Origin of the sequence: Microbacterium sp. NPDC089987 (genome assembly GCF_044748505.1) — a bacterium.
Taxonomy (GTDB): domain Bacteria; phylum Actinomycetota; class Actinomycetes; order Actinomycetales; family Microbacteriaceae; genus Microbacterium.
Map to the genome: position 1 here is coordinate 113,026 of NZ_JBIVGE010000002.1, position 54,326 is coordinate 167,351.

A 54,326-nucleotide genomic window follows, 5' to 3' on the forward strand; every position below is an offset into this window, starting at 1 on the left:
CCGTCCGCCGTGTCGCCGTTCGGCGTTTTCCTCGGGATGGTCTTCGCGCAGTCCTCGGTTCCGACCGAGCTGCTCGAAGCGGCGCGCATCGACGGAGCGGGCGAGATCCGCATCTTCTTCACGATCGTCCTGCGCCTGCTCGGACCGGCGATGGTGACCATCTTCCTGTTCATCTTCGTCGCCACCTGGAACAACTTCCTGCTGCCGCTGCTGATGGTCTCCAGCGCCGAACTGAAGCCCGTGACGCTCGGGCTGTACGGCATGATGAGCTACTTCTCACCCGACAAGGGAGCCGTCATGCTCGGTGCTCTGCTGGGCGTGGTGCCGCTGGTCATCCTGTTCTTCACCCTGCAGCGCTACTGGCGCTCGGGTCTGACCGCGGGAGCGGTCAAGGGCTGACCGCCGAGGCCGTCAAGGGCTGACCTCCGGCGCCGCCGACGGCCCTGTCGCAGCGTCTGCATCGGGCATCGGCTCGGTGGAGACGTTGCGTGTGAAGAGCACGAGCCACGTGAACACCACCACCACCGCCAGCAGCTCGACCGCCGTGAGGTTGTAGTAGCCGATCGGCACCCAGAGCAGCACCGCCAGCACCATGGCGGCGACGAACACACCGCTGGCAGCAACGAAGGCGCGGGGCAGCCCCGCGATGAGAGCAGGGCAGGCCGCGATCAGTGCGACGAACGCGCCGATGAGTCCGATCGAGAAGGTGTTGTGCAGCAGCTGGCTGACGTCCACCGGCACGGCACCGACCCCCATGAAAGCCACGCCGACGACGACCAGCAGCGTCCGCACGATGCCGACGCCCCGCGCCGGCACCGCGTAGCGAATGCTGCGCACGCGCAGATCCCGTGTGAGGTAGCCGGACAGGGTGATCAGCACCAGGCCGGACAGGATGACGGTCACGTTGAACGCGTAGGAGCCGCTCGCCACCCGCATCCCCAGCGCCGAGAAGTTGTTCTGCCACCAGAGCTCGTCCTCGGCCGAAAGCATGCTCGAGAGCGTGCCAGCGGCGAGGAACAGCGCGAGCAGGGTCGCGACGCGCTGCGTCGTGATGTCGGATGCCAGCAGCGACAGCGCGTATGCTCGCGGCGACCGCACCGGCGGTGAGCACCGCCGCCGCGAGAGCATCGATCTCGAGATAGCGGAACGCGAGCTGCGCGATGGAGAAGAGCGCGGCGATCAGCAGCATCACCATCCCGCAGGCGGTGAGAGTCAGGCCGAGCACATCTATCGCACGACGGAGACGCGAGCGCCGAGGAACCTCGGCGACCGCTCCCCGGCGCCGATCGGCGCGTACGTAGGTGATCGCGAACACCGGGATGCCGACGATTCCGGCCACGAGCGCCGCGAACGAGCCCCCCGGCAGCGCTCCGTCGGACAGCCCGACCAGGCGTCCTGCGAAGACGACCAGGCCGCCGGCCAGACCGATGAGGCCGCCGAGACCCGCGGCGACGATCGCGCGGGACTCGGCATCGGCTCGGACAGCAGTGGAAGAGCTCACGCGCCCATCATCGCAGCGTGATCAGGTGCCGATGAACTCCTCGGTCGGTCCGAAGGCGGGCTGCTCACGGATCTCGACGCGGGAGGGCAGACGGTCGGTGTCGAGCACGACGATCTCGTTCTCGCCCGCGCGCCAGAGCGGGGCCGGCGCGTACAGGGTCTCCTGCGGTCCGCGCTCCCAGTAGCGCCCGAGCAGGAAGCCGTTCAGCCACACCATGCCCTTCGCGCCCTCGGGAAAGGCCAGCCATGCATCCAGCGGCTCGCTCACCTCGAGCGTGGCCGAGGCCAGCCCGGCAGGATCGACTGCCGTCGTCTCGTCGCCGGCCATGAGATCGACCGCAGGGATGCCGTCTCCGAGCACGCGGTGCGCCCAGCCGTGCTGGTACCGGCGCCCGTCGATGACGACGCCGCCGAGGATGCCCTTGCCCTGACCGGTCAGGGGGCCGTAGTTGATGCGCCCGAGGCTCTCGACGACGATGATCAGCCGTCCGCTGCCGCCGGCTGCGGGAAGCGGAAGAGCGTGCTCGCCGTCGTGCTCGAGAGTGCCCAGCCGCTCGCCGTCGAAGAAGATCGTGGCGCGGTCATGCAGCTGCAGGATGCCGAGGGTCGCGCCCGCAGGGAAGAGCAGGTCGCTCTCGTAGGCGACCAGCCCGTCCTCCGCGCCGAGCTCCTCGAAGCTCAGCGGCTGCGGCGACTCGGCGCGCACGGGCGTCGCGGCGATCACGTCGAGCAGCGCGGCGTCGGCGCGGAGGTCGGCGGATGCCGCGGACTGCCTGCGCGGGGCATCCGGAACCGGCGGCAGCTCGCCGTCGTGGAAGCGGGCGAAGCGCTCGCGCAGCGCGTGGAACTTCTCGCCCAGCGTGCCGTCTTCGCCGATCGGCGCGTCGGAGTCGTAGCTCGTGACGGTCGGCTGGATGACGCCGTCGTGGTTGGAGCCGTTCCACAGCCCGAAGTTGGTGCCGCCGTGCGCCATGTACAGGCTCACCGAGCCGCCCGCCTCGAGCAGCTCGTCGACGGTGCCCAGCATGCTGGCGGCAGAGCGGATGTGGTGCTGCTCGCCCCAGTGGTCGAACCAGCCGCCCCAGAGCTCGCTGCACATCAGGTGCTCGCCGTCGCGCTGCAGCTCGAGCGCGCGCGGCACTCCCGTGCCGAACGTGAAGGTGCTCATGGCGCCCGGCACGCTGCCGTGCTCGATCATGTCGGAGGTGATGCCGTCGGCGGTCGTGAGCATCTCGACCATGCCTCGCGAGCGCAGCCCGTCGCGCAGGTGCGCGAGATATTCGGCATCCGTGCCGTACGAGCCGTACTCGTTCTCGACCTGGATCAGGCGGATGGGGCCGCCGTGGGCGGCCTGCAGCGGCGCGAGCTGCGGGATCAGCTGGTCGTACCAGGCGTCGACGGCGGTGAGGAAGTCGGCGTCGACGGTGCGGAGGGCGCGGGTGCGCCCGCTGAGCCAGAACGGGATGCCCCCGTTCGACCACTCCGCGCAGATGTACGGGCTGGGGCGCACGAACACGTCCAGTCCCACCTCGCCGGCGATGCGGATGAAGCGCGCGACATCGCGCCAGCCGGTGAAGTCGTACTCGCCCTCGGTGCGCTCGTGGAAGTTCCAGGCGATGTAGGTGTCCACGGTGTTCGCGCCCATGGCCGCCAGACGTCGCAGGCGGTCCTCCCACTGGTCGGGATGCACGCGGAAGTAGTGCACGGCGCCGGAGAGGATGCGGTGCGGCGCTCCGTCACGGAGGATCTGGCCATCGCGCCAGCTGAGGGTGGGGGTGGACATACAGCTCCCGATCGAAACGAATGTTTGCGCTCACATTACCGCAGTTCGCCTGCCGGAGAAGGCCGAGATCTGTACGGGTGCGCCGCTATCATTACGGGATGTCGCCCCGCCGCCCCGCTTCTGACCGCGCGCCGAACCAGATGGACGTCGCGCGCGCCGCCGGCGTCAGCGCTCAGACCGTGTCCCGGGTGCTGTCCGGCCACCCCAACGTGCGCCCCGACACCGCACGGCGCGTGCATGCGGCGATCGACTCGCTGGGCTACCGCATCCATGCCGCCGCCGCGTCACTGGCATCCGGCCGCACCCGCATCATCGGCATGATTGTCGTCTCCAACGACCGGTACTCATCCGCGGCGCTGGGTGCCGGCGTCGAGACGGCCGCGGCGGCCAGCGGGTACACCGTCACCACCGCGTCGGTCTCCGACCACGCGTCCACCTCTGCCTTCTTCGAGGCGTTCGACCGCCTCGAGCGGCAGGGAGCCGAGGGCGTCGTGCTCAACGTCCCGGTCGAGCTCGACAGTCCCGAGATGCGCATGCGCACCGAGCGCACGCCCTCGACGCGCAGCCAGGTCGCCTCGCTGCAGCTCGACGCGCCGCTGGTCGTCGACCAGCACGCGATCGGCCGTCTCGCCGTCGAGCATCTGCTCGACCTCGGCCACCGCACCGTCTGGCACGTCGGCGGCGACGAGTACTGGATCGAAGGGCGCCACCGCCGCGAGGCGTGGGAGCAGGTGCTGCACGAGCGGGGCATCACGCCGCCGCCGCTGATCCCCGGCGAGTGGACGCCCGAATCCGGCTACCGCGCCGGACGCACGATCGCCGCCATCCCCGACGCCACCGCCGTGTTCGTGTCGAGTGACGAGATGGCCTTCGGGCTGATCCGCGCCCTGCATGAAGCCGGTCGACGGGTGCCCGACGACGTCTCCGTGGTCAGCGTCGACGACATCGCCCTCGCCGCGTACGCCTCCCCCGCCCTCACCACCGTGCGTCAGCCGTTCGAGGAGATGGGACGCGCCGCCGCACAGCGGCTCATCTCGCACATCGAGGGGACGGATGCCGGTGACGAGCCCGACCTGCATCCGGAGCTCATCATCCGCTCATCCACTGCGGCTCCGGTCGCGCGCTGATCCGTCGCGGACCCACCCGCAGGTCCCGAATGGTCGCCTCGAGCCCCGCGAAGCGACCGAACGGGACCTGCCGAGCACGAGGGCGACGCAACTCGGCCCGCGAAACATCCTCACCCCGCCCTGCAGGTCCCGAATGGCCGCCTCGAACCCCGCGTCAGGGAGTGTCGCCGACGGCGTGCGGACGCGGCACGGTCAGCATTGTCCCCGTCTCGGTGAACTCCTGCTGGATCTCCTCGTTGTGCCGGTACGTCATCAGGCTGACGACGACCGCCGCGACGGCGGCGAGCACGAAGGCAGGCAGCAGCTCGTAGAGGCCGGTGTCGAGCGCCTTCCAGATGAAGACGGTGGCCGCGCCGACGAACATGCCGGCCAGCGCGCCCCAGTTGGTGAGCTTGCGCCAGAACAGACTGAGGATGATGATCGGCCCGAACGCCGCGCCGAACCCGGCCCACGCGAACGAGACCAGGCCGAGGATCGAATCGTTCGGCGTGATCGCGAGCACGATGGCGATGACCGCGACGACCAGCACAGCCATCCGTCCCATCAGCACGAGACGCTTCTGCGACGGCGGCGTGCGCTGGGCCACCTTGTAGAGGTCCTCGACGAGCGCCGACGAGCACACCACGAGCTGGCTCGAGATCGTGCTCATGATGGCCGCGAGCACGGCCGCGAGGATGAGGCCGGCCACGAACGGATGCATGAGCGTCTGCGACATGAGCAGCACGACGGTCTCGGGGTTGTCGAGCTCGATGCCCTGCTTCGCCATGTAGGCGATGCCGACCAGGCCGGAGATGACCGCGCCGAACATCGACAGCACCATCCAGGAGATGCCGATGCGACGGGCGCTCTTCGCCTCCTGCGGCGAGCGCAGTGCCATGAACCGCACGATGATGTGCGGCTGGCCGAAGTAGCCGAGCCCCCATGCCAGAGCCGAGACGATCGCGAGGATCGTTCCGCCGGTCACGGCGCCGCCGCCGAGCAGCGAGAGGTGCCCCGCGCCGGCGTTCTCGGCGATCAGCGTGCCGGTCTCGCCGAATCCGCCGATGGCGATGATCGCGGCGACCGGCACGACGATCAGGGCGATGACCATCATGAGTCCCTGCACGACGTCGGTGAGTGAGGCGCCGAGGAATCCGCCGAAGAGCGTGTACAGCAGCGTGATGCCGCCCACCAGAAGCATCCCGAACAGGTAGTCGCCGTTGAACGCGCTCTCGAAGAAGACGCCCGCGGCGACCATGCCCGACGAGATGTAGAGGGTGAAGAAGATCAGAATGATCAGGCCCGAGACGATGCGCAGCGTTCGGCTGGTGTCGCGCAGCCTGTTCTCGAAGAAGCTGGGGATGGTGATCGAGTTGCGCGAGACCTCGGTGTACGCGCGCAGACGCGGGGCGACGAGCAGCCAGTTGAGGTAGGCGCCGATCGTCAGGCCGATCGCGATCCACGCCTCGATGAGACCGGTCAGGTAGATCGCGCCGGGCAGGCCCATCACGAGCCATCCCGACATGTCTGCGGCTCCGGCGCTGATCGCCGCGACCCACGGCGGCAGGTTGCGCCCGCCCAGCATGTAGTCCTCATGGTCGTCGGTGCGGCGGAACGCGATGTATCCGATGAGCAGCATGCCCGCGAAGTACAGCCCGAGTGCGACGTAGGTGAAGATCTGATCGGACATCACTCGTCCTTTCCGCGGCGGATCTCGCCGCTTGGTGCCTTCCGAGAATGGCACAGCGGTCCCCCGCCCACCAGACTGACCCGCGGGTACGCTTTCGGGATGCCGACCTCGACCGTCAACGACATCCTCGCAGAGCTCGCTGCTCTCGAGGATGCGAAGGCCCGCGCAGTGAACGAACGGCACGGAGACGCCCACGGCGTGAACCTGTCGAAGCTGCGCGGGGTCGCCAAGCGCGCCGGGCTCTCGACCGATCTGGCGCGCTCGCTCTGGGCGACCGGCGACGTCGCGGGCCAGCTCGTCGCGCTGCTCATCGCCAAGCCTCGCGAGCTGTCGACCTCGGAGATCGACGGCATGCTGCGCTCCACGCACAGCGCGAAGGCGCATGACTGGCTGGTGAATTACATCGCGAAGAAGTCACCCCTCGCCGAGGAGCTGCGGCTGGGCTGGATGGATGATCCGGATGCCGATGCCCGCGCCGCCGCCTGGTCGCTGACCTCGGTTCGCGTGCAGAAGAGCCCCGGCGGGCTGGATCTGGATGCCCTGCTCGACCGCATCGAACGACAGCTGCGTGATGCGCCCAGCCGCGAGCAGTGGGCGATGAATGAGACCTTGGCGTACATCGGCATCCATCATCCGGCGCTGCGCGAGCGCGCCGTGGCGATGGGGGAGCGGTTGCAGGTGCTCGCCGACTACCCCGTGCCGCCGAACTGCACCTCGCCCTTCGCTCCGGCCTGGATCGCCGAGATGGTGCGTCGCCAGGGGTGAGGATGCCGCCCTCTCGCGCGGCGCTCAGGTCCCGAATGGCCGCGTCGCCGGCGTTTCGTCCCGCTCGCAGGCCCCGAATAGCCGCCTCGCGTGCCGTGAGGCGACCACATGGGACCAGCCGAGCGCGGGCGGCGACGCAGCTCGAACACGCGGGGCTCCCGCCGGCCACCCGCAGGTCCCGAATAGCCGCCTCGCGTGCCGTGAGGCGACCATATGGGACCCGCCGAGCGCGAGCGACGACGCAGCTCCGCCCGAGATGCGGCCAGAGGGAACTGGCGACGCTCCTCAGGCCCGCAGGGGCGACCGACGCGCGGACGGGCGCGACGCGTCGGGCGCGAGCACCGCGAGCAGCTGCACCAGGGTCGTCAGCCAGAGCAGCACGACGCCGACGACGATGCCCTCGAGGGCGGCGACCGACAGCAGGTTGAAGCCGAACGCGATCACGGCGGCGACCACGACGGTGCCGACGAGCACGATCGTCAGCACCCGCAGCGTCGCGACATCCCGCAGCAGCAGCGTCGTCAGCACCGCCGCCGCGAGGATCAGCACCAGCATCGAGAACGCAGCGATCGCATGCGCGACCGGCACCCGGTCGAGCGGCAGCAGCCCGACTGCGGCGAGCGCGACTCCGGCCCCGGCCCAGGTGAGCACGATGGCGGCGATTCGCGGCAGCGCGCTGTCACCGAGCATCCGGTGCAGATCCCGGCCGAGGTACGAGCCGGTCGTGGCGACCAGCAGCCCGGCGACGACCGCCGTGCCGTTGAACGCCCATCCGCCTGCGCCGATCCCCAGTTCCGAGAAGCTGCGCTCCCACCAGGCGGCATCCGTGGCGGTCAGCATCGCGAACAGCGTGCCGACCACCAGGAACGACGTGAGCAGCCGCGCGATGTCCTGGGTGCTCAGGCGCATCCCGATGCGGAAACCCAGGCGGCCGCCGAGTGCCGACGCGATGCCCGTGAACACTCCGCCGGCGAGCGCAGGCAGGGTCAGGCCTTCCAGTCCGGTCGCGAGAACCTCGCCGGCGAGCAGCACACCGAGCCCCGTGACGCCGGCGATCGCGACGGTGACCGCGGCTGCGCTGATGTGCGAGACCGACGCCTGCCACGGCGGCATGGGCGCGGTCTCGCCGCGCCTGTGCATCCGGGTGCTGATGGTGAACGCGACCGCCGCGATCACGGCCGCCACCAGCGCGATCGGGATGATGACCGAGCCGTCGCCGCTGAACGGGCGGGCAGCGCCCCACAGCACGCCGGTGCCCACCACCGCGCCCGCCGAGAAGCAGACCGCGGTGGCCCACAGCATCCGCTCCAGCTCCCGCAGCCCGGTCTCCATGCCCTCATCGAACCACTCGCGGCCGACATACGCTGGAGGAATGAGCACTCACATCGCGGCCGCGGCCGGCGACATCGCCCCCATCGTCCTCTTCCCCGGTGACCCGCTGCGTGCGAAGTGGATCGCGGAGAACTTCCTCGACGACGCCGCGCTCTACAGCGAAGTGCGCGGGATGCTCGGTTTCACCGGCACCTGGAACGGCCACCGCGTCTCGGTGCAGGGCTCCGGCATGGGGCAGCCGTCGATGGCGATCTACGCCACCGAGCTGTTCACCGAATACGACGTGCAGACCATCGTGCGCGTCGGATCCTGCGGGGGGCTCACCGAGCGCGTCGGAATGCGTGACGTCATCGTCGCCAACGGCGCGTGCACGGATTCCGGCATCAACCGGGTGCGCTTCCACGGCCAGGACTACGCCCCCGTCGCGGACTTCTCGCTGCTGCGGGCGGCCGTCGAGGCGGCCGAGGGGATGACGATGGATGCCGCCGTGCACGTCGGCCTGCTGTTCTCGAGCGATCAGTTCTACTCCACCAGGCCCGAGCTGACCGAGCCGCTCGTCGCACACGGCGCCCTGGCGGTCGAGATGGAGACCGCCGGCCTGTACACGCTCGCCGCGTACCACCAGCGCCGCGCGCTGAGCATCTGCACGGTCTCCGATCACCTCGTCACCCACGAGGCCACCACGGCGCAGGAGCGCGAGCAGAGCTTCGGCGACATGATCGAGATCGCGCTGCGCGCCGCGACGGCCTGATCCGGGCACGAGCGGCCGGCGGGCGGCCCCCGCGAGAGCTACCGTTGAGCCATGCGCTTCCCCGCCGCCCTGCGCTCCACCCGCCGCGCTCCCCTGCTGCAGGTGCTGAAGTCCGCCGCGGCGACCATCGCCGCGTGGCTCATTGCGGGCTGGCTGATCCCGGGACCGCTGCCGGTGTTCGCCGCGATCGCGGCACTGCTGGTCGTGCAGCCGAGCGTCAACCAGTCGCTGTCGAAGGCGCTCGAACGCAGCGCAGGCGTGATCTTCGGCGTCGTGATCGCGGTGCTGCTGAGCCTACTGCTCGGCGGGCAGAGCTGGGTGGTGCTCGCCGCCGTCGTCGTCGCGCTGCTCGCCGCCTGGGCGATGCGCGCTTCCAGCGGCACCGCGAATCAGGTGGCGATATCGGCCGTGCTCGTGCTCGCCCTGGGCTCCTCGAACCCCGACTACGCCCTCGACCGGATCGTGGAGACCCTGATCGGCGCGGCCATCGGATTCGTCGTGAACGTGGCTGTCGTCCCGCCCGTGCTCTCGGCTCCGGCCCGGCGAGACATCGGGATGCTGGGGCGCGAACTCGCAGCTTCCCTCGACCGTCTCGGCGACGCGCTGCCCACGACCCGCACCGCCGTGCAGCTGCAGGAGCTGATGCTCGAGGCGCGGCTGCTGCGCCCGATGAAGGACGCGGCCGAGGCATCCCTCACCGCAGCCGAAGAATCGCTCTCACTCAACCCTCGCCGCGGACGCCACCGCGACGATCTCGCGCAGCTGCGCGAGGTGTTCGACAGGCTGTCGCCGGTCGTCACGCAGGTGATCGGCATCACCCGCGCCTACATCGACCACTACGAGGATTCCCTCGCCACCGACCCGACCGTCCAGGCGATCGCCGAGCAGCTGCATCGCGCCGGTCATGACGTGCGGCTCGCGGTGCAGTCGGCGGAAGAGGTCCCGGATGCCCGTACTGCGCCCGTTCCGGCCCTGACCACTCCTCTGGTGGTGCGCCCTCCGGCATCCGACCACTGGATCCTCGTCGGGTCGCTGATGGAGGACCTACGGCGCATCCACGGCGAGCTGCGCGACGAGACCTGACGCATCGCGCGTGAAAGGATCGAAGCATCATGCCTCTCGATCCCTCTCTCGTGCGCGACGCCGATCCCGACACCGTCTATCTGGCCTTCGTCGAGTGGGCGGAGTCGACCGGCATCAGCCTCTACCCCGCGCAGGACGAGGCCGTGATCGAGATCGTCTCCGGAAAGAACCTGATCCTCTCCACGCCGACCGGCACCGGGAAGTCCCTCGTCGCCATCGGCGCCCACTTCGCCGCTCTCGCCGGCGGACGCCGCACGTTCTACACCGCCCCGATCAAGGCGCTGGTCAGCGAGAAGTTCTTCGCCCTGGTCGACGTGTTCGGTGCCGAGAACGTCGGCATGATCACCGGCGACTCGTCCGTGAACGGCGACGCCCCGATCATCTGCTGCACCGCCGAGATCCTCGCCAACCGTGCGCTGCGCGAGGGCGCGGATGCCGATGTGGGGCAGGTCGTGATGGACGAGTTCCACTTCTACGGAGACCCCGACCGCGGCTGGGCGTGGCAGGTTCCGCTGCTCGAGCTGCCGCAGGCGCAGTTCGTGCTGATGTCGGCAACCCTGGGCGATGTCACCGAGCTGGCCGCCTACCTCACCCGCCGCACCGGACGCGAGACCGCCGTCGTCACGGGCGTCGAGCGCCCGGTGCCGCTGCACTTCTACTACGAGACGACGCCGATCCACGAGACGATCGACGAGCTGCTCTCGACCGGACAGGCACCGGTCTACATCGTGCACTTCTCGCAGGCGGCGGCGATGGAGCGCGCGCAGGCGCTGGCGAGCGCGAAGGTCGCCACTCGCGAGCAGCGGGATGCCATCGCCGAGCTCATCGGGGGCTTCCGCTTCACGACCGCGTTCGGCAAGACGCTGTCACGGCTGCTGCGGCTCGGGATCGGCGTGCACCACGCCGGCATGCTGCCGAAGTACCGCCGCCTCGTCGAGCAGCTCGCACAGCGCGGCATGCTGCGGGTCATCTGCGGCACCGACACACTCGGCGTCGGCATCAACGTGCCGATCCGCACCGTGCTGCTCACGGCTCTGACGAAGTTCGACGGCACCCGGATGCGGCAGCTGAACGCTCGTGAGTTCCATCAGGTCGCCGGGCGTGCCGGCCGCGCCGGGTACGACACGGCGGGAACCGTGGTCGCGCAGGCGCCCGAGCATGAGACCGAGAACCTGGCGGCGGTGAAGAAGGCCGGGGACGACCCGAAGAAGAAGCGCAAGATCATCCGCAAGAAGGCGCCGGACGGATTCGTGTCGTGGGGCGAGCCGTCGTTCCAGAAGCTCATCGGGTCGGAGCCCGAGACCCTGACCTCGCACATGCAGATCACCAGCGCGATGATGCTCAACGTGATCGCGCGCGGCGGTGATGTGTTCGCCAATATGCGCTCGCTGGTATACGACAATCACGAGCCGCGCGCGAACCAGCGACTGCTCGCCCTGCGCGCGCTCGGCATCTACCGCACCCTGCTGCAGTCCGGTGTCGTGGAGAGAGTCCCCCCGGTCGTTGAGCGAGCCGAAGGCGAGGCGAAACGCGCCGGCGACCACCCCACCGTCCGCCTCACCGTCGATCTGCAGCCCGACTTCGCGCTCAACCAGCCGCTCTCGCCGTTCGCCCTCGCCGCCTTCGAACTGCTGGACCCGGCGGATCCGACCTTCGCACTCGACATGATCTCGATCGTCGAGGCGACCCTCGACGACCCCCGAGCCATCCTCAGTCAGCAGGAGTTCCAGGCCCGCGGTGAGGCCGTCGGCGCGATGAAGGCCGAGGGCATCGAGTACGACGAGCGCATGGAGCTGCTCGAGCAGATCACCTACCCCAAGCCCCTCGACGAACTGCTGAGCGCGGCGTTCGAGACCTTCAGCTCGTCACAGCCGTGGATCCGCGACTTCGAACTGCACCCCAAATCTGTGGTGCGCGACATGTACGAGCGGGCCATGTCGTTCGGGGAATACGTCGCCTACTACAAGGTCGCACGCTCCGAGGGCGTGGTGCTGCGCTATCTGTCGGATGCTTACCGCGCGGCGTCGCAGACCATCCCCGAGCAGCTGAAGACCGACGAGCTCCGCGATCTGATCGAGTGGCTCGGCGAGCTCGTGCGTCAGGTCGACTCGAGCTTGCTGGATGAATGGTCCGAGCTCGTGTCTGGGTCCCTGAGCCTGTCGAAGGGCGAAGAGCCGGTCGTGCCGCCAGCGCCCAAGCGCCTCACCGCGAACACCCGCGCCTTCCGCGTGCTCGTGCGCAACGAGATGTTCCGCCGGGTGCTGCTCGCCGCTCGCGAAGACGTCGAGTCACTGGCATCCCTCGACGCGGACTTCGGCGCAGACGGCTGGAACGACGCCCTCGACGCCTACTACGCCGAGCACAATGAGATCCTCACCGACGCCGACGCGCGCAGCCCTCAGCTGCTGCTCATCGAGCAGGGCTCTGAGACCTGGACGGTGCGGCAGATCATCGCGGACCCCGCGGGCGACCACGACTGGGGCATCTCCGCCACGATCGACCTCGCGGCATCCGACGAGGCCGGCGAAGCCGTGGTCACCGTGACCGGCGTCGATCGCCTCTAGGGCCGCCGCACCTGCACAGTTCTCCCCGCACAGCACACGAATTCGATGAGTTCGTGTGCAGAACGGGGAAGTCTGTGCAGTTCTGCACGCGCACAGCCGACCTCAGAGCAGCAGCCCGCTCACTCCACGCTGCTGACCCGATTCACAGCGCGCAGCGCCTCGAGGTGATCCCGGGCGGCGCGCAGCGCCTCGGCTGCAGACGCGCCGGGACGCCGGCTCACCTTGAGGCCGAGCCACGGCACAGAGCCGGCCGCACGCACAGTTGCGCACACGCGCTCGTCCGTGAGAAGCGACTCCGCTGCAGGGTCGATCGACGCGAAGGGATGGTGCGCGTCGATCCACGGCCCGCTGTACGGACCTTCACAATCAGAAGCCCCCGAGAGCACCAGCGCATCCAGCAGCCCACTCTCGGCAGCAACAGCGATCTGCCCCGCGACGGCGTCGGGGTCGCGCAGCTCGATGGCCGATCGCCCCCAGTTCATCCAGATGCCGACATCGGCGCCCGACGAGCGAACCGCCGAGATCTCGCCGTCCAGCGACAGGAAGCCCTTCTCGGGCGTCTGTCCGGGCACGTGCGCATCGCAGTGCTCGATCACCAGGCGGGCTCCCGACCAATCGAGCTCCCCGAGTTCGGCGAGCGAACGCGCCAGAGCGTCGGCATCCGCCTCGCCGCGCGGCGCGGTGTGCAGCTCGACGACGTCGACGTGCGCTGCGCTGTGCTCGGTGATCTCGGCGACGTCCGCGGCCACGCGACGCAGGTCGGCGATCGCGGCCCGGCGGCCGTCGTCGTCACGGGAGGCGATGCCGTAACCCGGTGTAGCGAGCCGGCGCATCACGAACGGCAGCGGCGTGACGGCGAGGGCGACGTCGGGCACGTTCCCCAGGAACCAGGCGGAGTCGTGCGGGTGGATGCCGTCGATCCACGGCACCTCCAGCGCCGCGACACCCGGCAGGTCGGCGAGCCCGGTGAGCACCTCGTCCTCGACGGCAGGATCCCAGTCCGCGAACGCCGGTGACAGCGGGTACGCGCTGACGACGACGGGGCGAGACATCAGCGCGTGCTCCGGGCTGCGTCGACCGCGCCGGCGAACCAGGAGGTGATCGTGGACGGATGCGTGATCGCGGTGCCCACGCAGACGGCGAACGCTCCGGCGCTGATGGCCGCTGCGGCCTGGGCGGGCGTGTGCAGGCGGCCCTCGGCGATGACCGGACGCTCGCAGGCCTCGGAGATCAGCGAGATGAGCTCGAGATCCGGGCCGTCGGTCTTCGCCCGCTCGCCGGTGTAGCCGGACAGCGTGGTGCCGAGGAAGTCCGCGCCGGCGGCTTCGGCCGCGATCGCGTCGTCGAGCGAACCGCAGTCGGCCATGATCAGCACGTCGCCGTGCACGCGGATGCCGCGGATCGTCTCGGCCAGCGTCAGCCCGTCGGGGCGGGCTCGGCGGGTGCCGTCGATGGCGACGATGTCGGCCCCGGCATCCACCACCGCTCGCGCGTGATCGAGGGTCGGCGTGATGAAGACGTCGTCGTCGCCGTCCTTCCACAGGCCCACGATGGGCACATCGAGGTCGGCGACGGCGCGGATGTCGGCGATGCCCTGCACCCGGATGCCGGCGGCGCCGCCCACGATCGCCGCCTGCGCGACCTGCGACATGGTGCGCGGATCGCGCATCGCCTCTCCGGGGTAGGCCTGGCATGAGACGACCAGGCGGCCGGCGAGGCGTTCGGGGACATCGGTGAATCGCATCAGTTCCTCCATGCGGATGCCGCGGCTCCGCGCAGCGGTGCGTCGTCGCCGAGGGCTCCCGGCAGGATCGGTGTGGTCTGCAGGGCGTCGATCGCCTCGGCACGGTAGGCGGCGAGCATGGGGTTCCACCACGCATCGCCGATCTGCGGAACGCCGCCGGTCACGACGATCCGCTCGGGGTCGAGCAGCGATGCGGCGCCCGCGAGTGCGCGCCCGACGGCTGCCGCCGAATCGGCGATGGCCTGCACGGCGCGCTCGTCGCCCGCCGTGGCGGCCGCAGCGACAGCACGGGAATCGGACACGGCGGGGTCGCCGCCGAGCGACAGGTAGTGCCGGTGCAGGCCGATGCCGGCGCCGATGGCCTCGAGGTGGCCGATGCGTCCGCAGGGGCAGCGCAGGTGATCGGCGCCCCGGATGGGCAGGTGCGCGAGCTCGCCGCCCACGTGGTGGGCGCCGCGCAGAGGACGGCCGTCGACGATCACTCCGGCGCCGATGCCGGTGCCGACGGCGACGATCAGGGCGCTCGATGCGCCGGCCGCCGCGCCGTGGCGGAACTCCCCGGCAGCATGCGCGTCGACGTCGTTCTGGACGGCGACGACGGCGCGCTCGACGAGCCGGTCGCCCAGCACTGCCCGCAGACGGGCCGACACGTCGGTCCCCGGCCAGTCGGCGAAGGTGTCGGTCGACGAGACGATCGTCCCGGTGCGGGCATCCACGACACCCGCCGTGCCGACGCCGACTCCGGAGAGCAGCGTCCGCTCACCGGACGCGGCGTCCGCCGCCTCGAGCAGAGACGTCGCGAGCGCCACGATCGTGCCGATCACGGCATCCGGTCCGTCCGCGGCGCGACTCGGCGCGACGCGCGTCGCGAGCGGCACGTCGTCCCGGCCGGCGAGCGCAGCGGCGGTCTTCGTGCCGCCCACGTCGACGGCCAGGACGACCTCGGTCATCAGCGCGTCGCGGCCGGCAGCAGCTCCACACCGGCGAGCACGCCGCTGACCTTGTCGACGGCCTCGTCATCGAGAGGCGTCACAGTGTGCGCCATGGTCGCGTGCTCGATCAGCCCGCGTGCCTTCATCGCCGCCTTGAACGCGCCGACTCCGGTGGCGTCGCCCGAGAGACCGGCCGGCTGGAAGACGATGTCGAACATGCGGTTGATGCGCTCCTGCTCGCTGCGCGCCGTGTCCCAGTCGCCGCTGCGGGCGGCCTCGAACAGACGCACGTAGCCCTCGGCCTCGACGTTCGCCGCTCCCGGGACCACGCCGTCGGCGCCGGCCAGCAGCATGGCATCCACGACCATCTCGTGACCGGTCAGCAGCTGCAGCGGACGACCCGCCGCCTCGTTCGCGGCGATCAGGCGACGGAAGCCGACGTCGTCTCCCGACGAGTCCTTGACGCCCTTGATGACGCCCTCGGTGCCGAGCTGCATCAGCAGCTCCAAGGTGAGCTTCTTGTGCACGCGCACCGGCACGTCGTACGCCCACAGGGGCGCGTCGATCGCGGCGGCGATGGTGCGGAAGTGGTCGGCGATCTCGGCCTGCGAGTTCAGCGTGTACAGCGGCGCGGTGGTGACGATCGCGTCGGCACCGGCATCCACCAGCCGGCGAGCGGTCTCGATGATCCGCGGCGCGGTGAGCTCGATGGCGCCGGCGATGATCGGCACGCGACCGGCGTTCGCGGAGGCGATCGTCTTGAGGATCTCCACGCGCTGGTCGTCGGTGAAGTACGCGGTCTCTCCGGTCGAGCCCAGCGCGAACAGGCCGGCGACGCCGGCGTCGACGAGGTACTCGACGAGGCGGGTGAGCGAGGCGTGATCGACGGTGTGGTCGGGCAGCAGCGGCGTGGCGACAGGGGGGACGATGCCTGCGAAGGCGGGGGATGCAGAGGACATGAGGGTTCCGGTTCGTTCGTTCGTCAGTGGGATGCCGGCTCGAGCAGCGAGGGCGCGGCGCCGAGCAGTGTGCGGGTGTAGTCGTCGGAGGGGTTGTCGAAGATGCTGGCCGCATCGCCGAATTCGACGACCCGGCCGCGGTTCATCACGGCGATCTCGTCGGAGAGGTAGCGCACGGTCTGGATGTCGTGCGAGATGAAGACCATGCCCAGCCCGAGCTGGTCCTTGAGGTCGGTGAGCAGATTGAGGATCTGCGCGCGCACCGAGACGTCGAGGGCCGAGGTCGGCTCGTCGGCGATGATGACCTGCGGGTCGAGCACGAGAGCGCGGGCGATCGCCACGCGCTGCCGCTGGCCGCCGGAGAGCTGGCCGGGCAGCGCGTCGAGAGCGGATGCCGGAAGCCCGACCAGTCCGAGCAGATCGCGCACCTTGCGCTGACGCGAGGCGGGATCTCCGAGGCCGTGCACCTGCAGCGGATCAAGCAGCGCGTCGCGCACGGTCATGCGGGCGTTGAGTGCCGTCGCCGGGTCCTGGAACACCACCGACAGGATGCGCCCCAGCCGCTTACGCACCGCGGGGGTGAAGGAGCGCACGGGTTCTCCGGCGAAGACGACCTGGCCGCTGGTGGGCTTCTCGAGCCCGATCAGGACCTTCGCGGACGTCGACTTGCCCGATCCGGATTCGCCGACGATGCCCAGCGTCTGGCCGCGCTTCACGGTGAGCGAGACTCCCGCCAGCGCGTCGACGTAGTTCGGCTTGAACATCGATGAGGTGCGCGTGCGGTAGCGGACGTGCACGTCCTTCAGCTCGATGATGGGATCGCTCATCGCCCTGCTCCGATCGGCTCGACGGGCGCATCGTCGGGATGCGCGGAGTAGAAGTGCTCGGTGCCCGGGATCTGCCTGCGCACCGGCGTGACGCCGGCGTAGCGCGCGGGGTTCGACGAGCGGGGTGCGAAGCGGTCGCCGCGCGGGAAGTCCCGCGGCGACGGCACGACGCCCGACACCTGGTGCAGGCGATCGGAGCCGGCCTCGATCGAGAGCACCGCGCCCAGCAGGCCCTGCGTGTACTCGTGCACGGGCTGGGTGAGCACCTCGCGCGTCGTGCCCTGCTCGACGACCTGCCCGGCGTACATGACGGTGATGCGGTGGGTCAGCTCGGCGACGAGGGCCAGGTCGTGCGAGACGAAGATCATCGCGAAGCCGAGCTCGCGCTGCAGCCGCATGAGCAGCTCGACCACCTGCGCCTGCACGGTGACGTCGAGCGCGGTCGTCGGCTCGTCGGCGATCACCAGACGCGGGTCGCGGGTGAGCGCCATCGCGATCAGCACACGCTGGCGCTGACCGCCCGAGAGCTCGTGCGGGTACGAGGCGAGGGTGCGCTTCGGGTCGAGGCCGACGAGTTCGAGAAGCTCCTCGGCCGTGCGGGTGCCGCCGCGGCGCGTGAGCTGCTTCATCTGCGAGCGGATGAGCATGGCGGGGTTCAGCGAGCTCAGCGCATCCTGGTAGATCATCGCGATGTCGTGGCCGCGCAGTGCATTGCGCTGCGCGGGTGCCATCTGCAGCAGATCCTCGCCGTCGAACATGATGCGCCCGCGCACGGCGGCCTTCGGGTCGAGCAGACCCATGATGGCCAGAGAGGTGATCGACTTGCCGCAGCCGGACTCCCCGACCAGCGACATGGTCTCGCCGGGGCGCACCGTGAAGCTCACGTGGTCGACGACGTCGACATCGCCGTGCCGGGGGAACGAGATGCACAGATCCTGCACCTCGAGCAGCGGGGCGTCGTCACCGGCGTAGACCATCCGGTCGTTGCGAGCGAGCTCTCGGGTGCGCAGCTCGGCGAGGCGCTCGCTGAGCGGAACCACGGCCACCTGCGGCGCACGCAGCTCGGGCACCCCGCTGGGCACCGACAGGTTCACCGAGGTGTCGACGGTGGGGATGACGTTCGTGCCGTCGAAGCCGGCGCGCTCGAGATCGGTGGTCGACTCCTCGGTGCCGGCCGCATCGGCGGTGATCTTGCGCGCACGCGGCGACACCATCGCGTCGGTGAGTCCCTCGGAGAGGATGTTCAGGCACAGCACCGTGATCATGATCAGGATGCCGGGGAAGAACGTCGCCCACCAGGCGCCGGACATCAGCAGGTTGCGTCCGGCTGCGATCACGTTGCCCCAGCTGGGCTCGGGATCGGGAACACCGGCCTGCAGGAACGACAGCGAGGCTTCGAAGACGATCGCGTCGGCGACGAGGACGGTGGCGAACACGAGCACGGGCGCCATGGCGTTGCGGGCCACGTGCTTGATGATGATGCGCGGGGTGCGCGCACCCATCACACGCACGGACGAGACGTAGTCCTCGCCGTACTGGTCGAGCACGTTGGCGCGCACGATGCGGGTGAGCTGCGGCACGTACAGGAACGCGATGGTCAGCACCAGCACGGGCAGCGACTTGCCGAACACGGCCACGAACACGGCCGCGAGGGCGATGCCGGGGAACGACATGATGACATCCATCACGCGCATCAGCGTCTCGGACAGCCACTTGGGCGCCGTGGCGGCGATGGTGCCCAGCACGCAGGCGACGGCCAGGGCGACGAGCGTCGCGCCGATGCCGATCACCAGCGAGTAGCGGGCGCCGTAGACGAGTCGCGAGAAGATGTCGCGCCCCTGCCGGTCGGTGCCGAAGAGGTGGTCGCCGCTGGGCGCCTGCACCGGGCTTCCGGATGCGAGCGGGCCATATGCCGTGACGAGCGGCGCGAGCACGGCGGACAGCGCGATGATCGCCAGGATGACGATGCAGATCACGGTTCCGACGGACAGGCCGCCGAACCGGAGGCCGGGAACGGAGAGTCGTTCAGTGAGTTTGCGTCGCATGGGTCACACCGCCCGGATTCGGGGATTGATGAGCACGTACAGGAGGTCGACGATGATGTTGATCACGACGAAGGCGAGGGCGACCGCGAGCGTCACGCCCTGCACGAGGTTGGGCTCGTTGTTGGTCACGCCGTTGAGGATGAGCGTGCCCATCCCGGGGATGGCGAAGATGATCTCGATCACGACCGCGCCGCCGAGCAGGTAGCCGATGCGCAGACCGAGCACGGTCACGGGGGTGATCAGGGCGTTGCGGAGCACGTTGCGTCCGACCACGACCACGCGCGGGATGCCGGCGCCGAGCGCGGTGCGCACGTAGTCCTTGTCGAGCTCCTCGACCATCGAGGTGCGCACGACGCGGGACAGCTGGCCGATCACCGGCACGGCGAGGGCGACGGCAGGCAGGGTCATGCGGGCGAGCCAGGCGGACGGGTCGGTCCAGAAGTCGGGCAGCGGACCGGATGCCGGCAGCGCGCCGAGCCCGAGAGTGAAGACCTGGATGAGCAGGATCGCCAGCCAGAAGGACGGCGTCGAAAGGGCCGCGACTCCGAAGAAGCGGATGACCTGGTCCGGCCAGCGGTCGCGGTACACGGCGGCGATGACGCCGATCGTGAAGGCGAGCACGACGGCGATGATGAGGCCGAAGAACGTGAGCGAGAGGGTCACGGGGAAGGCGCGGGAGACCTCGTCGATGACGGGAAGGCTGCGCGCCGAGTACGTGCCGAGATCGCCGCGGAACAGCCCGGCGAGGAAGCCGAGGTAGCGCGCGAGCAGCGGCAGGTTGAGCCCGTGCTTCTCACGGTAGGCCTCGAGGGCGTCGGCGGAGGCGGTCTCGCCGAGTGCGACTCTGGCCTGGTCGATGGGCGAGAAGGACATCACGAAGAACACGAGGAACGTGATGCCCAAGATCATCACGGGCAGCTGCAGAAGGCGGCGGCCGATGAGACTGAGCGTGCTGGACACGGGAGCCTTCTTGTTCGAGGGGGATCTCCGGGCGGCGCGGGTCGCGCGCCGCCCGGAGGGGGATCACTTGGCAGCGACTCCGACGTCGAGGAACGACAGTCCGGTGGTCGGGACCGGCTTGAAGCCGACCAGCTCCTGGTCGCTCCACGCGGTGGGCAGCTTGCGGTGGAACAGCGGGTAGAGCACGGCCTGCTCGGAGAGCAGATCGAAGGCCTTGTTCCAGGTCTCCTGCTGCTCGTCGCCATCCTGCTGCACGGCCTGGTCGAGCAGACCGGTCAGCTCGGCGTACTCGGGCGAGTCCGCCCATGCGGTGCGGGTGTTCGACCACACGTTGTCGCCGTACCACCAGTTCATCAGCAGGTCGGGGTCGACACCGAAGACCGACGGGTCGCCAGGGGCGACGGCGACCGTGTAGTCACCGGAGTCGACCTTCTCGTACATGGCCGCGGACTGGCCGATCTCGAGCGTGGTCTTGACGCCCACGGCATCCAGCGATTCCTTGATCAGCGGCGCGACCTCCTTGACCCAGCCGGTGTCGGTGGTGAGCAGCGTGATCGACAGGTCCGAGGCGCCGGCGTCGGCGAGCAGGGACTTCGCCTTCTTGGGGTCGTACGTGTAGACCGTCGACGCCTTGTGGTAGTTCTTGTAGTTCTCCGGCAGGAACGACGTGGCGGCGGTGGCGTTGCCGAGCATGCCGGTCTCGATGATCTTGTCCATGTCGAGGGCGTAGTGCAGCGCCTGACGCACGCGCGGGTCGTCGAACGGCGCGGCCTTGGTGTTGAACATCATGAACAGCAGGCCGAACGACTGCACGCTCTCGACCTCGGCGGCCGACGCGAGGGAGTCGACGTCGATGTAGGGCACGTCCTCCATGGCCTGGATGGTGCCGGTCGACATGGCGGTCACGCGAGCCGATGGGTCGGCCAGCAGGTTCCAGTTCATGCCGGCGGCGAGGGCCGGGTGCGGGCCGTTGTAGTCGTCGTAGCGCTCGAAGACGATCTTGTCCTCGGGCACGGCCGAGACGAGCGCGTAGGGGCCAGAGCCGACGGGCTTCGAGGCGAACGCCTCGGGGTCAGCCTCGACGACGGCCTTCGGCACGATCTTCACGACGCCGAGTCGGTCGTTGATCAGCGAGAACGGGTAGTCCGTGGTGATCTGAACGGTGTCCTCGTCGACGGCGGTGACCGTGTCGATGAAGTCGATGAACGACAGGAAGAGCGAGTTGTTGGCCGGGTCCAGCACGCGCTCGTAGCTGAAGACGACGTCCTCAGAGGTGACCGGGTCGCCGTTCTGGAACGTCGCACCCTCGCGGATGTCGATCTCGTACGTGGTGTCGTCGACCTTCTTGGGAAGGTCGGCGGCGAGCGCCGGCGCGGGCTTCTGGGTGACCGGGTCGAGATCGACCAGGCCTTCGAAGATGTGCCAGTTGGCCGAGACGGTGACGGCGCCGGAGGCGACCATCGGGTCGAAGCTGCCGCTCAGCGAGTACGAGATGCCCGCCTCGATGATGGCGTCGGAGTCGACCTTGCCGGGCTTGGCGCTTGCGTCGTTCTTGTCGGTGGCCGCGGCACCGCAGCCGGAGAGCGCAACGGCGACGGCGATCGAGCCGGCCAGCGCCGCCGCGAATCGGGTCCCGCGCCTGCGAGGGATGTGTCGGGTCATGTGATGCTCCAGTTTCGGGAGGGGACGACATCGTCGAGGACATCAGATGTCTGATGTACTATAACCACAGATAGGCGCTGTTCTCAACAGCAAACGGCCGTTCACCACAATGAGATGATCGACGCGAGAGGAAGTGCGAGTTGAACCCGACCCGATCACGCGCGTCCCGGATGCGCCGCGCCACGACCGCGGATCAGATCAAGCAGCTCATCCTCACGCGGAGCCTGCGGCCCGGTGACCCGCTGCCGACCGAATCCGAGCTGTGCGAGACGCTGGATGTCTCCCGGTCCTCGGTGCGCGAAGCGATCCGCACCCTGTCCACGCTCGACATCGTCGACGTGCGCCACGGACACGGGACGTTCGTCGGCGAGATGTCGCTCGACCCGATGGTTCAGGCCCTGGTGTTCCGCGGTGTGCTCTCGCCCGAGGGGTCGCTGCACGCGCTCCGCGAGGTCGTGGAGGTGCGTCTCGCGCTCGACCTCTCGATGGCCGAGCGCGTCGTCGAAGCCGGCACGGCTCAGGGCGAGCATCCGGCTCTCGCAGATCTCGTCGATGAGATGGTCGACAAGGCCGGGCGCGGCGAGAACTTCCTCGAGGCCGACCGCGCCTTCCACACGCAGCTGTTCGCCCGTACCGGCAACCATCTGGTCGGCCAGCTGGTCGGCGCCTTCTGGGACGTGCACACCGCGGTGCTGCCGCAGCTGGAGATCGCTCCCCCGGCCGACATCCAGAGCACCGCGAAAGCACACGGCGACATGCTCGACGCGGTGCGCGCGGGAGACGTCGAGGCGTATCGCCGCGCGGTCATCGAGCACTACGCGCCGCTGCAGCGCGTGCTCGCCCAGTCGTCCTGACCTGCGCTGCTTCCGTCGGCGGCCCCTGCGCGTGGTCGCGCTGGTCGCCGATGCACAGGATTCCCCGCTCTGCACAGGAATCCCCGGAATTCGTGTGCTGTGCGGGGATGAGTGTGCAACGGCGTACGCAGCGCGCGCCGGCCCTCACCAGGGGCTGGGCTGATAGTCCTTCAGGAACACGCCCTGCAGGTCGACGCCGGCCTCACCCTGCACGATCGGGTCGTACACGCGCGCCGCGCCGTCGACGAGGTCGAGCGGGGCGTGGAAGCCCTCCTCGGCGAGTCGCACCTTCGTGAAGTGCGGGCGCTCGTCGGTGATCCAGCCCGTGTCGACGGCGGTCATCAGGATGCCGTCGGTCTCGAGCATCTCGCCGGCGCTGGTGCGGGTGAGCATGTTCAGCGCGGCCTTGGCCATGTTGGTGTGCGGATGCCCTGGACCCTTGTACCGACGCGAGAACTGCCCCTCCATCGCGGAGACGTTGACGATGTACTTCCGTCGCGCAGTGGATGCCGCCATCGACGCTCGCAGCCGGCTGATCAGCAGGAAGGGCGCGGTGGTGTTGCACAGCTGCACCTCGAGCATCTCGAGCGGATCGACCTGATCCACCGACTGCACCCAGCTGTTCATCCGGTTCACATCCGGCACCAGTCCACCCGCGTCGATCGCCGTGCCGTCGGCGTGCTTGACCAGCGACGATGATCCCGGTGCCATGGCGAGACGCGCCAGATCCTCGGCGGTGAGCGCCTGCCCGCCCTGCTCGGCGACGGTGCCGCCGAGGGCCGCGACCGACAGCAGCGGATGCGCGTCGACCGATGCCTGCAGCGCCTCCGGATGCGGATCGGCGGTGTGGCCGAACGTCTCCATCTCAGGCAGCGGACCGTCGGGAAGCGGCTGCAGCTCGGCATCCGCCAGCAGCGAGTACGCACCCGGCGAGCGCCGCACGGTCTGCGCCGCGTTGTTGATGAGGATGTCGAGCGGCCCCTGGGCCGCGACCGAGTCCGCGAGTCCGATCACCTGTGCCGGATCGCGCAGGTCGATGCCGACGACGCGCAGCCGGTGCAGCCAGTCCGACGCGTCCGGCAGCGACGAGAACCGGCGCACGGCGTCGCGAGGGAAACGCGTCGTGATCGTCAGGTGCGCGCCGTCGCGCAGCAGCCGCAGCGCGATGTGCATGCCGATCTTCGCGCGGCCGCCGGTGAGCAGCGCGCGCTTGCCGGTGAGATCGGTGCGGGCGCTGCGCTTGCCGTGGCTGAAGCGGGCGCATTCGGGGCAGAGCTGGTGGTAGAACGCGTCGACGAGCGTGTATGGCTGCTTGCAGATGTAGCAGTTGCGGGGCTTGAGCAGCTCGCCGGCGCTGGGCGCGTCGACGCTGGATGCCAGGTCGAGGCCGCGGGTCTCGTCGTCGATGCGGTCGGGGGCGCCGGTCGCCGTGCGGGCGACGACGGCCTTGTCGGCGTCGGCGATGGCATCCCGGATCTCCTTGCGCCGTGCGCGCTTGACCGCCTTGAACATGTTCGCGGTGGCGCGGCGGACGGAGAGGTAGTCCGGATGCTGCTGGTCGACCTCATCGAGCGATGCGAGCACCCGCAGGGTGGTGGCGAGGTCGTCGGGGTCGATGCCGGAGGCGAGGAGTCCCTCCTGGGCCCCTCGGCCCGTCGCCATCTGGGTCCCTGAGCCTGTCGAAGGGTCGGTCATTAGGCCGATTCTACGCGGCCCACCTGTGACCCCCTGGGCGTTGTCGGCGCCCCGGCGTATGGTCAGCACATGAGCACCGGAGAAGCTGCGTATACGACTATTCATCAGGGCATCGTGCCGGGATATCTGCTGGCGCAGCTGGCACGATCCGAGCGCTATCCGCGCGCCGCGGAAGCGGCTCGGCAGACCCTCATCGCCGGCCGCCCTGCCTTCCATGCCGCGCTCGAGCTGTCTATCGATGAGAGCGGCGCACTGGTCGCCGAGGTCACCTCTGCTCCCACGCGCACCATCTTCGACGCGCAGAACACCGAGACCCTCCCCGGGCTCATCGTGCGCACCGAAGATGACGAGCCGGTGGACGATGCCACGGTCAACGAGGCGTTCGACGGGCTGGGGGCGACCTTCCGGATGCTGCTCGACGCGTTCGAGCGCGATTCGCTCGACGGTGCGGGGGCGCCGCTGAACGCGACCGTGCACTACGGCGAGGACTACGACAACGCCTTCTGGGACGGCTCGCGCATGGTGTTCGGCGACGGAGACGGCGAGGTGTTCGTCGGGTTCACCCGCTCGGTCTCGGTCATCGGCCACGAGCTGGGCCACGGGGTGATCCAGAGCACAGCCGGGCTCGTCTACCGCGACCAGTCCGGCGCGCTGAACGAGTCGATCGCCGATGTGCTCGGGGCGCTCACCGAGCAGCATCTGCTCGGACAGACGGCGGATCAGGCGTCGTGGCTGGTCGGCGAGGGCATCTTCACGGATGCCGTGCAGGGCCGCGCCCTGCGCTCGATGCTCGAGCCGGGCACCGCCTACGACGACGACGAGCTGGGCAAGGACCCGCAGCCTGCGCACATGGACGACTACGTGCAGACCGTGGAGGACAACGGCGGCGTGCACATCAATTCGGGCATCCCGAACCGTGCCTTCGCGCTGGCGGCTCGGGCCGTCGGCGGCCACGCGTGGGAGGGTGCCGGGCTGGCCTGGTATCGCGCGCTCACCGGAGACTTGTCGTCGACGGCCGATTTCACCGAGTTCGCGCAGAAGACGATCGCCGCGGCGGCCGAGATCGGGTCTACCGTGGAGTCAGCGGTCCGCGAGGGGTGGATCGCGGTCGGAGTGATCGAGGATGCACGAGCACGAACACCGCGCTGATAGGGCGGGAACGGACGATGCGCAGGATCGCATCGTCATCGCTGTCGTGCGCAGCGGCGGCATTGCCGGGCTCCGCCGCCGCTGGCGAGCGGAACCGGCGCCCGAGCAGGCACCGACGTGGATCCAGCTCGTCGAGCGCTGCCCGTGGGATGAGCATCTGGATCCGGATGCCCGTGGCGCCGACCGCTACGTGTGGAGCATTCACGTGCGCGTGCGCGACGAGCAGCTCGAGCAGGTCGTTCCCGACACGCGCCTGGAAGGCGCCTGGCGCGAACTCGTCGACGCCGTGCGCGACGCCGACTCCGACAACGCCACGCACTGACCTCCGACACCACGATGGAGTGGAGATATGACACAGAAGATCGTTCCCAACCTGTGGTTCGCTGGCAACGCGGGTGAGGCCGGCCAGTTCTACAGTGCGGCGCTGCCGTGGGCGGCCGCTCACGTCGCGATGCGGTATCCCGACGAGCTCCCGGAGTTCCAGAAGGGTTTCGAGGGCGAACCTGTCGTCGTCGACCTTGATGTCGCCGGCTTCAGAGTCACGATGATCAACTCCGACGACACATTCCGGCCGACCCCGTCGATCTCGTTCGTGCTGAACTTCGATCCGCTGCTGTTCGAGGGTGACACGGATGCCGCTCGGGCCGCGCTCGATAAGACCTGGGCCGCGCTGTCGGACGGCGGGCAGGCGCTCATGCCGCTCGGCGAGTACCCGTTCAGCCCGCACTACGGCTGGGTGCAGGATCGGTACGGCGTCAGCTGGCAGCTGATGCTCACCGACCCGACGGGCGAGCCGCGTCCGTTCGTGATCACGCAGATCATGTTCTCGGGTGATGCGCAGAACCAGGCCCGCGAAGCGGTCGACTTCTATATGTCGCTGTTCGACGACGCCGCATTCGGCACGGTGGTGCAGTACCCCGAGGCCTCGGGCACCGCGGCGGCGGGCAGCGTCATGTTCGGGGAGTTCCGCATCGGTGAGCACTGGTTCTCGTTCATGGACTCGAACGTCGAGCATCAGTTCGGCTTCACCCCCGGTGTCTCGCTCGAGATCCGCTGCGCGGGTCAGGCCGAGATCGATCACTTCTGGGGCGCTCTCTCCGCCGTCCCGGACGCGGAGCAGTGCGGTTGGCTCGTCGACCGGTACGGAATCAGCTGGCAGATCGTGCCCGAGAACATGGGCGAGCTGCTGGCGAAGCCCGGCGCGTACCAGCGGATGCTGGGCATGAAGAAGCTGGTCATCGCCGACTTCTGAACCCTGGATGAGGGCCGGCGGAGGAGAATGATCACATGGGACTGTTCACACAGAAGCCGCAGGAGCCCAGCGCATGGGCCGCTCTGCCCGGTGAGCCGCTCGACGACACCAATCCGACCGAGCGACTCGACGAGGCGCCTTCGCTCGACCTGATGGATGTGGGGCTCAGCGCCCAGTACTCCACCATCGTCTTCCCGGTGACAGCGCCGGCACCCGAGGCGGCTGACGTCGACGACACGGGCGAGTAGTCGCGGCGGTCAGCGCTTCCGTGCGCGCCGCGACGCGACGAACAGCACCGCGCCTCCCGCCAGCAGTGCCACCACGGCGGCGATCCGCATGGGCAGCAGGTCTTCGGTGTAGCGCGAGGTGAACGACACCAGCGCCAGGAAGAATCCTGCTGCGAGCAGCACCGCCGCTCCCAGCCAGGCGAGCAGGGGCATCCTCCGCACGGCACCCTGCGAACGAGACGCGTCGGGGCTTGGCCGGTGGAACATGCGCGCGACGACGATCACGACCAGCGCGATCATGACCACGATGATCACGGTCTTCAGCGCGAATCCGGTCACTTCTCGAGGGTACCGACTGCGGGCGGTGTCTCACCGACGCCCTACGGTTGAAGGATGACGATCACCGCCGCCGCCGATGGCTCCGCCCTCGGCAATCCGGGTCCGAACGGCTGGGCCTGGTACATCGACGACGACCGCTGGGCCGCGGGCGGCTCGCCGCACGGCACCAACAACCAGGGCGAGCTGCAGGCGGTGCTCGAACTGCTGCGCGCGACCGCCGGCGTCGACGAGACGCTCGTCATCGAGTGCGATTCGCGCTACGTCATCGACTCGGTGACCAAATGGATGCCCGGATGGAAGCGTCGCGGCTGGCGCAAGGCCGACGGCGCTCCGGTGCTGAACCGCGACCTGCTCGAGGGCATCGACGAGGCGATGCGCGGCCGCGACGTCGAGTTCTCGTGGGTGAAGGGGCATGCCGGGCATCCGCTGAACGAAGCCGCCGACCAGCGCGCGAACGCAGCGGCGACCGCGTACAAGGAGAAGCGGGAACCGCGCCGTGGGCCGGGGTTCGTCTCCGCCGCGGATGCGGGCGCCGCCCTCGCGGGCGCGATGGCCGTCTCCGCTGCCGCCTCGGCTCCGGCGCACGCCTCGGCTCCCCAAGCGCTGCTCTGGGCCGAGCCCGCCGATCTGCTCGACGGACTGGACGATCCTTCGACAGGCTCAGGAACCCAGAGGGCGAGCTCAGGAACCCAGAGGGCGGGCTCAGGAACCCAGGCATCCGGCCCACTCCAGCTGACTGTCTCGCTGACGGCAGCCGAGCACGCGAGGTTGCGCGACCGCGCCGACGCGCAGGGCATCTCGCTTGAGGAGGCGCTGCGGCGCCTGATCTGAGTGGGCGTGTCAGACTGACGCCATGTGGATCGGCTGGATCGAGTTCGACATCCTGCTCGGCGATGTCCATTCGCTGAAGCAGAAGCGCAGCATCATCCGGCCGATCATCGCCGATCTCAGCCGGCGCACCGAGGCGGCCGTCGCCGAGGTCGGCCTGCAGGACCTGCACCGGCGGACGATGATCGGCCTCTCGGTCGTCGCAGCGCACGCCTCGCACGTGCGCGACGTGCTCGATCAGGCTGAACGGATGCTGGTCGAGCAGCATCCCGAGATCGACCTGCTCTCCGCGCGTCGGGGCCTGCACTTCAGCGGGGATGAGTGAAGCCGCGGGTTGCGGGGCCTGCGTACACTCGCGGAATGGCTTCCGTTCCACAGACGATCACCCGCATCGCCCTCGCCGGGGTCCTGCTCTTCACCGGAGTGGCGCACCTCACGTTCGCGCGGCGCGGGTTCCGCGTCGCCGTGCCCGACTGGATTCCGGGGGATCCGGACACGACCGTGGTGGCATCCGGCTGGGTCGAGATCGCGCTGGGGACTGCACTGCTGCTCGCCCGCCGGCGCCGGCGCGGCCTCGGCCGGCTCGTCGCGCTGTTCTTCGTCGCGGTCTTTCCCGGCAATGTCTCGCAGTGGACGCATCACCGCAGCGCGCCGGGGCTCGACACCGAGATGAAGCGGTTCGGGCGCCTGTTCCTGCAGCCGGTGCTGGTGCTGCTGGCTCTGCGCTCGACGCGCGGCTGACGACTCAGCTCTCGAGCGAGACGCGCGTGCGTGGCAGCGCGTCCGGATGCTCCTGCTGCAGCCAGGTCATCATCTGCTCGCGGACCGCGCACCGCAGGGTCCACAGGTCGTCCGAATCCTTCGCCGAGACCGTGAAGCGCACGGTGACGAAGCCTCCCTGCGAATCGGTGACGACCGCCCCGCTGCTGCGGTGATCCCACGCCTCGGAGGCGGCCATGATCTCGTCGAACTTGGCGCGCACGGCATCCATCGGCACCCGCCAGTCGAGGTCGAGGAAGACGGTCCCGAGGATGGCATCCGAGCGGCGGGTCCACGTCTCGATGACGTTGGTCGTGAAGTAGCTGCACGGGATGACGAGGCGGCGCTCGTCCCAGAGGTAGACGACCACGTACGAGAGGTTCAGCTCGCCGATCCGGCCGAACTGCTCGTCGATCACGACGACGTCGCCGACGCGGATCGAGTCGGTGAAGGCGATCTGGATGCCGGCGATGAGGTTGCCGAAGATCGACTGCGCCGCGAGTCCTGCGATCACCGAGACGATGCCCGCCGATGCCAGCACGCTCGTGCCCACCACGCGCAGGGCCGGGAACGAGAACAGCGCCATCCCCACCGCGATCACCACGATGACGACGACCGTGAGCCGCTGGATGATGAGGATCTGCGTGCGGCGGCGGCGCAGGTCGGCGCCCGAGAACGTCACCTTCTCACGCGTGAGCAGTCCCTCGAAGGCGAACGAGGTGACCGTGCCGAGCAGCCAGGCTCCGGTGAGGATCGTGCCGATCAGCAGCATGTGCGAGACGCCGGGCCACCACTCCTCGCGCGCGGGCTGCGTGACCGCTGCGGCGATCCAGAGCGCGACGATGAGCACGACCACCGCCCACGGGCGGCGCGCACGGCGGTAGAGGTCGCGCATCCAGGCGGCCCTGCGACCCAGCAGCGACGTGATGGTGTGCGGAGCGAGCACGGCGGCGGTCGCCGCCACCAGGGCGATGCCGACGGCGACGGCGGTTCCGGTCCACGAGGTCCAATCGAGCATCCTTCCACCGTAGGCGGCGCTCCGGGGCCTTCCTGAGTGCGCGGTGACCGGCCCGTCGGCCAGGGCGAGATCATCCGAGCGGATGACCCCAGTACGCCGCTGCGCCGATGCAGCCGACCTGGCCGGTCGCGTGAACTGGGAACATGGCAGCAGTCCTCTCCGAAACCCACCCTGCAGCGCTCTCCACGGCGAGCGCCACAGGGTCGAGTCCCTCCTCGCTCGCGGTGTCCACCGCGGCGATCCAGGCGAACACCTCCCGCATGCGCGAAGTCTGCACGTCGCCCGTCATGGCGGTCGTCAAGGCCGGCGGGTTCGGCCTCGGCTCCGCGCGCGCGGCTCGTGCCGCTCTCGCCGGCGGCGCGACAGAGCTCGGTGTCGCCACCTGCGCCGAGGCGATCGAGCTGCGTCGTGCAGGCATCGAGGCGCCGATCCTGGCGTGGATGCTGCACGACGACGCTCCGATCCGCGCAGCGGTCGCCGCGCACGTGCGCCTGTCGCCCACGTCCACGCCCCAGCTGCGCAGCATCGTCGAAGCGGCGGCCGCGCTGGGCGTCGTGGCCGAGGTCGAGATCGAGGTGGAGACGGGCATGAACCGCTCCGGAGCTCCCCGCGCCGAATGGCAGCAGCTGTTCGACATGGCGGCGGCGGCCGCGGCATCCGGTCTCGTTCGAGTCGTCGGGGTATGGACCCACCTCTCGGGCATATCGCCGGCGCAGTTCAGCGCGCCTCTGACGCATCTCGCGGATGCCGTCGAGCTGGCCCGCGCGGCGGGACTGCTAGTGCGCAGCCACGCCGCCGCCTCTCGTGCGGCGGCGGTCGACCCGCGGACGCGTCTCGATCTGGTGCGGCTGGGGGCCAGCCTCTTCGGCGTCGAACCCGTGCCGGAACGTCCGCTCGAGCTCGCGCCGGTCGCGAGATGGGAGACCAGGGTGAGCCAGACGCGCGACGTGCTCCCGGGCGAGAGTGTCGGTTACGGGCAGACGGCGATCGCCTCCGCGACCCGGCTGGCGCTGATCCCGGTGGGATACGCCGACGGCATCTCGCGTCGCGCGTCCGGCGACGAGCGATCCATGACGGTGGCCGTCGGCGGTCGGCGCTTTCCGCTCATCGGCGCGATATCGATGGACCAGTCGGTGATCGACGTGGGTGACGCGCCGGTGACCGCCGGCGACCGTGTGGTGCTGCTCGGCGATCCGGCTCGGGGAGAGCCGTCTCTTGCGGAGTGGTCCTCTGCCGTGGGCACGATCCCTCAGGAGGTGCTGACCGCGATCGGTCCGCGCGTCGCCCGGACGGAGGTCGGGGCATGAGCCGGGTCATCGTCCTCTCCGGCGGTGAGAGCACCGAGCACCAGGTCTCGCTGGCATCCGGCGCCGATGTCGCGGAGTCGCTCGCGACGCAGCATCCGGTCATGCCGATCCGCATCGACCGCGCCGGCATGTGGTGGATGGAGGGTGTGAACACCGCGTTCACCGCCTCCGACATCCTCGACGAGCTCGAACCGGACGACGTCGTCTTCCCGGTGCTGCACGGCGGGTGGGGCGAGAACGGCGGACTGCAGCACGAGCTCGAGACCAGGGGCATTCGCTATGTCGGATGCTCGGCGGCCGCCTGCCGGGTCGGGATGTCGAAGCTCGCGACGGCCCGCGCAGCCGTGCGCGGCGGTGTGCCGACGATCCCCACCCGAGTGCTGCGCAGGTCGTCGTATCTCGCCGACCCCGATCTGCACGCCGCCGCCCTCGCCCGCGTCGCGGACTGGCCGCTGATCGTGAAGCCCGATGCCGGTGGATCGAGCGTCGGAGTCGCGGTGGTGTCGTCGCTGCGGGAGCTGCGTGCAGCGCTCGACGTCGCCTTCGAGTTGGATCCGGTGGTGCTGCTGCAGCCGCTGATTCGCGGGGCGGAGGTGAGCGTGGGCGTCTGGAACGGGAGCGAGCACGCACTGCGCGCCACGGGCGGCTCGCTCGTGCACCTCCCCGAGGGAGAGACCGCCTTCAGCTACGACCACAAGTACTCCGGCGCAGGCGGCTGGCTGGAGATCCCCGCCACGTTCCCCGCGCCGATCCTGCACGACCTGCAGGCTGCCGCGCTGAGCGTGGCTGAAGCGGTCGGGGTGGCGGGGCTGGCGAGGATCGACTTCTTCGTCACGGCGGAGGGGGTCGTGCTCAACGAGATCAACACGATGCCGGGCCTGCGACGCGAATCTCACTTCCCTCGGCTGGTCAGCGCGGCGGGAACCTCGTACGACGAGCTGCTCGACGGGCTCGTGCGTCGAGCAGCCCGGGCATCCGGGCGCTCTGCCGATGACCGGTGGACCGGCCCCGGCATCCGCACGGCGCGTACCATCGGGGCATGACGTCACCCGCTCGCATGCTCTCCCGTATCGCCCTCGGTGGCTTCCTCGCCTTCGCCGGCGTCAGCCACCTCACCGTCGCACGCAAGGAGTTCCAGGCGCAGGTGCCCGAGTGGGTGCCGCTGGATCCCGACACCACCGTCGTGGCATCCGGTGTCGTCGAGGTCGGCCTCGGCACCGCGCTGCTGTTCGCGTGGCGCCGCCGCCGGCTGGTCGGCGTGCTGACCGCGCTGTTCTTCCTCGCGATCTTCCCCGGAAACGTCTCGCAGTGGACCCACCACCGCGACGGATTCGGGCTCGACACCGACATGAAGCGCTTCGCGCGACTGTTCTTCCAGCCGGTGCTCGTCTGGCTCGCGCTGTGGAGCACCCGCCGCGGCTGATCGAGCCCGATCCGCTCCGCCGAGCTCAGACGCTGAGCACCGACGACTCGAGCCGCTGGTACGAGGCCTCCATGCCGTCGGCCATGCCCGTGGCGAGGATCATGTCGCGGGTCTCCTTATCGGGGTACTCGATGAGCACCGTGACGAGCGTCGCGCCGTCCTCCTCGTAGAGGTTCAGGTCGTTCAGCGTCTCGGGACCGTCGGTGCCCTGCATCCGCTCGGTCGTCACCGCGCGACGCGGCGCGTCGACGAGCAGCGTCTCGCCCTCGAACCCGAACGGCTCGCCCTCGGTGTCGCCGACGGGCGCCCACGAGTTGCGGAACGTCTCGCCGGGCTCGTTGCCGACGACGCACTCTGTCATCTCCCAGCCGTCGGGTCCGAGCATCCACCGCTTGATCAGCTCGGGTTCGGTGTAGGCGCGCCAGACCAGCTCGCGCGGGCCCTCGACGAGGCGGGTGATGCGCACGTGCGTGTCGTCGAGCAGTTCGACCCGGGTGCCCTTGCCCTGCGCGTATTCGCGCAGGTCCTGCAGCACGGCATCCAGCTGCGCCATCGCCATGCGGGTGCCCTCGACGGCGCCCATGGCGACGATCTGCTCGAGCGCGTCGAGCGAGACGAAGTGGCTGGTGTTGCGCATGCGGGTGCCCGTGGCGGTGGGCTCGAAGGTGAACTCCATGCGCATCGTGGGCAGGTCGTCGTTCGGGTCGCCCTGCTCGTCAGCGAAGCCGTCGAGCACCTCGAAGCGGTGCGGATGCTCGATGGCGAGGAACTCCCAGTACCCGGATGCCTTCTCGCCGCGGGGTCCGTGCATCGTGTAGGTGGCGCGGCCGCCGACCTCGTGGTGCCACGAGGTGAAGGTCGCCGGCCATCCGGGAGGGCCCCAGAACCGGCCGAGCTGCTCGGGATCGCTGTAGGCGCTCCAGACGCGTTCGATGGGGGCGGCGAGATCGGCGATGACGGTCATCGTCAGGTTCTCGTGGTCGGTGATGATGTCGGTGACAGGCATTTCAGTCTCCTTTGACGGGGCTTTCGGGGTCTTCTTGGGCTGGTGAGCCTGTCGAACCACTCGCCAGCAGGTCATCGAGCCGGGCGATGCGTGCTCGCCAGAGCTCTTCGTATCGGGCGAGAAGCGCCCGCGCGCGGGCGATCATCTCGGGGTTCGCGCGGACCAGCCGCTCGCGTCCCTCGGCGCGCTTGACGATGAGGCCGGCCTCTTCGAGGACGGCGACATGCTTCTGCACCGCCGCGAACGACATCTCGTAGTCGCTCGCGAGGGTGGAGACGGATTGCTCGCGCTCGATCGTCCGGCGCAGGATGTCACGCCGGGTCGAGATCGCGAGCGCATGGAACACACGGTCGATCTCCGCTTCGCTGAGTTCTGTTTGTACAACCATTTGGTTGTACGTTAGGACGAGCGGATGCCCGTGTCAAGAGCTTTGGTGTCGGACGCCAGGCGGACGCCGGAATGTATCAGGACCGAACGAGTCGAGCGATGGCGTCGCTGGCTTCCTTGATCTTGATCTCGGCCGCCGCGCCACCTTCGCGGGCTGCATCGACAACGCAGTGCGTCAGGTGGTCGTCGAGAAGTCCGAGGGCAACAGCGTCGAGAGCGCTTTTCAGAGCGCTGATCTGGGTCAGGATGTCGATGCAGTACTTCTCGTCGTCGACCATCCGAGAGATGCCGCGCGCTTGACCCTCGATGCGCTTCAGCCGGTTGAGGTACCTGTCCTTCTCGGTGATGTAGCCGTGATGGGTGTGGTCAGCGTGGTCTGCGATATCGGTCATGGCCGATCCTTGTCGTTCGGAGGCGAGGATGCTGCGATGCCGCCCCGCACGTCTCGTGCGGGGCGGCATCAGGCATCAGTTCTTGCTGCTGCAGCAGCTCGAGTCGGTCGTGGGCTCGGACGATGATGCCGTCTCGGGTGCGGCCGTGCTGCAGCAGCTGCCGGACTGCACGACGGGGAGCTCGGTGTGCTCGGTGGTGTTCATGGGTTCTTCCTTTCGGTTGGGGGTCAGGTTGTCGGTGTCGCGGTGCTCGTGAAGCCGCGCAGCCGAAGGCTGTTGCCCACGACGAAGACGCTGGAGAGCGCCATGGCGGCTCCGGCGAGCATCGGATTCAGCAGGCCGAGGGCGGCAACAGGAATGGCCGCCACGTTGTAGGCGAAGGCCCAGAACAGGTTCGATTTGATCGTGCTGAGCGTCTTGCGAGACAGCCGGATGGCGTCGACGGCGCTGCGCAGGTCACCACGGATCAAGGTGATGTCGGATGCCTCGATGGCGACGTCGGTGCCCGTGCCCATCGCCAGGCCGAGATCTGCCTGCGCGAGGGCGGGAGCGTCGTTGACGCCGTCGCCCACCATCGCGACGACCTTGCCCTCGCGCAGAAGGCGCGAGACCACGTCGACCTTGTCCTTCGGGAGAACCTCGGCGATGACCTCGTCGATGCCGACCTCCTCGGCGATGCGGTGAGCCACGGCGCGGTTGTCGCCGGTGAGGAGCACGGGCGTCAACCCCAGCGACTTCATCTGCTGGATCGCCTCCGCACTGGTGGGCTTGACGGTGTCCGCGACGACGAGAACGCCACGAGGTTCGCCGTCCCAGCCGACCGCGACGACGGTCTTTCCGGCCTCTTCCGCCTCGGTCTTGGCGAGCGCGACCGGAGCACTCAGCCGGAGAGACCAGTCCTCAAGAAAGGACTCTCGCCCGACGAGCAGGGCGCGCCCCTCGACGACGCCCTGGACGCCCTTGCCCTCGATGTTCGAGAAGCCCTCCACGGCCGGCAGCGTGCCACTCTGCTGCGTCGCGGCCTTGGCGATGGCCTGAGCGATGGGGTGCTCTGAAGCGTCTTCCAGCGCCCCGGTCAGCCGCAGCAGCTCCTCTGCGTCGACACCGGGCTCGGCGACGACATCGACGAGGGTCATCTTGCCGCTGGTGACGGTGCCCGTTTTGTCCAGCACGATGGTGTCGACCTTGCGGGTGGATTCGAGGACCTCGGGCCCTTTGATCAGGATGCCCATCTGCGCGCCGCGGCCGGTGCCGACGAGAAGGGCGGTCGGCGTGGCGAGCCCGAGCGCGCAGGGGCACGCGATGACCAGGACGGCGACGGCCGCAGTGAAGGCGGCGGCGACGGGGAATCCTGCTCCCAGCCACGCACCCAGCGCGATCACCGCGATGAGGATCACGACCGGCACGAAGATGCCGGAGACACGGTCGGCGAGGCGCTGAACCTCCGCCTTCCCCGTCTGAGCGTCTTCGACGAGTCTGGCCATCTGGGCGAGCTGCGTGGCTGAACCGATACGAGTTGCTCGCACAACCAGGCGCCCGCCGGCGTTCACGGTGGCGCCCGTCACCGCGTCGCCTTCCGCGACCTCCACCGGGACGGACTCTCCGGTGAGCATCGACGCGTCGACAGCGGAGGTGCCGGAGACCACGATGCCGTCTGTGGCGATCTTCTCACCGGGGCGGACGATGAACTCATCGCCCACCTGCAGGTCGTCGACCGAGATCTTCACCTCGGACCCGCCCCGGACGACGGAGACCTCCTTGGCGCCGAGCTCCAAGAGAGCACGAAGCGCAGCACCTGCCTGTCGCTTGGAGCGCTTCTCGAAGTAGCGACCAGCGAGGATGAACATCGTCACGCCGGCCCCGACCTCGAGGTAGATGTTCGCGGCGCCGTCCGAGGGCGCGAGCGCGAACTCGAAGCCGTGGGTCATGCCGGGTACGCCCGCGGTTCCGAAGAACAGCGCGTACAGCGACCACAGGAACGCGGCCAGTGTTCCCATCGAGATGAGAGTGTCCATGGTCGCCGCGCCGTGGCGCAGGTTCACCCACGCTGCACGGTGGAAGGGCAGAGCCGCCCACACGATGACCGGTGCCGCCAGCGCGAGCGAAGCCCACTGCCAGTAGGTGAACTGCAGCGCCGGAATCATCGACATCGCGATGACCGGCACCGTCAGCGCGATGGATACGAGCAGGCGAGTGCGCAGAGACGCGAGCTCGGGGTCGGCGTCGTCACCGCCGGCAGGCGCAGCAGCCGACCGCTTCGGCGCGGGCAGTGCGGCGCTGTAGCCGGTTCTCTCCACCTCCGCGATCAGCTCCGACGGGTCGTAACCCGCTGGGACGGTGATCTTCGCCTTCTCCGTGGCGTAGTTGACGGTTGCCGAGACTCCGTCGAGCTTGTTGAGCTTCTTCTCGATGCGCATGGCGCACGACGCGCACGTCATCCCTCCGATCTCCAGCTCCACGCTGGAACCAGTGGACGCGGTGGTGCTCATCACATTCCTTCTTTCGCTGCTCGTGTCAGGTCGTGCCCAGGGCCAGTCGTCCACTCAGGGAAGCGGCTGGATCTCGCTTTCGACGACCCACTTGTGGTTGGTCATCTTCATGCCGTCCACTTCGAGGTCGACCATGTAGACGGTCTCCGAGGTCGAGCTGAAGATGCTCGCGTCGGCTCCGTTCATCCCCGGCATGTGGTCTGCCGTCAGCACCACCTCGGTGCCGTCCGCCAGCGGAGCATCGCCCGGGTTCTCGAGCTCCTCATGCACGACCCAGCGGTGATCGACAACTGGGTCGCCACCGTTGGTCGGCGTATAGGTCACGGAGTACGTCGTGGTGTCGAACGCGCCGGAGATCGTCGCTTCCGCGCCTTCCATTCCGGGCATGTGATCCGCCGTGAGCCGCACCTTCGACCCGACCGGAAAGGTCGGATCGGCCGCTGCGGCGATGCCGTCCGGCGCCGGGCCGCCGTCGGGTGCGTGGTCGTGTCCCGCCATCGCACCGTCGTCATTGTGGTCGTCTGCATTGCTCATACCGTCGCCTCCTTCTGCGTTGTGCCCATCGCCCATCGCCTCCTCCTGCCAGGCCGCGACGACAGAGGGCGGAACCACGACGCTCGCCAGGGCGTATGCGCCGCCGAAGGCGACGACGAGTCCGGCTCCGTAGATCGCGATCCGCCCCGCCGCGTTCATGCTGACCGAACCGCCGTGTATCCGGCTTCCTCGACGGCGGCGAGCACCGCCGCGTCATCGATCTCATCGGTGCTGTCGACCACGAGCTTGCCGGTCTGGGCGCTCACCTGGATGTTCTGCACGCCGTCGATCTCGCTGACCTCTTCGCGCACCGACATCTCGCAGTGCCCGCACGTCATTCCGGTCACCTGGTACTCGCTGGTTGCCATGTCACTCTCCTCTCATACCCCCGGTGGGTATGCATCGACTATAACGTATACCGGAGGGGGGTATTCCAATAGGCCGGAAAGACGGATGCGATCGGATGCCCTGATGGCCTGCTTCCGCGGGTGCGGGCCCCCGAGAGGGCTCGCCTCAGCGCTTCCCGAACACCGCGTGCAGCAGCGGCACGACCGAGGCGCACATCAGACCGACGCCCCACCCGGATGTCGGCTCGAGCAGCAGCACGCCGCCGATCAGCATCCCGCCGAACAGCACAGCCGACACTGCGCGATACGCGACGCGGATGATGCGGTCGAGGCGCAGCTCGAGGCTCGAGATGTCGAAGGTGAGCGACCCCGAGTCGAGCCGGTTGAGAACTCCGTCGACGCGGGCGGGCAGGCGCCACAGCGTCGACATGTTCGTCATCGCCTGGTCGCGAACGTCCTGCATGAGGTTGCCGCTCTCGTCGCGCAGCAGCTTGGTGGCGTACGGCTCGACCGGCTCCCAGATGTTGAACGCCGGATCGAGCGCGCTGCACACGCCCGAGGTGAGCGACACCGCGCGCAGAAGCAGCAGCAGCTTCTCGGGGAACTGCACGGGCAGCGACCGCACGGTCTCGCCGAACTCCATGCCGAACCGCTGCAGCTCGCGCGGGTCGACGTCGCGCAGCTCGTTGAAGCCCATGCCGCCGAACCGGGCGAACAGCACGGTGAGCGCGCGTTCGAGCTCGGCGGTGTTCGTCGACGGCAGCAGCACGCCGATCTGCTGCGCCGCGACGATGAGGCCGTGACTGTCGCGTGACGCGACGGCGATGACCAGCGTGCGCAGGCCGCCGCGGATGCCGTCGGGCACCTCGGCCATCATCCCGAAGTCGATGAAGGTGAGGCGCCAATCGCGCCCCTCGAGGGGCGTCACGAAGACGTTCCCGGGATGCGGGTCGGCGTGCACGAACGAGTACGTGAAGACCTGGTCGAGCATCACCTGGGCGAACACCTGCGCGACGTCCGCGGGGTCGATCCCGGCCGCGCGCAGCGCCGTAAGGTCGCTGATCTTGATCGCGGTGACGTCTTCAAGCGTCAGCACCTTGCGCGTCGAGCGCTCCCACACGACCGCGGGGGCTCCGACCCGCGCATCCGAGGCGAAATCTGCAGCGAAGCGCTCGGCGCTGGCGGCCTCGTGCAGGTAGTCGATCTCCTCGTGGCAGGTCGCAGCGAACTCCTCGACGAGCGCGGGCGCATCGACGCGGGATGCCACGGCGCGCACCCGCTGGGCCCAGCGAGACACCCGGCGCAGGGCCGCGAGGTCGACCGCGACGATCTCGTCGATGCTCGGGCGCTGCACCTTCACGATCACCCGGTCGAGGCCGGTGTCGGCGGCGTCGGTCGCCGAGAGGGTGGCGCGGTGCGCCTGACCGAGGGATGCCGCGGCCACTGGCTCCGGGTCGAAGGACGTGAAGGCCTCAGCCAGGGGCATCCCGAGCTCGGCCTCGGCCGCCGCGCGGATGTCCTCGAACCTCTCGGCAGGCACCTCATCCTGCAGATCGGCGAGCTCAGCGGTGATCTCCGGCGGCAGCACGTCCAGGCGCGACGACATGAACTGCCCGACCTTGATCATGAGTCCGCCGAGCTCGACGGCGAGCGCCCGGAAGCGGCGCGCGAGGCGCAGCATCCGGGCATCCCGAGTCTGATCGGCGACGCGACCCAACCCGAGGCGGGGCAGCACCAGCTCGAACCACCAGATCTGCGCGAACGCGCGTGCGGCGAAGCGCAGGATGCGGCGATAGCGAGTCCGGTGCATACCCGAACCCCCTTCTGGCGCGGTCACCCCTCGGCGAGGATCGCGTACAGCCTACGCCGGGCGTCTTCGAGGATCTCGACGCCCTCCTTGACCTGTTCGGGTGTGCCCGTGCGCGCGAGCTGCGCGGTCGCACTGGCGAGCTCCATGCCCGCCTTCGGCAGGCCGCCGAGGTGGCTCTGCGCACCGCCGCGCTGACCGGCACTCTCCCACGGGGCGGGCTTGGCGGCGAGCGCCTCCGACTCGGCGATACCGGCGTCGGTGAGCGAGTACGTCTTACGTCCGCCCTGCTCGTCGGCCGTGATGAGACCCTCGTCAGCGAGCAGCTGCAGGGTCGGGTAGACCGAGCCGGCGCTGGGCTTCCACGCTCCGCCGGAGCGCTCGCCGATCTCGCTGATGATCTGGTAGCCGTGCATCGGCCACTCAGCGAGCAGCGAGATGACAGCCGAGCGCACGTCACCGCGCGCCATACGCGAGCCGCCGCTGCGCTGCTCGAATCCGCTGCGCAGCTGCTCGACGGCCTCCCAGACGCCGGCGAGCGGATTGCCCGCGCCGTTGCTGGAGCCGAAGTTGAACCCACTGGAGGGGAACGATCCGTTCATGATGACCTCCTGTTGTTGAACGATGGTTAACGATATGTCGCTTACTGTCGTTCGGCAAGGGGTCAGGGCTGTGAATCCGCTCCACCGCGCTCCGCCGCGAGCTCGGTCAGCTCGGCAGCCGCCTCGCGCAGCGCGCGCACGACCTCGACGACCGTGGCATCGGTGATCCGCGCCGCGGGACCCGAAACCGACACGGCGGCGGGCTGGCCGAGCCCCTGCACCGAGACGGCGATGCAGCGCACGCCCACCTCCTGCTCGCTGTCGTCGGCGGCGAAGCCGCGTCCGCGGGCACGGCGCAGGTCAGTGATGAACGCCTCTTCGTCGGTGATGGTCTGCGGCGTGAAGCGCGGCAGACCGGTGCGCGTGATCAGTGCACGCACCTGGCGTTCAGGCATGGTCGAAAGCATCGCCTTCCCGACGCCGGTCGAGTGCGGCAGCACGCGCCGGCCGATCTCGGTGAACATGCGCATGCGCTGGCGAGAGGCGACCTGCCCGGCGTACAGCACGAGGTCGCCGTCGAGCACGGCGAAGTTCGCCGTCTCGTGGAACCGGTCCTCGAGCCGGCGCAGCAGCGGCTGGGCGGCGTCGGCGAGCGGCGGCACGGCGTGTCTGCCGAGCGAGATCAGGCTCGCGCCGAGCGCGTAGCGGCGGTCCTCCAGCTGCCGCACGTAGCCGAGATGGTTGAGCGTGCCGAGCAGACGGTGCGCGGTCGGCACCGCGAGTCCGGTGCGGGCGGCGATGGATGCCAGCGAGGCTTCGCCTCCGGATGCTGACAGCGCCTCCAGCAGTGAGAAGGCACGCGCCACGGATTGCACCGTCCCGGCCGGCGTCACGCCGGTGGTCGGGGTGCGTCGGCCTGGGGTTGCAGCTGTTCCCTCCATGAGTTCCATCATATGAAATCGCTGCTCCAAAAGGTGCACCCGTGCCTAATCTGGAACTGCACTTTTGGAGGGGAATGACATGACGACCACGCGCCGGATCGTCGCCATCACCTATGCCACGGCGGCACAGGCGGTCGACCTCGCAATGCAGATCGGTGCCGAACGCGGTGTCCGCCCCGTGGTGGCGGTGGCCGACCCGACGATGACGGTGATCGCCTTCGGCATGGCCGACGGCGCGACGCCGCACAGCGTCGAGACCAGTCGGCGCAAGGCCGCGACCTCGGCATCCACCCGCCGCCGCACCGGCTTGATCCCCGAGGCCTTCGCCGTCGCGCTGCCGCTCGGCACGGGCGGCCAGCTGACGACGATCGACGGCGGCGTCCCCATCTACTTCGGCGACGAGCATGCCGGCGGCCTCGGGGTCGCCGGCGGCACCCCCGCGCAGGACGCGGAGATCGCCCTGGAGACCCTGCGCCGCATCGGCGCTCGAACAGAAGGAATGGAACTATGACCTCGCACCTCAGTCGCGCCGATCTCTCGGTCGCCGCTCCCATCGTCGAGTTCGCCGAGGCGGCGCTCGCCGAGAGCGGGCGTGACATCGACGAGTTCTGGGGCGGCGCCAGTGCGATCATCCACGAACTCGGCCCTCGCAATGCAGAGCTGCTTGCGAAGCGCGACGAGCTGCAGCAGAAGATCGACGAGTTCCACCGCGCCAACCCGGGCGTTCCCGACAAGGACGCCTACCGCGCCCTGCTCACCGAGATCGGCTACCTGGTTCCGGTGCCCGAGAACGTGTCGGCGACCACCGAGAACGTCGACCCCGAGATCGCCACCATGGCGGGCCCGCAGCTGGTCGTGCCGCTGCTGAACGCCCGCTTCGCGATCAACGCCGCGAACGCCCGCTGGGGTTCGCTGTACGACGCGCTGTACGGCACCGACGCGATCGACCAGACCGGTGAGCTGGCGCCCGGCAAGGAGTTCAACGTCGCGCGGGCCGCTGCGGTCGTCGAGCGAGGCCGCGAGCTGCTCGATGAGATCGCGCCGCTCACCGAGGGCTCGCACCGCGATGCCACCGCCTACGCCGTGGACGCCGACGGGCTGATCGTGCGCACCGAGGGTGGCGACCGCCGGCTGGCCGACCCCGACACCTTCGTCGGATACACCGGCGAAGCGGATGCCCCGGCCGCCGTGCTGCTCGTGCACCACGGCCTGCACGCCGAGATCGTCATCGACCGCTCCGGGCGCATCGGCGCGACCGACGCCGCAGGTGTGCAGGACATCATCCTCGAATCGGCGATCACGACGATCCTCGACCTCGAGGACTCCGTTGCCGCCGTCGACGGCGAGGACAAGGCTCTCGGCTACCGCAACTGGCGCGCATTCATGGACGGCTCGATCAGCGAGTCGGTCACCAAGAACGGGCGCACCTTCACGCGTGTGCCGAACGCCGACCGCGTCTACACCACCGCCGATGGCGGCGAGATCACCCTGCCTGGCCGCGCGGTGCTGTTCATCCGCAACGTCGGCCACCTCATGCGCACGCCCGCCGTGCTCGATCGCAACGGCGAGGAGGTGTTCGAGGGCATCCTCGACGCCATCATGACCTCGCTCGGCTCGCTGCCCGAGCTCGAGGGCCCGAACAAGGGCACCAACTCGCGCACCGGCTCGATGTACATCGTGAAGCCCAAGATGCACGGCCCGGAAGAGGTCGCGTTCGCCGCCGAGCTGTTCGCCCGCGCCGAGCAGCTGCTCGGTCTGCCCGCGCGCACGATGAAGATCGGCATCATGGACGAGGAGCGCCGCACCTCGGCGAACCTCAAGGCCGCCATCGCCGCGGCATCCGACCGCGTCGCCTTCATCAACACCGGATTCCTCGATCGCACCGGCGACGAGATCCACACCTCGATGCACGCCGGCCCCTTCCTGCCGAAGGCTTTGATCAAGCAGCAGCCGTTCATGAAGGCCTATGAGGACCGCAACGTCTCGATCGGGCTGGAGGCCGGCCTCGACGGTCACGCGCAGATCGGCAAGGGCATGTGGGCCGAGCCCGACCTCATGCACGACATGCTCGAGAAGAAGATCGCGCACCCGCAGTCGGGGGCATCCACCGCCTGGGTGCCGTCGCCCACCGCCGGGACTCTGCACGCCCTGCACTACCACCAGGTCGACCCGATGGCCGTGCGCGCGACCCTCACCCCCACGGGTGACGACGCGCTCGACGCGCTGCTGGTTCCGCCGCTGGCCGGCGAAGGCGACCTGACCTCGGAGGTCGTCGCGCAGGAGATCGACAACAACGTGCAGTCGATCCTCGGCTATGTCGTGCGCTGGATCGACCAGGGCATCGGCGTCTCGAAGGTGCCCGACATCCACGACGTCGGCCTGATGGAAGACCGCGCGACCCTGCGGATCTCGAGCCAGCTCCTCGCCAACTGGCTGACCCACGGAGTGATCACCGAAGAGCAGATCGACGACAGCCTGCGCCGCCTGGCCGTGGTCGTCGACGAGCAGAACGCCGGAGACCCGAACTACGAGAAGCTCGCCTTCGCCGAGGGCGAGAAGCCGGGCATCGCGTTCACCGCCGCCCGTCGCCTGATCGTCGAGGGCGCAGCCCAGCCCAGCGGATACACCGAACCGCTGCTGCACGGCCTGCGCCGCGAGAAGAAGGCCGAGCAGGCCTCGGCCTGACCCTGGTTCGAGGTTTCGGGGGGCGGATGCTGTGGCATTCGCTCCCCCTACCTGGTTGGTGCCGTGCCAGGAGGGGTCCCGACGCGCGTCGCGCCCGGCCGCGCGGAGGTAGGCGAACACGCGAGCGTCGGAGATTCCCGCCGGGATTCGTCCTACCTCGGGTTGTTCGCCTACCTCGGGTGAGCGGCGCAGGCGGGAACGCGGCTTCCTGGCTTCCGTCCTCCCCTCGGCCCGACCGCACCGAGGTAGGCGAACACGCGAGCGTCGGAGATTCCTGGCCGAATGCGTCCTACCGCGGGTTGTTCGCCTACCTCGGATGAGCGGCGCAGGCGGGAACGCGCCTTCCTGGCATCCGTCCTCCCCTCGGCCCGGCCGCGCGGAGGTAGGCGACCGCACCAACGTCGGAGTTTCCCGGCCGGATGCGTCCTACCTCGGGTTGTTCGCCTACGCCGAGTGAGCGGCGCAGGGGGAACGCGGCTCCCTGGCATCCGCCCTCCCCGGTGCCGTGCCGCGCGGAGGTAGGCGAACACGCGAGCGTCGGAGATTCCTGGCCGAATGCGTCCTACCTCGGGTTGTTCGCCTACCTCGGATGAGCGGCGCCTGGGATGAGCGGCGACGGCGGCACAGGGGCTGGCAGACGCTGGCGCCGGCGTCAACCCTTCTGCCACAGCGTTCCGACGAGACGTACTGTCGTCTCATGAGCGAGCTCACCGCCCCGACCGGGCGCGAACCGGCGCTGCGCGCCATTCCGCGAGACGACGGCTCGGCGCCCCGCGTGCTGGTGTTCGGTGCGACCGGGTACATCGGCGGGCGCCTCACCCCGCGGCTGCTGAACGCCGGGTACCGGGTTCGGGTGCTGGCGCGAGATGCGGCGCGCGCGCAGTCGTTCGCGTGGGGTCGCGACGTCGAGATCGTCGAGGGCGAGGCGCAGGATCGGGATGCGGTGGCCGCCGCCATGCGCGACGTCGACGTCGTCTACTACCTGGTGCACTCGATGACCGGCGGCAAGGACTTCGAGAAGCAGGACACCGCGGCGGCCGAAGCAGTGGCGGATGCCGCGGCCGCGGCCGGCGCGAGCCGGATCGTGTACCTCGGCGGGCTGCATCCGGACGATGCCGAGCTGTCACCGCACCTGCGGTCGCGGGTGCGGGTGGGCGAGATCTTCCTCGAGTCCGGTGTGCCGACGCTGGTGCTGCAGGCCGGTGTCGTGATCGGGTCGGGGTCGGCGTCGTTCGAGATGATCCGGCACCTGACCGACGTGCTGCCGTACATGCCGGCGCCGAAGTGGGTGCGCAATCGCATCCAGCCGATCGCGATCCGCGACGTGCTGCACTACCTGCTGGGCGCGGCACGCGTCGACGAGTCAGTGAATGCGGCGGTCGACGTCGGCGGCCCGGACGTGCTGCGGTACGGGCAGATGATGAACGGCTACGCCCTCGAGGCGGGGCTGCGGCAGCGCGCGATCGCGTCGCTGCCGGTGCTGACCCCGCGGCTGGCATCGCACTGGGTCAACCTCGTCACGCCGGTGCCGCGCTCGATCGCGCGACCGCTGGTCGAGTCGCTGCAGAACGAGTGCGTGATGAAGAACCACGCGATCGACGACCTGATCCCCCGCCCGGAGGGCGGTCTCACGCCGTATCGCCGAGCGGTGGCTCTCGCGCTGGGCCGGGTGGATGCCGATGGCGTCGAGACCAGCTGGCAGGATGCCGAGGTGTCGGGCGCTCCGAGCGATCCGCTGCCGAGCGACCCGGATTGGGCCGGCCGCACGGTGTTCACCGACGAGCGGTCGGTGCACACGACCGCGCCGGTGACCGAGGTGTGGCGCGTGATCACGGGGATCGGCGGCGAGAACGGCTGGTATTCGTCGCGGTTCCTGTGGGCGGTGCGCGGGGTGATGGACCGCGTGATCGGCGGGGTCGGGCTGCGTCGGGGGCGGCGCAGCCGCTCGAGTGTGCGTCCGGGTGACGCCGTCGACTTCTGGCGCGTCGAGGCGGTGGAGGAGCCTCTCGTGCTCGACTCGGGTTCCCGCGGCGGGCTGCTGCGGCTGCGCGCCGAGATGATCGTGCCGGGCTCGGCGTGGCTGGAGTTGCGCGCTGTTCCGGATGCCGACGGCACCCGGTACGAGCAGCGCGCCGTCTTCTTCCCGCGGGGCCTGCTCGGCCGGCTGTACTGGCTGGCGGTGCTGCCGTTCCACGGCTTCATCTTCACGGGGATGGCCGCCCGCATCACGGCCGAGGCTGAGCATGGCGGCTCTCGGTGACGAGCGCCGCCTTGCTGACGCACGTGCCTGGGTACTAAGCGCCTGCCACCGCGCTCTCGCTGCGCTCTCGCCGCGCGGACGTACTGAGCGCCCAACACCGTGCCCATTGCCCCCGCCCCGCCGCACTCCAGCCGCATGGACGTAGGCGAACGCACGAGCACAGGTGAACTTCGCGAGAATCGGCCTACCTCGGGTTGGTCGCCTACTTGTGACGAGCGTTAGTTCCGAACCGCTCGCACCATCGAACGATTAACGATAGATTCTCATCGTCAATCAACGAGAGGTGCAGCCATGCGAAACGGAACCATCCTCGCCCTGCGCATCGGGATCGCGCTCGCCCTTGCGGGTTCGCTGGTCGTGCAGGTGATGATCCTCCCGGCGGTCTGGCGAGACCTCGAGGGCGAGGCGCTGTGGGGACGCATCGCGTTCGTGGGCATCGCAGCGCTCGGTGTTCTCACCATGCAGGTCTTCGCGGTCTCCGTGTGGGTGCTGCTGACGCGTGTGCGCCGCGGCTCGATCTTCCAGGACTCGTCGTTCCGGTACGTCGATGTGATCATCGGCGCGATCACGGTGGCTGCCGCGCTGGCGTTCGCTCTCGCCGCGCTGCTGGCGCCGGGCGAGATCGCACCCGGGGTCGTCGGGTTGATCGCCGGCGCCGGGCTGGTGCTCGCCGGCTTCGCATTGCTCGTCGTCGTGATGAAGGCTCTGCTGCGCCAGGCGATCGAGCGCGACGCCGAGGCGCGCACCCTGCGCGATGAACTGGGCGAGGTGATCTGATGCCGGTGATCGTCGACATCGACGTGATGCTCGCCCGCCGCAAGATGAGCGTCGGCGAACTCGCCGACCGCATCGGCATCACCCCGACCAACCTCGCGGTGCTGAAGAACGGCCGCGCGAAGGCGGTGCGCTTCACCACGCTGGATGCCCTGTGTGAGGCCCTCGAGTGCCAGCCGGGCGACCTGCTGCGTTGGGTACCCGACGACGCTTCGGACACCTTCTGAGCACCTCCGCTTCCTCAGCACCCCGGCCCCTGATCACCGCCGACCCCTGAGCACCCTCGACCTCATCGCAGCCCCCCGGTCGTTGAGCGAGCGCCAGCGAGTCGAAACGCGCCCCATCGCAGCCCCCCGGTCGTTGAGCGAGCGCCAGCGAGTCGAAACGCGCCCCATCACCCGAGAGGGTTTGTCAACGGGCATCCGGAGTGCATCCCCGGGATGACACGCTGAACTCCACTGACAGACAGGAGCCGCGATGTCCGACCCCACGCCCTTTCCCACCGACCCGATGAAGCCCGAGGGCAATGACCCCGACCTCAGCCAGGATGACGACGCGAGTCAGGCATCCGGAGCCGCTGACGCCGACCGCCCTGACGACCGCGCACCGACCCGCGACGAGCAGATGCGAGACCGCAGGGCGGCAGAGCAGCAGGACTTCGGCGAGAAGTACACGAACATCGACTGATGCGGCGTCGCCGCGCGCACCCGTGCTCCGGCCCGGGACTCACGACGCGCCGCGACCCGACTTCTGCTGCAGGCGTTCGATGTGCTCGGATGCCTGAGCCTTCGTGAGATCAGCGGGAAGCTCCTCGCCGGCCTCGCGCGCGAGGGTGTCGAGGTAGCTCTGCTGGGGTGCCGTCATGGGCTCGTCGCCCGTCACCCAGTCGGATGGGTCTTTCGCGGCGGGGTTCTGCGGATCTTCGGCGCCGATGGTCTCTTCGGATTCATTGATGTCGGACATGCGCCGAGCGTACGCCGCTCCGCTAACGCTGAGAGCGGGATTGACAATCGACGTCTCCCCGGCCAATGTCGGTGCCTTCCGCCACAATGACGGTGATGAGCGATGACCTGGATGCCCGGCTGCGCCGTATCGGCCAGCATCCGTTCCGGGCGCGCTTCCACCTGCGCGGACGCGACCGAGCGATCGTCGATCTGCGTGGCATCGAGACCGTTCGTCGTCATGCCAGAGAGATCATCGACGATCGGCTCGCACCCGCCGAGCCGCGCAACGACGGCAAGCAGACGCCGTACCGCGGGCATCCGGTCTTCGTCGCGCAGCACGCGACCGCCACCTGCTGCCGCACCTGTCTGTCGCGCTGGCACAGCGTCCCGAAGGGGCACGCGCTCACCGACGGCGAGCGCGCGTACATCGTGGAGGCGATCACCCGGTGGATCGTCTTGGAGTACCTGCCGAAGACGCCACCGCCGTGAGCGGGCCGGCCAGCCTCACTGCTCTTGATCGCGGATCAGCGCGCGCAGCTGCGGAAAGCTGACCGTCACCGTCTGCCACAGCAGGTCCGCATCGACCCGGTCATAGTGGTGTACGACGAAATCGCGGGTGCGCGCAGCCGCGCGCCACAGCGGGTCGGAGAAGCGAGCCTCATCCGCTGCGGTCAGGCGCTTCGCGAGATCCCCGACACGATTGACCAGCGCTTCGAATGCGAGCGGCAGGGCGGGATCACGGTGAAAGGCGTCGGCCCCTCGCTCACTCAGCCGCGCCGCCTGATCGAGCGTCGCGTCCAGATCGCTCAGCCAGCGCCGCACTCGATCTGCGCCTCTCACAGCGGCACCGCGTCGTGCAGCATCCGCGCATCGCGCTCGGCATCGAGTGCGCACAATGAGACGACGGAGACGGGGACTTCGAGGATCAGCTCCAGATCGAGTTCGAACTGCGCCACATCGAACAGCGTGGCTCCGTCCCGCGGCGTGACGAGCAGATCGACATCGCTGCCGGAATTCTCGTCACCGCGGGCGACGGAGCCGAACACGCGGACGTCCGAGAGGCCGGATGCCTCCGCAAGGCGGACGATGACCGGTCTGAGCTCGCGCAAGCGTCTCAGTCCCACCGTGGGGCGCTTCGGCTGATCGGCCAGTCGACGATACCGAGCGAAGGGCATGACGACGGCTTCCGGACGACGGTGGGATCCGATGACGACCTCGAGGTCGCCGTCACGACGGAAGTCGGCGAGCATCCGGGACAGCCCGGCGCGCGCTTCCGCGACAGGCATGACGTCCATGCGCATCCCTTTCGATCATGTACAGATAATCGTACATTTTCTGCCGGCGATGGGGTCAATTAGGAAAGGGGCGATTGCGACGAAGCTCTCGTGATCGCCGATCCCGGGCATCCGCTCTACTCTGGAACGTCTGCCTCATCCCTCTCCGAGGCGTGCTCAGGAGCCTCATGTCCACCGCATCCGTCGATGACCCCGCCCGCTATCGCCCGAACCCGACGGTTCTGACCGCGCTGAAGAGCCCGCGGATGCTGACCCGCGAAGTTCTCGCCGGACTCGTCGTCGGCCTGGCGCTCATCCCCGAGGCGATCGCGTTCTCGGTGATCGCCGGAGTCGATCCGAAGGTGGGGCTGTTCTCGTCGTTCATCATGGCGGTGTCGATCGCGTTCCTTGGTGGACGACCGGCCATGGTGACGGCGGCGACCGGGGCGGTCGCGCTGGTGATCGCCCCCGTGGCGCCGACATACGGCATCGACTACTTCATCGCGACGGTGATCCTCGCCGGGGTGTTCCAGGTGATCCTCGGGGCGGTCGGGGTCGCGAGGCTGATGCGGTTCATCCCGCGCAGCGTGATGGTCGGGTTCGTGAACTCGCTGGCGATCTTCGTGTTCAGCTCGCAGTTTCCGCAGCTGATCGACGTGCCATGGCTGGTGTATCCGCTGGTCGCGCTGGGAATCGCGGTGATGGTCGTCATGCCGCGCATCACGAAGGCGATCCCCGCGCCGCTGATCTCGGTCGTGATCGTGACCGGCGTCGTGCTCGCGTTCGCGATCGCCGTGCCGACCGTGGGCGATCAGGGTGAGCTGCCGCGCAGCCTGCCGTCGCTGTTCATCCCGACCGTGCCGCTGACCTGGGAGACGTTCACGATCATCGCGCCGTTCGCGCTCGCAGTCGCGCTGGTCGGGCTCATGGAGTCGCTGCTCACCGCGAAGCTCGTCGACGAGATCACCGACACCCACTCGCGCAAGGGCCGCGAGGCATGGGCGCAGGGCGTCGCGAACATCCTGTCGGGCGCCTTCGGCGGCATGGGCGGATGCGCGGTGATCGGCCAGACGATGATCAACGTCAAGGAGTCGGGCGCGCGCACCCGCATCTCGACGTTCTGCGCGGGCGTCTTCCTGTTCCTGCTCGTGGTCGTGTTCGGAGACTTCGTCGCGACGATCCCGATGGCGGCGCTGGTCGCGGTGATGATCATGGTCGCGATCGGTGCGTTCGACTGGCACAGCGTGCGTCCGTCGACGCTGAAGCGGATGCCCAAAAGCGAGACCTTCGTGATGGTCTCCACCGTCGTGCTCGTGCTGCTCACCCACAACCTCGCCGTCGGCGTCGTCGGCGGCGTGCTCGTGGCGTCGGTGCTGTTCGTGCGGCGGGTCGCGCACCTGGTGGACGTGACCCGCGTGGTCTCGGACGGTGTGGCGACCTACACCGTGACCGGTGAGCTGTTCTTCGCGTCGAGCAACGACCTGACGACGCTGTTCTCGTACTCTTCCGATCCCGACCGAATCGTGATCGACCTCTCCGGATCGCACGTGTGGGACGCATCGACCGTCGCCGCGCTGGATGCCATCGAGACGAAGTACGCCGCATACGGGAAGTCGGTCGAGATCGTGGGGATGGATGCCGCGAGCGGGGCGTTCCACGGACGCTTGAGCGGCGGGTTCGAGTAGGCCCGAACCACGGAAGCTGTGGAAGAGTTCAGGAACGCTTCACAGGTGCAGAAAGACTCAGCTCGGCAGATGCAGGGGTCGCACACCGTTCACGGACATCGACAGCGCCCAAGGGCCGCCGCCGAGTTTGATGATCTGTCTGCGCAAGTGATCCTCATTGGCCAGGAACAGGGCGGCTTGATCTTGCGGCCTGAGATCCTTCTTCGCGCCGATCCATACTGATCGAATTCCGCTCTCCCTATACGCCATGAGTTCGGCGGGACGAGTCCGAATCCGCCGATCGCGGGTGATGACGATCAGCCCGCGAGCGCCGATGATCGGCATCCACTCGAGGTCCACGCCCCTATGGGAACTTCGGGAAGGCTATGGTGCCCGGGGTACACGAAGTCGTCCCTGCCCATGCTCGCGAGGACCTTAGCCATGCCCAGCGCGTTCTCATCTGCGAAATACCCAGGTGAGAACGCGGGCGTCATCATGCCGCCCTGTCAGTCCCCGCGATGAGCTCGAATCTGATCGCTTCATCGATCTGCGCAAGTGAGAGCTCGTAAAGGTCCGCGAGCTCTTCGCGACTGCTTCCAGCTCGGTAGTTCTCGGCGAGGACCTCGGTCCGAACGCTTCGAATCGCCGGTTGTCCGAATGTCCTCCCTGGGTCCATGAGGACCTCTGGTGTGCGGGGGTCGGGCAGGAACCGGCTGACCACGCCATGGTCGTTGTACTGCACAGCTTTCTGGAAGCGCTCCGTCGCGTCCGCCATCATGCTCTGGCCGTTGCGGATGACCACGAGCTGCAGCGACCGGTCGAGACCGACCTTCTCCTGCACGACTCTCACCAGCTCTCTGCCTTCCACGTCGAGGAAGGGATGCGCCTGCGCCAGTGGATAACGACCGAACTCTTCACGCAGAAGCTCAACAGCAGGGCGAAGCCGCTGAACGGTCACAGCACGATCGCGAAACTCGGCAAGCAGTCGAGCCTCGACCATCTCTCCCCATGTGACCTGATCGACACCGGTCGGATGTTCACGCAGGATGGGTTCGTAGAACTTGCCCGACCTTCTGTACCCCTCAAGCCACCTGCGGGAAGTCCCCGCGCGGACACCGACGAGACGATCAACATCCGAATAGGAGTAGATCGCGCGATCGAGCATGGATACGGCCATGCGCTCAATCATGACAGCAGGTTCAGACGTCGCAAGGATCTCCCACGTCTGTCGTTCGCCGCGGCCGCAGAGGATCGAGCGGGGAGTGCAAGGCCCGTCGACACGTTTCAGCCACGGCCGCCTCGCCCACGGCATCCGCCGGATCGAGTTCCAGCCCGATGTCGACCAGCACGATGCGCCCGCTCAGCCGCGGCCCCTCGCCGCGAGTGAGGCCCGCCTTGACCGCGCCGAACGTCACCGTCGTCGTCGCGGTGAGCACGACCTCGTCGGCGGCGCCGGTGTCCGCGTCGAGACCGCTGGGCAGGTCGACGGCGATGACGACAGCGGATGCCGGAAGCAGCGCGGTCACCGCATCGCGGGGCGCGCCCCGCAACGCGCCGCGCGCGCCGATGCCGAGAATGCCGTCGACGATGACGTCGTAGGCGGCCGGGTCGAGATCGGCGAGACGGATGCTGCGTGCGCCGGCATCCGTCGCCGCCCGCAGCGCCTCGGCGTGGGCACGCTCGGCGGTGCGCAGGACGTCGACGGGCACACCGCGGGCGGCGATGTCTGCGGCGGCGAACAGCGCGTCGCCGCCGTTGTCGCCTGCACCGGCCAGCACGAGCATCCGTTTCGGGTTCTGCTCGGCGATCACCTCGGCAAGCGCGGCCGCCGCACGGCGCATGAGCGGAACACCGGCGGCGAGGAGCGGCGCCTCCGCTGCGCGCACCTGCGCGGCGGTGAAGGTGGGAACGGTCGGCGCCATGCGCTCACGGTACTCCGCGCCGGGCGGCGCAGCGGCCGCATTATCTGCGCGAAGCACGGCTGGATTCGCTGGTGAGGCGCTCGCGGCCCCGGAGGACGTAGAGCGCGGAGGCGCCGTCAGTGCATCCACCGCCGGCGCCCCGCCTGTCTCACTCCTGCGTGGTGCGCCGCCGCTTCACGACCAGGAGGGCGATCGCTCCGGGCACGCCGCCCACCGCGGCCAGCGCGCCGGTCGGTGCCGCGTCGCCGATCAACGGGTTCTCCTCAGTCTTCTCGCCGTTCAGGCAGCGCTTGAGCTCGGTCACCTTGACCCAGTTCGATCCGTCGGCGATGGGACGGCATCCGTCGGCGAAGGCGGTCTCGCGCTCGTTGTACAGCATCCTCACGAGCGGGGTGTAGTCGATGCCGGTCGCCGGGTCGACGCCCGCGCGGGCCACGACATCCCACTGCACGTTGGCCGCCATGGGCGTGACCTCGGCGCCACGCCACGGGTTGTTCTCGTAGTCGTACACGTGGTCTGCGGATGACGGCTCGGTGTCGTCCGGCGCGGCGACTGTGGAGCCGGGCAGGCGCAGCAGCGCCGCGAACGGCACGATCGTCTCGGCGTGACCCAAGCGGAACGTCGCCGCGACATCGCCACCGGCGACGCGCTCGTCGATGGCTGCGAAGAAGTCGTCGAGCAGCGGCTGTGCCACGTCGAACGTCTCGGTTTGCCCGGTCAGGCTGGGGCCCTTCTCGTAGAAGTCCTCGGCGTCGAGCAGGTAGGCGAACCACTCGGCATCCGTCTCCCGCCCTTCGAAGTACTGGGCGAAGTCGAACTCGTGCGGTGCGACGTTCTCCTCCGCCATGTCGACGGCGATGATGTAGAGGTTGTACAGGGTCATGGCCGCGTCGACCGGGCTCTCGATCGACTTCTCGGGGTCGCCGCAGGCATCCGGATCGGCGGCCGCGTCCGCGCCCGGCGCGCAGACGATCTCGCCGTCTTCAGTGCCGTCGACGGTGTTGAACCAGGTGTGTTCCTCGTCGGCGCCGATGGATGCGATGAACTCGGGCGTGAAGATGCCCGAGAGCAGCTCGTCGGCCACCTCGACCGAGCGCGGGAGATCTTCGATGTAGTCCATCGCGGCGGCGATCGTGCCGCCATCATCGGTCTGCTTGTCGATGTACTCGTCGTAGGCGTCGGCGCTCTCGCGCTCGGGCGATCCCTCAGCCTTGTCGGTGCCGTCGGGGTTCTCAACCTTGTGGAAATAAAGCAGCTCGGGGCGCGGCTCGAGCTCGACATCGTCGGCGCCGAAGCCGGCGAGGAAGCTCTCGCCCGACTCGGTGGCACGCGGTTCGCCCGACGTCTGGGCGACGATGCGGCCGTCGGTGGCGTCGAACAGCTTCGCGTTGCGCTCAGAGGCGCGCTGCCCGATGGCCTCGTGCTGCAGCTCGCCCTGGCGGGTGAGCATGCCGTAGCCGTTCTCGACATTCGCCGCTGTGATGCCCTCGAGGTTCGCGATGAACTCCGCGCCGATCTCCGGCGTGAGGAAGCCGTTCTCGGCCTGTGCGGTGTTCGCGAGCAGGTGCAGCAGCGCGTCGTACTTGAAGCTCGACAGCCCGCGCGACCCGTGACGCGCGACGCTCTCGGTCGCGAGAGGCTCATAGCCGTCGGGAGCCGGAGAGTACGCGGCGATGTCGGCGTCGGTCGGCGCGATGTAGGGCTGCTTGCTGCTGTAGAAGCCGTCGGGGGTTTCGTTGTCGGCGGCGTTCGCGGGCCCGCCGATGGCGAGGGCTGCGACGGCGCCGAATGCGATAGCGACGGC

Annotated in this window: 59 protein-coding genes (2 of these 59 only partly in view); 26 read left to right on the forward strand and 33 right to left on the reverse strand. The window is 69.0% G+C overall.

Going from position 1 to position 54,326, the window contains the following annotated elements; all coding sequences use genetic code 11:
* Positions 1-399, forward strand: partial view of a carbohydrate ABC transporter permease gene (locus tag ACIPV2_RS08220; protein WP_400840167.1) — the final stretch only. Its footprint begins 531 nt before the window's first position; only the last 399 of its 930 coding nucleotides appear in the window; the start codon falls outside the window, past its left edge; it ends in the stop codon at positions 397-399.
* 12 nt (positions 400-411) lie between these two features.
* Here the strand turns inward: ACIPV2_RS08220 and ACIPV2_RS08225 are convergent, their stop codons facing one another.
* On the reverse strand, positions 412-1,098 hold the full coding sequence (locus tag ACIPV2_RS08225; RefSeq protein WP_400840169.1) for a hypothetical protein: 687 nt from the start codon (positions 1,096-1,098) through the stop codon (positions 412-414).
* Between ACIPV2_RS08225 and ACIPV2_RS08230 the strand changes: the two genes are divergently transcribed.
* Positions 1,052-1,522 carry a hypothetical protein gene (locus tag ACIPV2_RS08230; RefSeq protein WP_400840171.1) on the forward strand — a complete coding sequence of 157 codons (471 nt, stop codon included), beginning with the start codon at positions 1,052-1,054 and terminating at the stop codon, positions 1,520-1,522. The genes ACIPV2_RS08225 and ACIPV2_RS08230 overlap by 47 nt on opposite strands.
* On the opposite strand, the gene ACIPV2_RS08235 is transcribed toward ACIPV2_RS08230, so the two are convergent.
* Positions 1,523-3,283: a beta-galactosidase family protein gene (locus tag ACIPV2_RS08235; RefSeq protein WP_400840173.1), complete on the reverse strand. Its 1,761-nt coding sequence runs from the start codon at positions 3,281-3,283 to the stop codon at positions 1,523-1,525. It lies immediately after the preceding gene.
* Between the two features lie 98 nt (positions 3,284-3,381).
* Here ACIPV2_RS08235 and ACIPV2_RS08240 point away from each other — a divergent pair, with 98 nt between their 5' ends.
* Positions 3,382-4,410: a LacI family DNA-binding transcriptional regulator gene (locus ACIPV2_RS08240; RefSeq protein WP_400840176.1), complete on the forward strand. Its 1,029-nt coding sequence runs from the start codon at positions 3,382-3,384 to the stop codon at positions 4,408-4,410.
* A 154-nt stretch (positions 4,411-4,564) separates the two neighbouring features.
* On the opposite strand, the gene putP is transcribed toward ACIPV2_RS08240, so the two are convergent.
* Positions 4,565-6,079 carry a sodium/proline symporter PutP gene (gene putP, locus ACIPV2_RS08245; RefSeq protein ID WP_400840178.1) on the reverse strand — a complete coding sequence of 505 codons (1,515 nt, stop codon included), beginning with the start codon at positions 6,077-6,079 and terminating at the stop codon, positions 4,565-4,567.
* Between the two features lie 99 nt (positions 6,080-6,178).
* Between putP and ACIPV2_RS08250 the strand changes: the two genes are divergently transcribed.
* Positions 6,179-6,844, forward strand: coding sequence for a DNA alkylation repair protein (locus tag ACIPV2_RS08250; protein WP_400840180.1), 666 nt, complete (start codon positions 6,179-6,181; stop codon positions 6,842-6,844).
* 285 nt (positions 6,845-7,129) lie between these two features.
* On the opposite strand, the gene ACIPV2_RS08255 is transcribed toward ACIPV2_RS08250, so the two are convergent.
* Positions 7,130-8,224 carry a DUF998 domain-containing protein gene (locus ACIPV2_RS08255; RefSeq protein WP_400840183.1) on the reverse strand — a complete coding sequence of 365 codons (1,095 nt, stop codon included), beginning with the start codon at positions 8,222-8,224 and terminating at the stop codon, positions 7,130-7,132.
* Here ACIPV2_RS08255 and deoD point away from each other — a divergent pair.
* The 3 genes from deoD to ACIPV2_RS08270 are packed head-to-tail and all read left to right on the forward strand — an operon-like array spanning position 8,217 to position 12,574.
* Positions 8,217-8,927 carry a purine-nucleoside phosphorylase gene (gene deoD, locus ACIPV2_RS08260; protein WP_400840186.1) on the forward strand — a complete coding sequence of 237 codons (711 nt, stop codon included), beginning with the start codon at positions 8,217-8,219 and terminating at the stop codon, positions 8,925-8,927. The two genes, ACIPV2_RS08255 and deoD, sit on opposite strands and share 8 nt — an antisense overlap.
* A gap of 51 nt (positions 8,928-8,978) precedes the next feature.
* Positions 8,979-10,010, forward strand: a complete 1,032-nt coding sequence (locus tag ACIPV2_RS08265) for an aromatic acid exporter family protein (RefSeq protein WP_400840188.1) — start codon at positions 8,979-8,981, stop codon at positions 10,008-10,010.
* Positions 10,011-10,039: 29 nt separating this feature from the next.
* Positions 10,040-12,574, forward strand: coding sequence for a DEAD/DEAH box helicase (locus tag ACIPV2_RS08270; RefSeq protein ID WP_400840189.1), 2,535 nt, complete (start codon positions 10,040-10,042; stop codon positions 12,572-12,574).
* A gap of 119 nt (positions 12,575-12,693) precedes the next feature.
* Here the strand turns inward: ACIPV2_RS08270 and ACIPV2_RS08275 are convergent, their stop codons facing one another.
* From ACIPV2_RS08275 to ACIPV2_RS08310, 8 genes are all read right to left on the reverse strand, one after another.
* Entirely contained in the window at positions 12,694-13,626 is a 933-nt protein-coding gene (locus ACIPV2_RS08275; RefSeq protein ID WP_400840191.1) for a DUF4862 family protein, read from the reverse strand.
* The gene (locus ACIPV2_RS08280) at positions 13,626-14,318 is read right to left on the reverse strand and encodes an N-acetylmannosamine-6-phosphate 2-epimerase (protein ID WP_400840193.1); all 693 of its coding nucleotides are present in this window, start codon (positions 14,316-14,318) and stop codon (positions 13,626-13,628) included. The genes ACIPV2_RS08275 and ACIPV2_RS08280 overlap by 1 nt, the downstream gene beginning before the upstream one ends.
* The gene (locus ACIPV2_RS08285; protein ID WP_400840196.1) at positions 14,318-15,268 is read right to left on the reverse strand and encodes an ROK family protein; all 951 of its coding nucleotides are present in this window, start codon (positions 15,266-15,268) and stop codon (positions 14,318-14,320) included. Before ACIPV2_RS08285 ends, ACIPV2_RS08280 begins: the two co-directional genes overlap by 1 nt.
* Positions 15,268-16,209, reverse strand: coding sequence for a dihydrodipicolinate synthase family protein (locus ACIPV2_RS08290; protein WP_400840198.1), 942 nt, complete (start codon positions 16,207-16,209; stop codon positions 15,268-15,270). Before ACIPV2_RS08290 ends, ACIPV2_RS08285 begins: the two co-directional genes overlap by 1 nt.
* A gap of 23 nt (positions 16,210-16,232) precedes the next feature.
* Entirely contained in the window at positions 16,233-17,036 is an 804-nt protein-coding gene (locus ACIPV2_RS08295) for an ABC transporter ATP-binding protein (protein ID WP_101187911.1), read from the reverse strand.
* Positions 17,033-19,081, reverse strand: coding sequence for a dipeptide/oligopeptide/nickel ABC transporter permease/ATP-binding protein (locus tag ACIPV2_RS08300; protein WP_400840200.1), 2,049 nt, complete (start codon positions 19,079-19,081; stop codon positions 17,033-17,035). Before ACIPV2_RS08300 ends, ACIPV2_RS08295 begins: the two co-directional genes overlap by 4 nt.
* Before the next feature lie 3 nt (positions 19,082-19,084).
* Positions 19,085-20,041 (reverse strand): ABC transporter permease, encoded by a 957-nt coding sequence (locus tag ACIPV2_RS08305; protein ID WP_101187909.1) that lies wholly within the window; start codon positions 20,039-20,041, stop codon positions 19,085-19,087.
* A 63-nt stretch (positions 20,042-20,104) separates the two neighbouring features.
* Complete coding sequence (locus ACIPV2_RS08310; protein WP_400840203.1) at positions 20,105-21,703, reverse strand: ABC transporter substrate-binding protein; 1,599 nt, start codon at positions 21,701-21,703, stop codon at positions 20,105-20,107.
* Between the two features lie 140 nt (positions 21,704-21,843).
* On the opposite strand from ACIPV2_RS08310, the gene ACIPV2_RS08315 reads away from it, so the two are divergent.
* Positions 21,844-22,557: a FadR/GntR family transcriptional regulator gene (locus ACIPV2_RS08315; RefSeq protein ID WP_400840205.1), complete on the forward strand. Its 714-nt coding sequence runs from the start codon at positions 21,844-21,846 to the stop codon at positions 22,555-22,557.
* Positions 22,558-22,701: 144 nt separating this feature from the next.
* Here ACIPV2_RS08315 and ACIPV2_RS08320 read toward each other — a convergent pair whose 3' ends face one another.
* The gene (locus tag ACIPV2_RS08320; protein WP_400841782.1) at positions 22,702-24,219 is read right to left on the reverse strand and encodes an SDR family NAD(P)-dependent oxidoreductase; all 1,518 of its coding nucleotides are present in this window, start codon (positions 24,217-24,219) and stop codon (positions 22,702-22,704) included.
* 102 nt (positions 24,220-24,321) lie between these two features.
* On the opposite strand from ACIPV2_RS08320, the gene ACIPV2_RS08325 reads away from it, so the two are divergent.
* From ACIPV2_RS08325 to ACIPV2_RS08340, 4 genes are read left to right on the forward strand one after another with little or no spacing between them, the layout of a single operon-like run.
* Positions 24,322-25,401 (forward strand): M4 family metallopeptidase, encoded by a 1,080-nt coding sequence (locus tag ACIPV2_RS08325; RefSeq protein ID WP_400840207.1) that lies wholly within the window; start codon positions 24,322-24,324, stop codon positions 25,399-25,401.
* Entirely contained in the window at positions 25,376-25,723 is a 348-nt protein-coding gene (locus ACIPV2_RS08330) for a protealysin inhibitor emfourin (protein WP_400840209.1), read from the forward strand. The genes ACIPV2_RS08325 and ACIPV2_RS08330 overlap by 26 nt, the downstream gene beginning before the upstream one ends.
* Before the next feature lie 27 nt (positions 25,724-25,750).
* On the forward strand, positions 25,751-26,653 hold the full coding sequence (locus ACIPV2_RS08335) for a VOC family protein (protein ID WP_400840211.1): 903 nt from the start codon (positions 25,751-25,753) through the stop codon (positions 26,651-26,653).
* A gap of 35 nt (positions 26,654-26,688) precedes the next feature.
* Positions 26,689-26,901, forward strand: coding sequence for a hypothetical protein (locus ACIPV2_RS08340; protein ID WP_400840214.1), 213 nt, complete (start codon positions 26,689-26,691; stop codon positions 26,899-26,901).
* A 9-nt stretch (positions 26,902-26,910) separates the two neighbouring features.
* Here ACIPV2_RS08340 and ACIPV2_RS08345 read toward each other — a convergent pair whose 3' ends face one another.
* Positions 26,911-27,219 carry a hypothetical protein gene (locus ACIPV2_RS08345; protein WP_400840216.1) on the reverse strand — a complete coding sequence of 103 codons (309 nt, stop codon included), beginning with the start codon at positions 27,217-27,219 and terminating at the stop codon, positions 26,911-26,913.
* A gap of 54 nt (positions 27,220-27,273) precedes the next feature.
* Here ACIPV2_RS08345 and ACIPV2_RS08350 point away from each other — a divergent pair, with 54 nt between their 5' ends.
* The 3 genes from ACIPV2_RS08350 to ACIPV2_RS08360 are packed head-to-tail and all read left to right on the forward strand — an operon-like array spanning position 27,274 to position 28,788.
* Positions 27,274-28,050, forward strand: coding sequence for a ribonuclease H (locus ACIPV2_RS08350; protein WP_400840219.1), 777 nt, complete (start codon positions 27,274-27,276; stop codon positions 28,048-28,050).
* A gap of 22 nt (positions 28,051-28,072) precedes the next feature.
* Positions 28,073-28,372, forward strand: a complete 300-nt coding sequence (locus ACIPV2_RS08355; RefSeq protein WP_400840221.1) for a DUF503 domain-containing protein — start codon at positions 28,073-28,075, stop codon at positions 28,370-28,372.
* Positions 28,373-28,407: 35 nt separating this feature from the next.
* A complete protein-coding gene (locus ACIPV2_RS08360; RefSeq protein WP_400840223.1) occupies positions 28,408-28,788 on the forward strand; it encodes a hypothetical protein in 381 nt (126 codons plus the stop codon).
* A gap of 4 nt (positions 28,789-28,792) precedes the next feature.
* Here ACIPV2_RS08360 and ACIPV2_RS08365 read toward each other — a convergent pair whose 3' ends face one another.
* Together ACIPV2_RS08365 and ACIPV2_RS08370 are read right to left on the reverse strand one after the other, a co-directional pair.
* Entirely contained in the window at positions 28,793-29,824 is a 1,032-nt protein-coding gene (locus ACIPV2_RS08365) for a mechanosensitive ion channel family protein (protein WP_400840225.1), read from the reverse strand.
* Between the two features lie 70 nt (positions 29,825-29,894).
* The gene (locus ACIPV2_RS08370; protein WP_400840227.1) at positions 29,895-30,086 is read right to left on the reverse strand and encodes a hypothetical protein; all 192 of its coding nucleotides are present in this window, start codon (positions 30,084-30,086) and stop codon (positions 29,895-29,897) included.
* On the opposite strand from ACIPV2_RS08370, the gene alr reads away from it, so the two are divergent.
* Genes alr through ACIPV2_RS08385 form a run of 3 tightly spaced genes read left to right on the forward strand, consistent with a single transcriptional unit; the run spans position 30,085 to position 32,554 of the window.
* Positions 30,085-31,131 carry an alanine racemase gene (alr, locus tag ACIPV2_RS08375; RefSeq protein ID WP_400840230.1) on the forward strand — a complete coding sequence of 349 codons (1,047 nt, stop codon included), beginning with the start codon at positions 30,085-30,087 and terminating at the stop codon, positions 31,129-31,131. The two genes, ACIPV2_RS08370 and alr, sit on opposite strands and share 2 nt — an antisense overlap.
* Positions 31,128-32,174 carry an ATP-grasp domain-containing protein gene (locus ACIPV2_RS08380; protein WP_400840232.1) on the forward strand — a complete coding sequence of 349 codons (1,047 nt, stop codon included), beginning with the start codon at positions 31,128-31,130 and terminating at the stop codon, positions 32,172-32,174. Before alr ends, ACIPV2_RS08380 begins: the two co-directional genes overlap by 4 nt.
* The gene (locus tag ACIPV2_RS08385; RefSeq protein ID WP_400840234.1) at positions 32,171-32,554 is read left to right on the forward strand and encodes a MauE/DoxX family redox-associated membrane protein; all 384 of its coding nucleotides are present in this window, start codon (positions 32,171-32,173) and stop codon (positions 32,552-32,554) included. The genes ACIPV2_RS08380 and ACIPV2_RS08385 overlap by 4 nt, the downstream gene beginning before the upstream one ends.
* Before the next feature lie 25 nt (positions 32,555-32,579).
* Here the strand turns inward: ACIPV2_RS08385 and ACIPV2_RS08390 are convergent, their stop codons facing one another.
* From ACIPV2_RS08390 to ACIPV2_RS08435, 10 genes are all read right to left on the reverse strand, one after another.
* On the reverse strand, positions 32,580-33,560 hold the full coding sequence (locus ACIPV2_RS08390) for an SRPBCC domain-containing protein (RefSeq protein WP_400840237.1): 981 nt from the start codon (positions 33,558-33,560) through the stop codon (positions 32,580-32,582).
* A 1-nt stretch (position 33,561) separates the two neighbouring features.
* Positions 33,562-33,948: a helix-turn-helix transcriptional regulator gene (locus ACIPV2_RS08395; RefSeq protein WP_101187893.1), complete on the reverse strand. Its 387-nt coding sequence runs from the start codon at positions 33,946-33,948 to the stop codon at positions 33,562-33,564.
* A gap of 76 nt (positions 33,949-34,024) precedes the next feature.
* Positions 34,025-34,339, reverse strand: coding sequence for a metal-sensitive transcriptional regulator (locus ACIPV2_RS08400; protein WP_400840238.1), 315 nt, complete (start codon positions 34,337-34,339; stop codon positions 34,025-34,027).
* Positions 34,340-34,414: 75 nt separating this feature from the next.
* A complete protein-coding gene (locus ACIPV2_RS08405; protein ID WP_400840240.1) occupies positions 34,415-34,543 on the reverse strand; it encodes a hypothetical protein in 129 nt (42 codons plus the stop codon).
* A 23-nt stretch (positions 34,544-34,566) separates the two neighbouring features.
* Positions 34,567-36,828 (reverse strand): heavy metal translocating P-type ATPase, encoded by a 2,262-nt coding sequence (locus tag ACIPV2_RS08410; protein ID WP_400840242.1) that lies wholly within the window; start codon positions 36,826-36,828, stop codon positions 34,567-34,569.
* A gap of 54 nt (positions 36,829-36,882) precedes the next feature.
* Positions 36,883-37,521 carry a YdhK family protein gene (locus tag ACIPV2_RS08415; RefSeq protein ID WP_400840244.1) on the reverse strand — a complete coding sequence of 213 codons (639 nt, stop codon included), beginning with the start codon at positions 37,519-37,521 and terminating at the stop codon, positions 36,883-36,885.
* Positions 37,518-37,730 carry a heavy-metal-associated domain-containing protein gene (locus tag ACIPV2_RS08420; RefSeq protein WP_400840246.1) on the reverse strand — a complete coding sequence of 71 codons (213 nt, stop codon included), beginning with the start codon at positions 37,728-37,730 and terminating at the stop codon, positions 37,518-37,520. The genes ACIPV2_RS08415 and ACIPV2_RS08420 overlap by 4 nt, the downstream gene beginning before the upstream one ends.
* 145 nt (positions 37,731-37,875) lie before the next feature.
* Positions 37,876-39,519: an ABC1 kinase family protein gene (locus ACIPV2_RS08425; RefSeq protein ID WP_400840248.1), complete on the reverse strand. Its 1,644-nt coding sequence runs from the start codon at positions 39,517-39,519 to the stop codon at positions 37,876-37,878.
* Between the two features lie 23 nt (positions 39,520-39,542).
* Positions 39,543-40,118, reverse strand: a complete 576-nt coding sequence (locus ACIPV2_RS08430) for a PadR family transcriptional regulator (RefSeq protein WP_400840250.1) — start codon at positions 40,116-40,118, stop codon at positions 39,543-39,545.
* Between the two features lie 62 nt (positions 40,119-40,180).
* Positions 40,181-40,999 (reverse strand): IclR family transcriptional regulator, encoded by an 819-nt coding sequence (locus ACIPV2_RS08435; RefSeq protein WP_101187884.1) that lies wholly within the window; start codon positions 40,997-40,999, stop codon positions 40,181-40,183.
* Positions 41,000-41,078: 79 nt separating this feature from the next.
* On the opposite strand from ACIPV2_RS08435, the gene ACIPV2_RS08440 reads away from it, so the two are divergent.
* The 6 genes from ACIPV2_RS08440 (at position 41,079) to ACIPV2_RS08465 (ending at position 47,405) form a co-directional block, all read left to right on the forward strand.
* Positions 41,079-41,510, forward strand: a complete 432-nt coding sequence (locus ACIPV2_RS08440; RefSeq protein WP_400840252.1) for a heme-binding protein — start codon at positions 41,079-41,081, stop codon at positions 41,508-41,510.
* Positions 41,507-43,684 (forward strand): malate synthase G, encoded by a 2,178-nt coding sequence (locus tag ACIPV2_RS08445; RefSeq protein WP_400840254.1) that lies wholly within the window; start codon positions 41,507-41,509, stop codon positions 43,682-43,684. The genes ACIPV2_RS08440 and ACIPV2_RS08445 overlap by 4 nt, the downstream gene beginning before the upstream one ends.
* 697 nt (positions 43,685-44,381) lie before the next feature.
* On the forward strand, positions 44,382-45,944 hold the full coding sequence (locus ACIPV2_RS08450; protein ID WP_400840256.1) for an SDR family oxidoreductase: 1,563 nt from the start codon (positions 44,382-44,384) through the stop codon (positions 45,942-45,944).
* 291 nt (positions 45,945-46,235) lie between these two features.
* A complete protein-coding gene (locus ACIPV2_RS08455; protein WP_400840258.1) occupies positions 46,236-46,721 on the forward strand; it encodes a DUF2975 domain-containing protein in 486 nt (161 codons plus the stop codon).
* Complete coding sequence (locus tag ACIPV2_RS08460) at positions 46,721-46,945, forward strand: helix-turn-helix domain-containing protein (RefSeq protein ID WP_400840260.1); 225 nt, start codon at positions 46,721-46,723, stop codon at positions 46,943-46,945. Before ACIPV2_RS08455 ends, ACIPV2_RS08460 begins: the two co-directional genes overlap by 1 nt.
* A 250-nt stretch (positions 46,946-47,195) precedes the next feature.
* Positions 47,196-47,405 carry a hypothetical protein gene (locus tag ACIPV2_RS08465; protein WP_400840262.1) on the forward strand — a complete coding sequence of 70 codons (210 nt, stop codon included), beginning with the start codon at positions 47,196-47,198 and terminating at the stop codon, positions 47,403-47,405.
* A 39-nt stretch (positions 47,406-47,444) separates the two neighbouring features.
* On the opposite strand, the gene ACIPV2_RS08470 is transcribed toward ACIPV2_RS08465, so the two are convergent.
* A complete protein-coding gene (locus ACIPV2_RS08470; protein WP_400840264.1) occupies positions 47,445-47,681 on the reverse strand; it encodes a DUF3072 domain-containing protein in 237 nt (78 codons plus the stop codon).
* Positions 47,682-47,776: 95 nt separating this feature from the next.
* Between ACIPV2_RS08470 and ACIPV2_RS08475 the strand changes: the two genes are divergently transcribed.
* Entirely contained in the window at positions 47,777-48,151 is a 375-nt protein-coding gene (locus ACIPV2_RS08475) for a DUF4186 domain-containing protein (protein WP_400840266.1), read from the forward strand.
* A gap of 15 nt (positions 48,152-48,166) precedes the next feature.
* Here the strand turns inward: ACIPV2_RS08475 and ACIPV2_RS08480 are convergent, their stop codons facing one another.
* Positions 48,167-48,484, reverse strand: a complete 318-nt coding sequence (locus tag ACIPV2_RS08480; protein WP_400840268.1) for a DUF86 domain-containing protein — start codon at positions 48,482-48,484, stop codon at positions 48,167-48,169.
* A 14-nt stretch (positions 48,485-48,498) separates the two neighbouring features.
* Positions 48,499-48,957: a nucleotidyltransferase domain-containing protein gene (locus tag ACIPV2_RS08485; RefSeq protein ID WP_400840270.1), complete on the reverse strand. Its 459-nt coding sequence runs from the start codon at positions 48,955-48,957 to the stop codon at positions 48,499-48,501.
* 167 nt (positions 48,958-49,124) lie between these two features.
* Between ACIPV2_RS08485 and ACIPV2_RS08490 the strand changes: the two genes are divergently transcribed.
* A complete protein-coding gene (locus ACIPV2_RS08490; protein WP_400840272.1) occupies positions 49,125-50,621 on the forward strand; it encodes a SulP family inorganic anion transporter in 1,497 nt (498 codons plus the stop codon).
* 57 nt (positions 50,622-50,678) lie between these two features.
* Here ACIPV2_RS08490 and ACIPV2_RS08495 read toward each other — a convergent pair whose 3' ends face one another.
* The 4 genes from ACIPV2_RS08495 to ACIPV2_RS08510 form a co-directional block, all read right to left on the reverse strand.
* Positions 50,679-50,960, reverse strand: a complete 282-nt coding sequence (locus ACIPV2_RS08495; protein WP_400840274.1) for a hypothetical protein — start codon at positions 50,958-50,960, stop codon at positions 50,679-50,681.
* Between the two features lie 133 nt (positions 50,961-51,093).
* Positions 51,094-51,789: a DUF433 domain-containing protein gene (locus ACIPV2_RS08500; protein WP_400840276.1), complete on the reverse strand. Its 696-nt coding sequence runs from the start codon at positions 51,787-51,789 to the stop codon at positions 51,094-51,096.
* Between the two features lie 10 nt (positions 51,790-51,799).
* Positions 51,800-52,579, reverse strand: coding sequence for an NAD(P)H-hydrate epimerase (locus tag ACIPV2_RS08505; protein ID WP_400840278.1), 780 nt, complete (start codon positions 52,577-52,579; stop codon positions 51,800-51,802).
* A gap of 91 nt (positions 52,580-52,670) precedes the next feature.
* Positions 52,671-54,326 carry the 3' portion of a histidine-type phosphatase gene (locus tag ACIPV2_RS08510; protein WP_400840280.1) on the reverse strand. Its footprint extends 75 nt past the window's final position, so 1,656 of the gene's 1,731 nt are visible here — the last part of the coding sequence; its start codon lies beyond the right edge, outside the window; it ends in the stop codon at positions 52,671-52,673.

Excerpts from the sequence above, each read along its gene's own strand:
- ACIPV2_RS08230 (WP_400840171.1), top strand. The coding sequence starts at position 1,052 with ATGTCGGATGCCAGCAGCGACAGCGCGTATGCTCGCGGCGACCGCACC.
- ACIPV2_RS08235 (WP_400840173.1), bottom strand. The coding sequence starts at position 3,283 with ATGTCCACCCCCACCCTCAGCTGGCGCGATGGCCAGATCCTCCGTGAC.
- ACIPV2_RS08240 (WP_400840176.1), top strand. The coding sequence starts at position 3,382 with ATGTCGCCCCGCCGCCCCGCTTCTGACCGCGCGCCGAACCAGATGGAC.
- putP (WP_400840178.1), bottom strand. The coding sequence starts at position 6,079 with ATGTCCGATCAGATCTTCACCTACGTCGCACTCGGGCTGTACTTCGCG.
- ACIPV2_RS08250 (WP_400840180.1), top strand. The coding sequence starts at position 6,179 with ATGCCGACCTCGACCGTCAACGACATCCTCGCAGAGCTCGCTGCTCTC.
- deoD (WP_400840186.1), top strand. The coding sequence starts at position 8,217 with ATGAGCACTCACATCGCGGCCGCGGCCGGCGACATCGCCCCCATCGTC.
- ACIPV2_RS08265 (WP_400840188.1), top strand. The coding sequence starts at position 8,979 with ATGCGCTTCCCCGCCGCCCTGCGCTCCACCCGCCGCGCTCCCCTGCTG.
- ACIPV2_RS08270 (WP_400840189.1), top strand. The coding sequence starts at position 10,040 with ATGCCTCTCGATCCCTCTCTCGTGCGCGACGCCGATCCCGACACCGTC.
- ACIPV2_RS08275 (WP_400840191.1), bottom strand. The coding sequence starts at position 13,626 with ATGTCTCGCCCCGTCGTCGTCAGCGCGTACCCGCTGTCACCGGCGTTC.
- ACIPV2_RS08280 (WP_400840193.1), bottom strand. The coding sequence starts at position 14,318 with ATGCGATTCACCGATGTCCCCGAACGCCTCGCCGGCCGCCTGGTCGTC.
- ACIPV2_RS08285 (WP_400840196.1), bottom strand. The coding sequence starts at position 15,268 with ATGACCGAGGTCGTCCTGGCCGTCGACGTGGGCGGCACGAAGACCGCC.
- ACIPV2_RS08290 (WP_400840198.1), bottom strand. The coding sequence starts at position 16,209 with ATGTCCTCTGCATCCCCCGCCTTCGCAGGCATCGTCCCCCCTGTCGCC.
- ACIPV2_RS08295 (WP_101187911.1), bottom strand. The coding sequence starts at position 17,036 with ATGAGCGATCCCATCATCGAGCTGAAGGACGTGCACGTCCGCTACCGC.
- ACIPV2_RS08300 (WP_400840200.1), bottom strand. The coding sequence starts at position 19,081 with ATGCGACGCAAACTCACTGAACGACTCTCCGTTCCCGGCCTCCGGTTC.
- ACIPV2_RS08310 (WP_400840203.1), bottom strand. The coding sequence starts at position 21,703 with ATGACCCGACACATCCCTCGCAGGCGCGGGACCCGATTCGCGGCGGCG.
- ACIPV2_RS08320 (WP_400841782.1), bottom strand. The coding sequence starts at position 24,219 with ATGGCGACGGGCCGAGGGGCCCAGGAGGGACTCCTCGCCTCCGGCATC.
- ACIPV2_RS08325 (WP_400840207.1), top strand. The coding sequence starts at position 24,322 with ATGAGCACCGGAGAAGCTGCGTATACGACTATTCATCAGGGCATCGTG.
- ACIPV2_RS08330 (WP_400840209.1), top strand. The coding sequence starts at position 25,376 with ATGCACGAGCACGAACACCGCGCTGATAGGGCGGGAACGGACGATGCG.
- ACIPV2_RS08335 (WP_400840211.1), top strand. The coding sequence starts at position 25,751 with ATGACACAGAAGATCGTTCCCAACCTGTGGTTCGCTGGCAACGCGGGT.
- ACIPV2_RS08340 (WP_400840214.1), top strand. The coding sequence starts at position 26,689 with ATGGGACTGTTCACACAGAAGCCGCAGGAGCCCAGCGCATGGGCCGCT.
- ACIPV2_RS08350 (WP_400840219.1), top strand. The coding sequence starts at position 27,274 with ATGACGATCACCGCCGCCGCCGATGGCTCCGCCCTCGGCAATCCGGGT.
- ACIPV2_RS08355 (WP_400840221.1), top strand. The coding sequence starts at position 28,073 with ATGTGGATCGGCTGGATCGAGTTCGACATCCTGCTCGGCGATGTCCAT.
- ACIPV2_RS08360 (WP_400840223.1), top strand. The coding sequence starts at position 28,408 with ATGGCTTCCGTTCCACAGACGATCACCCGCATCGCCCTCGCCGGGGTC.
- ACIPV2_RS08365 (WP_400840225.1), bottom strand. The coding sequence starts at position 29,824 with ATGCTCGATTGGACCTCGTGGACCGGAACCGCCGTCGCCGTCGGCATC.
- alr (WP_400840230.1), top strand. The coding sequence starts at position 30,085 with ATGCGCGAAGTCTGCACGTCGCCCGTCATGGCGGTCGTCAAGGCCGGC.
- ACIPV2_RS08370 (WP_400840227.1), bottom strand. The coding sequence starts at position 30,086 with ATGCGGGAGGTGTTCGCCTGGATCGCCGCGGTGGACACCGCGAGCGAG.
- ACIPV2_RS08380 (WP_400840232.1), top strand. The coding sequence starts at position 31,128 with ATGAGCCGGGTCATCGTCCTCTCCGGCGGTGAGAGCACCGAGCACCAG.
- ACIPV2_RS08385 (WP_400840234.1), top strand. The coding sequence starts at position 32,171 with ATGACGTCACCCGCTCGCATGCTCTCCCGTATCGCCCTCGGTGGCTTC.
- ACIPV2_RS08390 (WP_400840237.1), bottom strand. The coding sequence starts at position 33,560 with ATGCCTGTCACCGACATCATCACCGACCACGAGAACCTGACGATGACC.
- ACIPV2_RS08395 (WP_101187893.1), bottom strand. The coding sequence starts at position 33,948 with ATGGTTGTACAAACAGAACTCAGCGAAGCGGAGATCGACCGTGTGTTC.
- ACIPV2_RS08400 (WP_400840238.1), bottom strand. The coding sequence starts at position 34,339 with ATGACCGATATCGCAGACCACGCTGACCACACCCATCACGGCTACATC.
- ACIPV2_RS08405 (WP_400840240.1), bottom strand. The coding sequence starts at position 34,543 with ATGAACACCACCGAGCACACCGAGCTCCCCGTCGTGCAGTCCGGCAGC.
- ACIPV2_RS08410 (WP_400840242.1), bottom strand. The coding sequence starts at position 36,828 with ATGAGCACCACCGCGTCCACTGGTTCCAGCGTGGAGCTGGAGATCGGA.
- ACIPV2_RS08415 (WP_400840244.1), bottom strand. The coding sequence starts at position 37,521 with ATGAACGCGGCGGGGCGGATCGCGATCTACGGAGCCGGACTCGTCGTC.
- ACIPV2_RS08420 (WP_400840246.1), bottom strand. The coding sequence starts at position 37,730 with ATGGCAACCAGCGAGTACCAGGTGACCGGAATGACGTGCGGGCACTGC.
- ACIPV2_RS08425 (WP_400840248.1), bottom strand. The coding sequence starts at position 39,519 with ATGCACCGGACTCGCTATCGCCGCATCCTGCGCTTCGCCGCACGCGCG.
- ACIPV2_RS08430 (WP_400840250.1), bottom strand. The coding sequence starts at position 40,118 with ATGAACGGATCGTTCCCCTCCAGTGGGTTCAACTTCGGCTCCAGCAAC.
- ACIPV2_RS08435 (WP_101187884.1), bottom strand. The coding sequence starts at position 40,999 with ATGGAGGGAACAGCTGCAACCCCAGGCCGACGCACCCCGACCACCGGC.
- ACIPV2_RS08440 (WP_400840252.1), top strand. The coding sequence starts at position 41,079 with ATGACGACCACGCGCCGGATCGTCGCCATCACCTATGCCACGGCGGCA.
- ACIPV2_RS08445 (WP_400840254.1), top strand. The coding sequence starts at position 41,507 with ATGACCTCGCACCTCAGTCGCGCCGATCTCTCGGTCGCCGCTCCCATC.
- ACIPV2_RS08450 (WP_400840256.1), top strand. The coding sequence starts at position 44,382 with ATGAGCGAGCTCACCGCCCCGACCGGGCGCGAACCGGCGCTGCGCGCC.
- ACIPV2_RS08455 (WP_400840258.1), top strand. The coding sequence starts at position 46,236 with ATGCGAAACGGAACCATCCTCGCCCTGCGCATCGGGATCGCGCTCGCC.
- ACIPV2_RS08460 (WP_400840260.1), top strand. The coding sequence starts at position 46,721 with ATGCCGGTGATCGTCGACATCGACGTGATGCTCGCCCGCCGCAAGATG.
- ACIPV2_RS08465 (WP_400840262.1), top strand. The coding sequence starts at position 47,196 with ATGTCCGACCCCACGCCCTTTCCCACCGACCCGATGAAGCCCGAGGGC.
- ACIPV2_RS08470 (WP_400840264.1), bottom strand. The coding sequence starts at position 47,681 with ATGTCCGACATCAATGAATCCGAAGAGACCATCGGCGCCGAAGATCCG.
- ACIPV2_RS08475 (WP_400840266.1), top strand. The coding sequence starts at position 47,777 with ATGAGCGATGACCTGGATGCCCGGCTGCGCCGTATCGGCCAGCATCCG.
- ACIPV2_RS08485 (WP_400840270.1), bottom strand. The coding sequence starts at position 48,957 with ATGGACGTCATGCCTGTCGCGGAAGCGCGCGCCGGGCTGTCCCGGATG.
- ACIPV2_RS08490 (WP_400840272.1), top strand. The coding sequence starts at position 49,125 with ATGTCCACCGCATCCGTCGATGACCCCGCCCGCTATCGCCCGAACCCG.
- ACIPV2_RS08500 (WP_400840276.1), bottom strand. The coding sequence starts at position 51,789 with ATGATTGAGCGCATGGCCGTATCCATGCTCGATCGCGCGATCTACTCC.